This window comes from Rhizobium sp. RSm-3 (genome assembly GCF_001854685.1).
In the GTDB taxonomy this organism is placed as follows: domain Bacteria; phylum Pseudomonadota; class Alphaproteobacteria; order Rhizobiales; family Rhizobiaceae; genus Rhizobium; species Rhizobium ecuadorense.
Map to the genome: position 1 here is coordinate 111,897 of NZ_MAWZ01000007.1, position 56,843 is coordinate 168,739.

At 61.8% G+C, this 56,843-nt stretch carries 51 protein-coding genes and 1 pseudogene (2 of these 52 cut by a window edge); 27 read left to right on the forward strand and 25 right to left on the reverse strand.

Going from position 1 to position 56,843, the window contains the following annotated elements:
- The 7 genes from ytfR to BBJ66_RS10020 form a co-directional block, all read left to right on the forward strand.
- Positions 1-1,100, forward strand: partial view of a galactofuranose ABC transporter, ATP-binding protein YtfR gene (gene ytfR, locus BBJ66_RS09990; protein WP_049735513.1) — the 3' portion only. 424 nt of this gene lie to the left of the window's left edge; only the last 1,100 of its 1,524 coding nucleotides appear in the window; its start codon lies beyond the left edge, outside the window; it ends in the stop codon at positions 1,098-1,100.
- Complete coding sequence (locus BBJ66_RS09995; protein WP_071086746.1) at positions 1,097-2,110, forward strand: ABC transporter permease; 1,014 nt, start codon at positions 1,097-1,099, stop codon at positions 2,108-2,110. The genes ytfR and BBJ66_RS09995 overlap by 4 nt, the downstream gene beginning before the upstream one ends.
- A complete protein-coding gene (gene yjfF / locus BBJ66_RS10000) occupies positions 2,107-3,075 on the forward strand; it encodes a galactofuranose ABC transporter, permease protein YjfF (protein ID WP_049735511.1) in 969 nt (322 codons plus the stop codon). Before BBJ66_RS09995 ends, yjfF begins: the two co-directional genes overlap by 4 nt.
- A gap of 16 nt (positions 3,076-3,091) precedes the next feature.
- Positions 3,092-3,868: a FadR/GntR family transcriptional regulator gene (locus BBJ66_RS10005; RefSeq protein ID WP_049735510.1), complete on the forward strand. Its 777-nt coding sequence runs from the start codon at positions 3,092-3,094 to the stop codon at positions 3,866-3,868.
- A gap of 174 nt (positions 3,869-4,042) precedes the next feature.
- Positions 4,043-5,404, forward strand: a complete 1,362-nt coding sequence (gene glmU, locus BBJ66_RS10010) for a bifunctional UDP-N-acetylglucosamine diphosphorylase/glucosamine-1-phosphate N-acetyltransferase GlmU (protein WP_071086748.1) — start codon at positions 4,043-4,045, stop codon at positions 5,402-5,404.
- Between the two features lie 108 nt (positions 5,405-5,512).
- On the forward strand, positions 5,513-7,339 hold the full coding sequence (gene glmS, locus BBJ66_RS10015; RefSeq protein ID WP_071086750.1) for a glutamine--fructose-6-phosphate transaminase (isomerizing): 1,827 nt from the start codon (positions 5,513-5,515) through the stop codon (positions 7,337-7,339).
- 134 nt (positions 7,340-7,473) lie between these two features.
- A complete protein-coding gene (locus tag BBJ66_RS10020; protein WP_049735507.1) occupies positions 7,474-8,181 on the forward strand; it encodes a DUF502 domain-containing protein in 708 nt (235 codons plus the stop codon).
- On the opposite strand, the gene recG is transcribed toward BBJ66_RS10020, so the two are convergent.
- The gene (recG, locus tag BBJ66_RS10025; protein WP_071086827.1) at positions 8,178-10,283 is read right to left on the reverse strand and encodes an ATP-dependent DNA helicase RecG; all 2,106 of its coding nucleotides are present in this window, start codon (positions 10,281-10,283) and stop codon (positions 8,178-8,180) included. The two genes, BBJ66_RS10020 and recG, sit on opposite strands and share 4 nt — an antisense overlap.
- Before the next feature lie 92 nt (positions 10,284-10,375).
- On the opposite strand from recG, the gene BBJ66_RS10030 reads away from it, so the two are divergent.
- The 3 genes and pseudogenes from BBJ66_RS10030 to BBJ66_RS10040 all read left to right on the forward strand — a co-directional run bounded on the left by BBJ66_RS10030 (position 10,376) and on the right by BBJ66_RS10040 (position 14,725).
- A complete protein-coding gene (locus tag BBJ66_RS10030) occupies positions 10,376-10,681 on the forward strand; it encodes an FAD assembly factor SdhE (RefSeq protein WP_049735505.1) in 306 nt (101 codons plus the stop codon).
- Positions 10,678-14,181 carry a transcription-repair coupling factor gene (mfd, locus tag BBJ66_RS10035; RefSeq protein WP_071086751.1) on the forward strand — a complete coding sequence of 1,168 codons (3,504 nt, stop codon included), beginning with the start codon at positions 10,678-10,680 and terminating at the stop codon, positions 14,179-14,181. The genes BBJ66_RS10030 and mfd overlap by 4 nt, the downstream gene beginning before the upstream one ends.
- Before the next feature lie 77 nt (positions 14,182-14,258).
- Positions 14,259-14,725 (forward strand): annotated as a pseudogene (locus tag BBJ66_RS10040) (OsmC family protein).
- A 32-nt stretch (positions 14,726-14,757) separates the two neighbouring features.
- Here the strand turns inward: BBJ66_RS10040 and BBJ66_RS10045 are convergent.
- Positions 14,758-15,429: a DsbA family oxidoreductase gene (locus tag BBJ66_RS10045; protein ID WP_071086753.1), complete on the reverse strand. Its 672-nt coding sequence runs from the start codon at positions 15,427-15,429 to the stop codon at positions 14,758-14,760.
- 65 nt (positions 15,430-15,494) lie between these two features.
- Positions 15,495-17,297 (reverse strand): extracellular solute-binding protein, encoded by a 1,803-nt coding sequence (locus BBJ66_RS10050; protein WP_071086755.1) that lies wholly within the window; start codon positions 17,295-17,297, stop codon positions 15,495-15,497.
- 283 nt (positions 17,298-17,580) lie between these two features.
- Between BBJ66_RS10050 and BBJ66_RS10055 the strand changes: the two genes are divergently transcribed.
- Positions 17,581-18,240 carry an invasion associated locus B family protein gene (locus BBJ66_RS10055; protein ID WP_049735500.1) on the forward strand — a complete coding sequence of 220 codons (660 nt, stop codon included), beginning with the start codon at positions 17,581-17,583 and terminating at the stop codon, positions 18,238-18,240.
- Positions 18,241-18,574: 334 nt separating this feature from the next.
- Here the strand turns inward: BBJ66_RS10055 and hspQ are convergent, their stop codons facing one another.
- The 3 genes from hspQ to BBJ66_RS10070 form a co-directional block, all read right to left on the reverse strand.
- Positions 18,575-18,904 (reverse strand): heat shock protein HspQ, encoded by a 330-nt coding sequence (hspQ, locus tag BBJ66_RS10060; protein WP_003539613.1) that lies wholly within the window; start codon positions 18,902-18,904, stop codon positions 18,575-18,577.
- Between the two features lie 157 nt (positions 18,905-19,061).
- Positions 19,062-20,471, reverse strand: a complete 1,410-nt coding sequence (gene glnA, locus BBJ66_RS10065) for a type I glutamate--ammonia ligase (protein ID WP_003559365.1) — start codon at positions 20,469-20,471, stop codon at positions 19,062-19,064.
- A gap of 79 nt (positions 20,472-20,550) precedes the next feature.
- Positions 20,551-20,889, reverse strand: coding sequence for a P-II family nitrogen regulator (locus BBJ66_RS10070; protein ID WP_003539626.1), 339 nt, complete (start codon positions 20,887-20,889; stop codon positions 20,551-20,553).
- A gap of 343 nt (positions 20,890-21,232) precedes the next feature.
- On the opposite strand from BBJ66_RS10070, the gene BBJ66_RS10075 reads away from it, so the two are divergent.
- The gene (locus BBJ66_RS10075) at positions 21,233-22,705 is read left to right on the forward strand and encodes a bifunctional ADP-dependent NAD(P)H-hydrate dehydratase/NAD(P)H-hydrate epimerase (RefSeq protein WP_071086757.1); all 1,473 of its coding nucleotides are present in this window, start codon (positions 21,233-21,235) and stop codon (positions 22,703-22,705) included.
- A gap of 6 nt (positions 22,706-22,711) precedes the next feature.
- Here the strand turns inward: BBJ66_RS10075 and BBJ66_RS10080 are convergent, their stop codons facing one another.
- From BBJ66_RS10080 to uvrA, 3 genes are all read right to left on the reverse strand, one after another.
- Complete coding sequence (locus BBJ66_RS10080; protein ID WP_071086829.1) at positions 22,712-23,518, reverse strand: DUF72 domain-containing protein; 807 nt, start codon at positions 23,516-23,518, stop codon at positions 22,712-22,714.
- Between the two features lie 91 nt (positions 23,519-23,609).
- On the reverse strand, positions 23,610-24,089 hold the full coding sequence (locus BBJ66_RS10085; protein ID WP_071086759.1) for a GNAT family N-acetyltransferase: 480 nt from the start codon (positions 24,087-24,089) through the stop codon (positions 23,610-23,612).
- Positions 24,086-27,007 (reverse strand): excinuclease ABC subunit UvrA, encoded by a 2,922-nt coding sequence (gene uvrA / locus BBJ66_RS10090; RefSeq protein WP_071086761.1) that lies wholly within the window; start codon positions 27,005-27,007, stop codon positions 24,086-24,088. Before uvrA ends, BBJ66_RS10085 begins: the two co-directional genes overlap by 4 nt.
- A 283-nt stretch (positions 27,008-27,290) precedes the next feature.
- Here uvrA and BBJ66_RS10095 point away from each other — a divergent pair, with 283 nt between their 5' ends.
- Both BBJ66_RS10095 and BBJ66_RS33005 read left to right on the forward strand, forming a co-directional pair.
- Entirely contained in the window at positions 27,291-27,800 is a 510-nt protein-coding gene (locus BBJ66_RS10095; protein ID WP_049735495.1) for a single-stranded DNA-binding protein, read from the forward strand.
- A 330-nt stretch (positions 27,801-28,130) separates the two neighbouring features.
- Positions 28,131-28,646, forward strand: coding sequence for a hypothetical protein (locus tag BBJ66_RS33005; protein ID WP_244511646.1), 516 nt, complete (start codon positions 28,131-28,133; stop codon positions 28,644-28,646).
- Here the strand turns inward: BBJ66_RS33005 and BBJ66_RS10100 are convergent.
- Positions 28,578-29,225 carry a MarC family protein gene (locus BBJ66_RS10100; protein ID WP_049735493.1) on the reverse strand — a complete coding sequence of 216 codons (648 nt, stop codon included), beginning with the start codon at positions 29,223-29,225 and terminating at the stop codon, positions 28,578-28,580. The genes BBJ66_RS33005 and BBJ66_RS10100 overlap by 69 nt on opposite strands.
- 248 nt (positions 29,226-29,473) lie before the next feature.
- Between BBJ66_RS10100 and gyrA the strand changes: the two genes are divergently transcribed.
- Positions 29,474-32,296: a DNA gyrase subunit A gene (gene gyrA / locus BBJ66_RS10105; protein ID WP_071086763.1), complete on the forward strand. Its 2,823-nt coding sequence runs from the start codon at positions 29,474-29,476 to the stop codon at positions 32,294-32,296.
- Positions 32,297-32,460: 164 nt separating this feature from the next.
- Here the strand turns inward: gyrA and BBJ66_RS35620 are convergent, their stop codons facing one another.
- The 3 genes from BBJ66_RS35620 to BBJ66_RS35745 form a co-directional block, all read right to left on the reverse strand.
- Positions 32,461-32,595, reverse strand: coding sequence for a hypothetical protein (locus BBJ66_RS35620; RefSeq protein ID WP_018445350.1), 135 nt, complete (start codon positions 32,593-32,595; stop codon positions 32,461-32,463).
- Positions 32,596-32,631: 36 nt separating this feature from the next.
- Positions 32,632-32,787, reverse strand: coding sequence for a hypothetical protein (locus BBJ66_RS34930; RefSeq protein ID WP_003586478.1), 156 nt, complete (start codon positions 32,785-32,787; stop codon positions 32,632-32,634).
- Positions 32,788-32,929: 142 nt separating this feature from the next.
- Positions 32,930-33,211 (reverse strand): hypothetical protein, encoded by a 282-nt coding sequence (locus BBJ66_RS35745; RefSeq protein ID WP_049735491.1) that lies wholly within the window; start codon positions 33,209-33,211, stop codon positions 32,930-32,932.
- A 90-nt stretch (positions 33,212-33,301) separates the two neighbouring features.
- Between BBJ66_RS35745 and coaD the strand changes: the two genes are divergently transcribed.
- From coaD to tgt, 5 genes are all read left to right on the forward strand, one after another.
- Positions 33,302-33,796 carry a pantetheine-phosphate adenylyltransferase gene (gene coaD / locus BBJ66_RS10115; protein ID WP_071086765.1) on the forward strand — a complete coding sequence of 165 codons (495 nt, stop codon included), beginning with the start codon at positions 33,302-33,304 and terminating at the stop codon, positions 33,794-33,796.
- Between the two features lie 58 nt (positions 33,797-33,854).
- Positions 33,855-34,427, forward strand: a complete 573-nt coding sequence (locus BBJ66_RS10120) for a peptidylprolyl isomerase (protein ID WP_049735489.1) — start codon at positions 33,855-33,857, stop codon at positions 34,425-34,427.
- 28 nt (positions 34,428-34,455) lie between these two features.
- Positions 34,456-34,965 carry a peptidylprolyl isomerase gene (locus tag BBJ66_RS10125; protein WP_003573154.1) on the forward strand — a complete coding sequence of 170 codons (510 nt, stop codon included), beginning with the start codon at positions 34,456-34,458 and terminating at the stop codon, positions 34,963-34,965.
- 77 nt (positions 34,966-35,042) lie between these two features.
- A complete protein-coding gene (gene queA, locus BBJ66_RS10130; protein ID WP_071086766.1) occupies positions 35,043-36,164 on the forward strand; it encodes a tRNA preQ1(34) S-adenosylmethionine ribosyltransferase-isomerase QueA in 1,122 nt (373 codons plus the stop codon).
- Positions 36,161-37,291 (forward strand): tRNA guanosine(34) transglycosylase Tgt, encoded by a 1,131-nt coding sequence (gene tgt, locus BBJ66_RS10135; RefSeq protein ID WP_071086768.1) that lies wholly within the window; start codon positions 36,161-36,163, stop codon positions 37,289-37,291. The genes queA and tgt overlap by 4 nt, the downstream gene beginning before the upstream one ends.
- On the opposite strand, the gene BBJ66_RS10140 is transcribed toward tgt, so the two are convergent.
- The 9 genes from BBJ66_RS10140 to BBJ66_RS10180 form a co-directional block, all read right to left on the reverse strand.
- Positions 37,292-37,720, reverse strand: coding sequence for a DUF4864 domain-containing protein (locus BBJ66_RS10140; protein ID WP_049735486.1), 429 nt, complete (start codon positions 37,718-37,720; stop codon positions 37,292-37,294).
- Positions 37,721-37,800: 80 nt separating this feature from the next.
- Positions 37,801-39,066: a beta-ketoacyl-ACP synthase II gene (gene fabF, locus BBJ66_RS10145; protein ID WP_071086770.1), complete on the reverse strand. Its 1,266-nt coding sequence runs from the start codon at positions 39,064-39,066 to the stop codon at positions 37,801-37,803.
- Positions 39,067-39,079: 13 nt separating this feature from the next.
- Entirely contained in the window at positions 39,080-39,586 is a 507-nt protein-coding gene (locus BBJ66_RS10150; protein ID WP_071086772.1) for a winged helix-turn-helix transcriptional regulator, read from the reverse strand.
- A 38-nt stretch (positions 39,587-39,624) separates the two neighbouring features.
- On the reverse strand, positions 39,625-40,179 hold the full coding sequence (locus BBJ66_RS10155; RefSeq protein WP_049735483.1) for an NUDIX hydrolase: 555 nt from the start codon (positions 40,177-40,179) through the stop codon (positions 39,625-39,627).
- A gap of 130 nt (positions 40,180-40,309) precedes the next feature.
- On the reverse strand, positions 40,310-41,131 hold the full coding sequence (locus tag BBJ66_RS10160; protein WP_071086773.1) for an inositol monophosphatase family protein: 822 nt from the start codon (positions 41,129-41,131) through the stop codon (positions 40,310-40,312).
- Between the two features lie 60 nt (positions 41,132-41,191).
- Positions 41,192-42,253, reverse strand: a complete 1,062-nt coding sequence (locus BBJ66_RS10165; protein WP_071086774.1) for an ABC transporter ATP-binding protein — start codon at positions 42,251-42,253, stop codon at positions 41,192-41,194.
- Positions 42,250-44,481 (reverse strand): ABC transporter permease, encoded by a 2,232-nt coding sequence (locus tag BBJ66_RS10170; protein WP_071086775.1) that lies wholly within the window; start codon positions 44,479-44,481, stop codon positions 42,250-42,252. The genes BBJ66_RS10165 and BBJ66_RS10170 overlap by 4 nt, the downstream gene beginning before the upstream one ends.
- An 89-nt stretch (positions 44,482-44,570) precedes the next feature.
- Complete coding sequence (locus BBJ66_RS10175; RefSeq protein ID WP_049735479.1) at positions 44,571-45,596, reverse strand: ABC transporter substrate-binding protein; 1,026 nt, start codon at positions 45,594-45,596, stop codon at positions 44,571-44,573.
- A 117-nt stretch (positions 45,597-45,713) separates the two neighbouring features.
- A complete protein-coding gene (locus tag BBJ66_RS10180; protein ID WP_049735478.1) occupies positions 45,714-46,706 on the reverse strand; it encodes an ABC transporter substrate-binding protein in 993 nt (330 codons plus the stop codon).
- Between the two features lie 235 nt (positions 46,707-46,941).
- Between BBJ66_RS10180 and BBJ66_RS10185 the strand changes: the two genes are divergently transcribed.
- Complete coding sequence (locus BBJ66_RS10185; protein ID WP_049735477.1) at positions 46,942-47,682, forward strand: response regulator transcription factor; 741 nt, start codon at positions 46,942-46,944, stop codon at positions 47,680-47,682.
- Complete coding sequence (locus tag BBJ66_RS10190; protein WP_071086777.1) at positions 47,679-49,763, forward strand: ATP-binding protein; 2,085 nt, start codon at positions 47,679-47,681, stop codon at positions 49,761-49,763. Before BBJ66_RS10185 ends, BBJ66_RS10190 begins: the two co-directional genes overlap by 4 nt.
- On the opposite strand, the gene BBJ66_RS10195 is transcribed toward BBJ66_RS10190, so the two are convergent.
- From BBJ66_RS10195 to BBJ66_RS10205, 3 genes are all read right to left on the reverse strand, one after another.
- Positions 49,760-50,053, reverse strand: coding sequence for a hypothetical protein (locus BBJ66_RS10195; RefSeq protein ID WP_049735475.1), 294 nt, complete (start codon positions 50,051-50,053; stop codon positions 49,760-49,762). The genes BBJ66_RS10190 and BBJ66_RS10195 overlap by 4 nt on opposite strands.
- A gap of 127 nt (positions 50,054-50,180) precedes the next feature.
- Positions 50,181-52,307 carry a calcium-binding protein gene (locus tag BBJ66_RS10200; RefSeq protein WP_071086779.1) on the reverse strand — a complete coding sequence of 709 codons (2,127 nt, stop codon included), beginning with the start codon at positions 52,305-52,307 and terminating at the stop codon, positions 50,181-50,183.
- Between the two features lie 570 nt (positions 52,308-52,877).
- Positions 52,878-53,063 carry a hypothetical protein gene (locus BBJ66_RS10205; RefSeq protein ID WP_049735473.1) on the reverse strand — a complete coding sequence of 62 codons (186 nt, stop codon included), beginning with the start codon at positions 53,061-53,063 and terminating at the stop codon, positions 52,878-52,880.
- A 208-nt stretch (positions 53,064-53,271) separates the two neighbouring features.
- Here BBJ66_RS10205 and BBJ66_RS10210 point away from each other — a divergent pair, with 208 nt between their 5' ends.
- The 5 genes from BBJ66_RS10210 to BBJ66_RS10230 form a co-directional block, all read left to right on the forward strand.
- The gene (locus BBJ66_RS10210; protein WP_049735472.1) at positions 53,272-53,667 is read left to right on the forward strand and encodes a hypothetical protein; all 396 of its coding nucleotides are present in this window, start codon (positions 53,272-53,274) and stop codon (positions 53,665-53,667) included.
- 199 nt (positions 53,668-53,866) lie between these two features.
- The gene (locus BBJ66_RS10215) at positions 53,867-54,697 is read left to right on the forward strand and encodes a metallophosphoesterase family protein (RefSeq protein ID WP_071086781.1); all 831 of its coding nucleotides are present in this window, start codon (positions 53,867-53,869) and stop codon (positions 54,695-54,697) included.
- Positions 54,694-55,899, forward strand: coding sequence for an ABC transporter ATP-binding protein (locus BBJ66_RS10220; RefSeq protein ID WP_071086782.1), 1,206 nt, complete (start codon positions 54,694-54,696; stop codon positions 55,897-55,899). The genes BBJ66_RS10215 and BBJ66_RS10220 overlap by 4 nt, the downstream gene beginning before the upstream one ends.
- Positions 55,892-56,815 (forward strand): carbohydrate ABC transporter permease, encoded by a 924-nt coding sequence (locus BBJ66_RS10225; protein ID WP_049735469.1) that lies wholly within the window; start codon positions 55,892-55,894, stop codon positions 56,813-56,815. Before BBJ66_RS10220 ends, BBJ66_RS10225 begins: the two co-directional genes overlap by 8 nt.
- Positions 56,812-56,843, forward strand: partial view of a carbohydrate ABC transporter permease gene (locus tag BBJ66_RS10230; RefSeq protein WP_071086785.1) — the beginning only. It continues 805 nt past the right edge of the window; 32 of the gene's 837 nt are visible here — the first part of the coding sequence; the start codon lies at positions 56,812-56,814; the stop codon falls past the right edge of the window. The genes BBJ66_RS10225 and BBJ66_RS10230 overlap by 4 nt, the downstream gene beginning before the upstream one ends.

Here is a 56,843-nt window from a genome sequence, read left to right on the forward strand (position 1 = left end):
TTGGCCGCTTCTCCGTCGCCGTCCAGCAGGTGGTCGCCATCGCCCGCGCCGTCGATCTTTCCGGCAAAGTGCTGATATTGGACGAGCCGACGGCAAGCCTCGACAACCAGGAAGTGGCACTGCTCTTCCGCATCATTGAGGATCTGAAGAAGCGCGGCCTCGGCATTGTTTTCATTACTCATTTCCTAGAGCAAGTCTATTCGATCAGCGACCGGATTACCGTGCTGCGCAACGGCAAGCTCGTCGGCACCCGCGACGTCGCCGATCTGCCGCGCCAGGGCCTGATCGCCATGATGCTCGGTCGCGAATTGGCGCATGTCGAGGAGACGGTGCGGGAACACAGCCTTGCCGCCGGCGAGGTCCGCTATCGCTTTTCGGGTTACGGCAAACGCGGCAAGGTCAAGCCCTTCGATCTCGACGTGCGCGCCGGCGAGGTAGTCGGCGTTGCCGGGCTGCTCGGCTCCGGCCGCACTGAAACTGCCGAACTTCTCTTCGGCGTCGAACATGCCGACAGTGGCAGCGCCACGATCGACGGCCAGCCGGTCACGCTTTCGAGCCCGCGCGCCGCAATCGAAAAGGGCTTCGGCTTCTGCCCCGAGGACCGCAAGACGGACGGCATCGTCGGCGACCTGTCGATCCGGGAGAACATTGCCTTGGCGCTGCAGGCCCGCCGCGGCTGGACCCGGCCGCTGTCGCGCGCCGAGCAGAATGCGCTTGCCGACCGCTACATCAAGGCGCTCGACATCCGCACCACCGATCGCGAAAAGCCGATCCGGCTGCTCTCCGGCGGCAACCAGCAGAAGGCGATCCTCGCCCGCTGGCTGGCGACCAATCCGAAGTTTCTGATCCTCGACGAGCCGACTCGCGGCATCGATGTCGGCGCCCATGCCGAGATCATCAAGCTCATCGAACAGCTCTGCGCCGAGGGCATGTCGCTGATCGTGATTTCCTCGGAACTTGAAGAGCTTGTCGCCTATAGTTCACGTGTCATCGTCCTTCGCGACAGGCAGCATATCGCAGAACTCACCGGCGAACGTATCACCGCCGCCGGCATCGTCGATGCCATCGCGGCCGCCGAACACAAGATGGAGGATGCATGAGGTCCTCGCTGAATGCGCTGGCTTATCGCCTGGCGCCGCAATTGATCGCGCTCGTTGTCATTCTTTTGTTGAATTTCATAACGTCGCCGCAGTTTTTTAATGTCGTTGTTCAGAATGACCGGCTCTATGGCAGCCTGATCGATGTGCTGAATCGCGGCGCGCCGGTGGCGCTGCTGGCGATCGGCATGACGCTAGTGATTGCCACCAAGGGCATCGACCTGTCCGTCGGCGCCGTTATCGCCATTTGCGGCGCCGTCGCCGCTTCGTCGATTGTCTCCGGAAATTCAGTTGGTTACACCATTGTCCTGACACTGGCGATCGGCATTGCCTGCGGCGTCTGGAACGGTTTCCTGGTGGCGGTCCTCAATATCCAGCCGATCATCGCCACGCTGGTGCTGATGGTCGCCGGCCGCGGCATCGCCCAGCTCATCACCGAAGGCGCCATCCTCACCTTCAACGATGACGGGCTGACCTTCTTCGGCAGCGGTTCCATGGCTCTTCTGCCGATGCCCGTGGTCATCTGGCTGCTCGTCGGCCTGCTGGTCATCCTGCTTGTCCGCCGCACGGCGCTCGGCATGCTGATCGAGGCCGTCGGCATCAACCGCCGCGCCAGCACGCTCTCGGGCATTCAGACGCCGGTGCTGCTGATGGCCGTCTATACGCTGAGCGGTCTCTGCGCCTCGATCGCAGGCATCATCGTCGCCGCCGACATCAAGGGCGCCGATGCCAACAATGCCGGCCTCTGGTTGGAACTCGACGCCATCCTCGCGGTCGTCGTCGGCGGCAATTCGCTGCTCGGCGGCCGCTTCAGCATCCTGGGATCGCTGATCGGCGCGATGATCATCCAGGCTGTCAATACCGGCATCCTGTCCTCCGGCTTCCCGCCCGAATTCAACCTGATCATCAAGGCGGTCATCATTATCGTCATTCTCGTCATCCAGTCGCCGGCGGTGCAGTCGCTCGCCATCTTCGCCAGCCGCCGGCAGGGCGGAAGGGAGCAGCCGAAATGAACTCCAAATACCTGCCGCTGCTGGCGACCATCGTCATCTTCGTGCTCGCCTATGCCGGCTGCACGCTGCAATATCCGAACATGCTGTCGACCCGCGTCATCGGCAATCTTCTGACCGACAACGCCTTCCTCGGCATCGCCGCCGTCGGCATGACCTTCGTCATCATCTCGGGCGGCATCGATCTGTCGATCGGTTCGATCATCGCCTTCACCGGCGTTTTCCTCGCGGTGATCCTGCAGAAGACCTCGATGCATCCGCTGCTGGCCTTCGCGCTGGTTCTGGTCATCACCACCGCCTTCGGCGCGGTCATGGGCGCAATCATCCACTATCTGGAAATGCCGGCCTTCATCGTCACGCTCGCCGGCATGTTCCTGGCACGCGGCATGGCCTTCGTGCTTTCGATCGACAGCATCCCGATCGACCACGAATATTATTCGACGCTGACGAGCCTCTATTGGCGGCTGCCCGGAGGCGGCCGGCTGACGCTGATCGGCGGCATCATGCTTCTGGTCTTTGCCGTCGGCATTTTCATCGCCCAGCGCACCCGCTTCGGCACTAATGTCTATGCGCTCGGCGGCGGCCCGCAGACGGCGCGGCTGATGGGCGTGCCTGTGGGACGCACGACGATCCAGATTTATGCGCTGTCGGGCTTTCTGGCAGGCCTATCCGGGATCGTTTTTTCGCTGTACACCTCTGCCGGATATTCTCTTGCAGCAGTCGGCGTCGAACTCGATGCCATCGCGGCGGTCGTCATCGGGGGGACGCTGCTGACCGGAGGAGCGGGATTCGTGGCGGGAACCTTGATCGGTATCCTGATCCAGGGGCTCATTCAGACTTACATCACCTTCGACGGCACGCTGTCGAGCTGGTGGACCAAGATCCTGATTGGCCTTCTGCTGTTTGCATTCATCCTGATGCAGAAAGCCATCCTGTTCGTTTCCAGTCTGAACAAGAGGTACGCCTGAAGGGGAGAGGGATCGCTTGCGCAACACATTGGAAGAGACACGTAAGACGGGGCGCAGAACCCGGACGAGCCACGCGCAGGTGGTCGACGAACTCGGCAAGGCGATCGTCGCCGGCACCTATCCCGTCGGCTCGATCCTGCCTGGTGATACCGAACTGGCGCAGCGCTTCAAGGTGTCCCGCACCGTCTTGCGCGAGACGATGAAGACGCTGGCCGCCAAGGGCATGGTCGTCGCCAAGGCGCGGGTCGGCACGCGTGTGACCGGGAAGAACCTGTGGAACATGTTCGACAGCGAGATCATCGCCTGGCACTTCGACAATGGCGTGACGGAAGAGTTCCTGCTGCAGCTCTACGATATCCGTCTTGCCGTCGAACCCTTCGCCGCCGGTCTCGTCGCCGAACGGGCGAATGCCGAGGATATCGAGACGCTGCGCGCACTGGCGCTCGATATGGCGGCGAGCGGCCATACCGCCGACAGCCTGGCACTTGCCGACCTTCGCTTCCACCTGGCGATCGCCGAAGCCTCGCACAATCCCTTCATGCGCACGCTCGGCAGCCTCATCGAGGCGGCCCTCGTCGGCATGTTCCGCATGAGTACGCCGCCCACCGAAAACGGCTTCGCCAATATTGCCGACACCCATATGCGCATCGTCGATGCGATCGTTTCCGGCGACAGCCTTGCTGCGCGCCGCGCCATGGAGCTCGTCATCCTGGACGGCCGCCACCATGTGCACGAGGCCTTCGCCGCCGTCGGTTCGGAGACCGTCATCGTGTCGATTTCGACCGAAATTTAACACCCGCAAAGGCTTTGCTGATCTGAGGGCACCGCGCGTCTTTTCGGGCGCGCAAAGCACGCTGCAAGACTTTCAATCCACCCAACGTGCTTTCCGAAAATCGATTCCGATTTCAGGAATTATGCAGTATGAGGCAACAAAGCCGCCTCATGGCGCGGATTCGCGGAGCAGATCATGGAACGTACTTGTCTTGCCGTCATCCTTGCCGCCGGTGACAGCACGCGGATGAAATCCTCGAAATCGAAGGTGCTGCATCCGGTCGCCGGACGGCCGATGATCGCCCATGTGGTCGAGGCAGTCGCCTCCGCCGGCATTTCCTCCGTCGCGCTCGTCGTCGGCCGCGATGCCGAGGAGGTGGCAAAGGCTGCAAGCATCGACGGTGTCGGCGTCGAATCCTATCTGCAGCAGCAGCGCCTTGGCACCGGCCATGCAGTACTGGCTGCCCGCGAAGCGATCGGCAAAGGTTATGACGATATCCTCGTCACCTATGGCGACGTGCCGTTGCAGACCGACGGGCCGCTGAAGGCGGCCCGCCAGGGCCTTGCCGACGGCAGCGATATCGTCGTCATCGGCTTCCACACCGATCGCCCCACCGGCTATGGCCGCCTGCTTGTCAAGGACGGCGAACTCATCGCCATCCGCGAAGAAAAGGACGCGACCGATGCCGAGCGCACTGTGACCTGGTGCAACAGCGGGCTGATGGCGATCAACGGCCGCAAGGCGCTCGATCTGCTCTCACGCATCGGCAACGCCAACGCCAAGGGCGAATTCTATCTGACCGATCTCGTCGAGATCGCCCGCTCACTCGGTGGCCGCGTCACCGCTGTCGACGCCCCTGAAATCGAGATGACCGGCTGCAACACCCGGGCCGAACTCGCCGTCATCGAGCGCTTCTGGCAGGAGCGCTGCCGCCACCAGATGATGCTTTCGGGCGTTACCATGATTGCGCCGGAAACGGTCTTTCTCTCCTACGACACCGTCATCGGCCAGGATGCGCTGATCGAGCCGAACGTCGTCTTCGGCCCCGGCGCGGTGATCGACAGCGGCGCCGTCATCCATGCCTTCTCGCATATCGAAGGCGCCCATGTCAGCCAGGGTGCGACCGTCGGCCCCTTCGCGCGGCTGCGGCCGGGTGCCGATCTCGGCAATGGGTCGAAGGTCGGCAATTTCTGCGAGGTAAAGAACGGCCGGATCGGCGAGGGCGCCAAGGTCAACCATCTCACCTATATCGGCGATGCCGTCGTCGGCGCCGGCAGCAATATCGGCGCCGGCACGATCACCTGCAACTATGACGGCGTCAACAAGGCCGAGACGGTGATCGGCGAAAACGCCTTCATCGGCTCCAACTCCTCGCTGGTCGCCCCGGTGACGATCGGCGACGGTGCCTATATCGGCTCCGGCAGCGTCATCACCGCCGACGTGCCGGCCGATGCGCTGGCGCTCGGCCGGGCTCGCCAGGAGATCAAGCCTGGCCGGGCCACACTGCTGCGCGAGCGCGCACTCGCCATCAAGGCGGCGAAGAAGGCCAAGGCTTGAGCGGCTTTGCGTAACCGGCGGAAATTGAAAGTGACCGCCGAGACCATTGAGAAATAAGCGGAAATCAGTAGGACTGGCCTCGTTATCGAAGCCTTATGGGGATGTTATATGTGCGGTATTGTGGGGATCGTCGGAACGCAGCCTGTAGCCGGGCGCCTGGTCGATGCGCTGAAGCGTCTCGAATATCGCGGCTATGATTCCGCCGGCGTCGCCACCATTCATGAGGGGGTGATGGATCGCCGCCGCGCCGAAGGCAAGCTGTTCAATCTGGAAAAGCGCCTCGACTCCGAGCCGCTGCCAGGCCTGGTCGGCATTGCCCATACGCGCTGGGCGACCCACGGTGTTCCCAACGAAACCAATGCCCATCCGCACTTTGTCGAAGGTGTTGCCGTCGTCCATAACGGCATCATCGAGAACTTCTCCGAGCTGCGCGACGAATTGACCGCGAGGGGCGCGGTCTTCGAAACCCAGACCGATACCGAGGTCGTCGCCCAGCTGATGGCGAAATACCTGCGCGAGGGCGCGGAGCCGCGCGCCGCCATGCTGCAGATGCTGAACCGCTTGACCGGCGCCTATGCGCTCGCCGTCATGCTGAAGGCCGATCCCGGCACGATCATGGCCGCCCGTTCCGGGCCGCCGCTTGCCGTCGGCTACGGCCGCGGCGAGATGTTCCTCGGTTCGGATGCGATTGCGCTCTCGCCCTTCACCAACGAGATCACTTATCTCTCCGACGGCGATTGCGCCATCATCACCCGCGACAGCGTCGCCGTCATCGATTTCGCCGGTAAGCCGGTCAAGCGCGCCCGCCAGATCTCGCAGGCGACTGCCTATGTCGTCGATAAGGGCAATCACCGCCATTTCATGGAAAAGGAAATCTACGAGCAGCCGGAGGTCATCTCCCACGCGCTCAGCCATTACGTCGATTTCGCCGAGAACACGATCGGCGCCAATGCCGCCGCGATCGATTTCAAGGCGGCGACCGGTCTGGCGATCTCGGCCTGCGGAACCGCCTATCTCGCCGGCCTTGTCGGCAAATACTGGTTCGAGCGTTATGCCCGCCTGCCTGTGGAGATCGACGTCGCCTCCGAATTCCGTTACCGCGAAATGCCGCTGTCGCCGTCGCAGGCGGCACTGTTCATCTCACAATCAGGCGAGACCGCCGATACGCTGGCATCGCTGCGCTATTGCCGGGAGAACGGCCTGAAGATCGGCGCGGTCGTCAATGTCCGCGAATCGACGATCGCCCGCGAATCCGACGCGGTCTTCCCGATCATGGCCGGCCCGGAAATCGGCGTCGCCTCGACCAAGGCCTTCACCTGCCAGCTGGCCGTGCTGGCATCGCTGGCGATCGGCGCCGGCAAGGCGCGCGGCACGGTCAGCGCCGAGGAGGAAAGGGCGCTGGTGCGTCACCTCGCCGAAATGCCGCGCATCATGAGCCGGGTGCTGAACCTCATCCAGCCGCAGATGGAAAGCCTGTCGCGCGAACTGTCGAAATGCAAGGACGTGCTCTATCTCGGCCGCGGCACCAGCTTCCCGCTCGCCATGGAAGGCGCGCTGAAGCTCAAGGAAATTTCCTATATTCACGCCGAAGGTTATGCCGCCGGCGAATTGAAGCACGGGCCGATCGCGCTGATTGACGAGAACATGCCGGTGATCGTCATCGCTCCTTACGACCGTTTCTTCGAAAAAACCGTGTCCAATATGCAGGAGGTCGCAGCCCGCGGCGGCCGCATCATCTTCATCACCGACGAGGCGGGGGCGGCGGCCTCGAAACTGCCGACCATGGCGACGATCACCCTGCCTGTGGTCGACGAAATCATCGCGCCGATGATCTTCTCGCTGCCGATCCAGCTGCTCGCTTATCACACCGCCGTCTTCATGGGCACCGACGTCGATCAGCCGCGCAATCTGGCGAAATCCGTGACCGTGGAATAAGCCCGCGACGACCCGATCTTCGCGCCGAAACATATTGTGCGACGCCCCGAATTCTGGCAGTTTTACCAGGCGGACAAGGGGGAAAGGCCGGCGTTCCGGCCTGTCCAGGACCGAGATGGAGCTCATCAGGAGAGATGACCGACAACACCCCCAGAATGCCGGTCGCGACCCGGCTGAGGAATAATTTTCTCGCAGGCCTGATCATCTGCGCGCCGATCGCCATTACCATCTGGCTGACCTGGACCTTCATCCACTGGTCGGACAGCTGGGTCAGGCCCTATATTCCGGCGCGCTGGAATCCGGAAAGCTATCTCAATTTCGCCATTCCCGGTTTCGGCCTGCTGATCGCCGTCGTGCTGATCACCGTCGTCGGTTTTCTCGGCAAGAACCTGATCGGCCAGAGCATCGTCCGTTTCGGTGAATCAGTCGTCCAGCGCATGCCCCTGGTGCGCACGATCTACAGAAGCGTGAAGCAGATTTTCGAAACCGTTCTGAAGGAGCAGGCGAACTCCTTCAAGAAGGTCGGCCTCATCGAATATCCCGGTCCCGGCCTCTGGGCGCTGGTCTTCATCGCCACCGATGCCAAGGGAGAGATCGCGTCGAAGTTCAACGCCATGGGCCAGGACATGGTGGCCGTCTTCCTGCCGCCGACGCCGGTGCCGACGGCCGGTTTCCTCGTCTTCGTCCCCCGCGAAAAGATCGTCCTGCTCGACATGAGCCCGGAAGACGCCGCCAAGTTCCTGATTTCGGGCGGTCTCGTCGCCCCCGGACACACGCCGTCCGAGCCGAAGCAGAAGCATCTGCCGCGGCCGAAGCCGGTGGCGGTTTCAAAGGCCGACTAACCGGCTCTCAGGAATCGAATAGCCTCATCGCGACGGAGGAGATAGAGCAGGGTGCGGATCGCCTGTCCTCTTTCGCTGGTCAGCTCCGGATCCCGCTCGATGAGATAGGCCGCATCCTTGCGGGCGATTTCCAGCAGGTCGGCATGCGCCTCGAGGCTGGCGATACGAAAGCCCGGCGTGCCGGATTGGCGGGTGCCGAGCAGCTCGCCTTCGCCGCGCAGCTTCAAATCCTCCTCGGCGATGCGGAAACCGTCCTCCGTCTCGCGCATGATCGACAGCCTGGCATGGCCGGTCTCGCCGAGCGGCCCCTTATAGAGCAGGATGCAGGTCGAGGCCTCGTCGCCGCGCCCGACGCGGCCGCGCAGCTGATGCAATTGCGCCAGGCCGAAGCGCTCGGCATGTTCGATCACCATGATCGTCGCATCCGGCACGTCGACGCCGACCTCGACGACAGTGGTGGCGACGAGAAGGCGGGTCTCGCCGTTCTTGAACGCCATCATCGCCGCGTCTTTTTCCGGCCCGCTCATCCGGCCGTGGATGAGGCCGATATCGGGGCCGAGGGCGGAGACCAGCGTGGCATGCCGCTCCTCGGCCGACATCAAGTCGAGCTCTTCGGACTCTTCGACCAGCGGGCAGATCCAGTAGGCTTTCTTGCCCTCGGCAAGCGCGCTTTGCAGCCGCCCGACGATTTCACCGGTGCGTTCCATCGGCACGGTGATCGTCTGGATCGGCTTGCGGCCGGCCGGTTTTTCCGTGAGCTTGGAAACATCCATATCGCCGAAGGCGGCAAGCACCAGCGTGCGCGGGATCGGCGTCGCCGTCATCACCAGCATATGCGGCGAGATGCCCTTGGCGGTCAGCCTCAGGCGCTGATGCACGCCGAAACGGTGCTGTTCGTCGACGACGGCCAGCATCAGCTTGGCGTAAGAGACGCTGTCCTGGAACAGCGCATGCGTGCCGATGATGATCTGTGCCGCTCCCGAGGCGATGCGCTCCAGAATCTCCTCTCGCTCACGCCCCTTGGTGCGGCCGGTCAGCAGCTCGATGCCGAGACCGGCGGAGGCGGCGAATTTCGAGATCGTCGCGTGGTGCTGGCGCGCCAGGATTTCGGTCGGCGCCATCAGCACCGCCTGGCCGCCGCTCTCGATCACCGCCGCCATCGCCATCAGCGCCACCAGCGTCTTGCCGGAGCCGACATCGCCCTGCAGCAGCCGCAACATGCGCTCGGCCCCGGCCATGTCCTTCAAAACCTCGGCGATCGCCTCGTTCTGGCTTGATGTGAGCGAAAAGGGCAGGGACTTCAGGATCTTGCCGCTGATTTCCCCAGTCGCAAGCACCGGCTGGCCGGCCACCTTGCGCAGCCTCTGCCGCACCAGGCTCAGCGAAAGCTGGCCGGCGAGGAATTCGTCATAGGCAAGCCGCCGCCGCGCAGGGGCCTGTGGGTCGATATCGGCGGGGTCGCGCGGCTCGTGCAGCATATGAAAACTGTCGCGAATCGCCGGCAGGCCCTGTTTCTGCGCCAGCGCCAGATCGATCCATTCCGGCAGCTCGGGAAAACGCGGCAGGGCGCCGTCGATGATCTTGCGCAATGTCTTCGGCGAAAGTCCTGCCGTCAGCGGATAGATCGGCTCGACCAGCGGCAGGTTCTCCGCCTCATCGGCCCTGACGATATAATCTGGATGCACCATCGAGGCGCGGCCGTTGAACCAGTCGACCTTGCCGCTGACCGTCACCTCCGCATCGACAGGCAGCTGCTTTTCCAGCCAGGCGGCCTGACCGCGGAAAAAGACCAGCGTCAGCTCGCCGGTCTCGTCATGCAGGAAGACGCGATAGGGGACATTGCTCTTGCCGCGCGGCGGTACTTGGTGCCGGTCGACGCGCGCGGTGATCGTCACGATCGCGCCCTGCGGCGCGCGGGCGATGCCCGGCTGGTTGCGCCGATCGATCAGCGAAAAGGGCGCATGGAAGATGAGGTCGATGACCCGGCAATCTTCCGGCGTCTCGCGCCCGAGCAGCTTGACCAGCAGTTCGGCGATCTTCGGGCCGACGCCCGGAAGGCCCGAAATGGGGGAAAACAAAGGATCGAGAATGGCGGGGCGCATGCGGCCAAAATGCGATGAACAATGCGGCCTTGGCAAGGCTGACAAGCCGCTTTCCAGGGTCTATAGAGGCGCATCAACAGGAAGGTAATGCCATGACAGGTGTCACGCTCACCAGTGCCGGTCTCGACCCGCGCCGCCGCCGGATCCTTTTCCGCTGCTGGCACCGCGGCATCCGCGAGATGGATCTGGTCTTCGGCCAGTTCGCCGAAGCCGAGATCGCGACGCTTTCGGAAGCCGAGCTCGACGAATTCGAGACGATCATGGCTGAGGAAGACAATGATCTGGTGCGCTGGATCATGGGAACATGGCCTGTGCCTGAGCGTTTCCAGACACCGATCTTTGCCCGCCTTGCCGCCTATACGCCCGATTTCGACAAGCCCCTCAGGACGCCGGAATGATCCCTGGTTTTGATGCGAAGAAGCTTGCGGCCATTGCCGAGCCGCTGACGATCGGCAATGTGCCTGTCGGCCTCGAACCGCTGCTGCTCGCCGAACTCGCCCGCGCGGGAGAGCCGGTCGCCTATGTCATATCGGACGGCCACCGCATGGCCGATCTCGAGCAGATGCTGGGCTTCGTCGCCCCCGACATTCCGGTTCTGACCCTGCCGGCCTGGGACTGTCTGCCCTATGACCGCGTTTCGCCGAGCGCCGATACCTCGGCCCGCCGGCTGGCCGCGCTCGGCGGCCTCATTGCCCACCGGAAGAAGCCGCATGCGGCCATCGTGCTCGTCACCGCCAATGCCATGCTGCAGAAGGTGGCGCCGCAGGATGTCATCGAAAGCCTGAGCTTTTCGGCTCGTCCCGGCAACCAGCTGCGCATGGACGATCTCGCCGGCCGCCTGGAGCGCAACGGCTTCGACCGCGTCGCGACCGTTCGCGAAGTCGGCGAATATGCCGTGCGCGGCGGCATTCTCGACGTCTTCGTGCCGGGTTCGGAAGAGCCTGTCCGCCTCGATTTCTTCGGCGATACGCTGGAATCGATCCGCAGCTTCGATCCGGCGAGCCAGCGCACCACGGGCCAAGTGCGCTCGCTCGATCTCAATCCGATGAGCGAGGTGACGCTGACGCCCGATACGATCAGCCGCTTCCGCAAGAATTACCTCTCGGCGTTCGGCGCGACGACACGCGATGACGCGCTCTATCTCGCCGTCTCCGAAGGCCGCCGTTATCCTGGCATGGAACACTGGCTGCCGCTCTTCTACGAGAAGCTCGACACCGTCTTCGATTATCTCAGCGGCTTCCGAGTTGTCACCGACCATACGGTGCGTGAGGCAGCCGAGGAGCGCTCCAAGCTGGTTTTCGACTATTACGACGCCCGCCTGAATTCCGGTCAGCCGGCCAAGGGCCAGATGGCGCAGGGCACGCCCTACAAGCCGGTGACGCCGGGCCAGCTCTATCTCGACAGCAAGCTTTTCGCCAAAACCCTCGACGCGCTCGGTGCGATCCGCATCAGCCCCTTCAACGAGATCGAAGGCGAGGCGAGGCGGGTCGTCAATATCGACGCCCGCCAGGGCCAGCGCTGGGCCCGCTCGAATGCCGAGGGCGGCGGCGATGCCGAACGCATCAACATCTTCGACGTCGTCGTCAAGCATATCGCCGACCGCCGCGCCGGCGGAGCGAAAGTGCTGGTCACCGCCTGGACGGAAGGCTCGCTGGAGCGCCTGCTGCAGGTGCTGAATGAACACGGCCTGGAAAAGGTGAAGCCGGTCGAGGCGCTGAAAGATGTCGGCGCACTGGGCAAAGGCGAGGCGGCAGCCGCTGTGCTCAATCTCGAATCCGGTTTCGAGGCGGGCGATCTCGTCGTCATCGGCGAGCAGGATATCCTCGGCGACCGCATGGTGCGCCGCTCCAAGCGCCGCAAGCGCGCCGCCGATTTCATCGCCGAGGTTGCCGGCCTCGACGAGGGCTCGATCGTCGTCCACGCCGAACACGGCATCGGTCGCTTCATCGGGCTGAAGACCATCGAGGCGGCAGGCGCCCCGCATGCCTGCCTCGAACTGCAGTATGCCGACGAGGCCAAGCTCTTCCTGCCGGTCGAAAACATCGATCTTCTCTCGCGCTACGGCGGCGAGGGCACCGAGGCCCAGCTCGACAAGCTGGGCGGCGGCGCCTGGCAGATGCGCAAGGCCAAGCTCAAGAAGCGCCTGCTCGACATGGCCGATGCCCTGATCCGCATCGCCGCCGAGCGGCTGACGCGCCACGCGCCGATGCTGACGACGCCGGATGGCCTTTACGACGAATTTGCCGCCCGCTTCCCCTATGATGAGACCGAGGACCAGGATAACGCCATCGACGCGGTACGCTCCGATCTCGGCGCCGGTCGGCCGATGGACCGCCTCGTCTGCGGCGACGTCGGCTTCGGCAAGACCGAAGTGGCGCTGCGCGCCGCCTTCGTCGCCGCGATGAACGGCGTCCAGGTTGCCATCGTCGTGCCGACGACCTTGCTTGCCCGCCAGCATTTCAAGACCTTTTCCGAGCGCTTCCGCGGCCTGCCGGTGCGCGTCCAGCAGGCCTCCCGTCTTGTCGGGGCCAAAGAGCTGGCGCTGACCAAGAAGGAGGTGGCGGAGGGGAAGACCGATATCGTCGTCGGCACCCATGCGCTGCTCGGCGCCGGTATCAAATTCGCCAATCTCGGCCTGCTCGTCATCGACGAGGAGCAGCATTTCGGCGTCAAGCACAAGGAGCGGCTGAAGGAGCTGAAGAGCGACGTGCATGTGCTGACGCTGTCGGCCACACCGATCCCGCGCACGCTGCAGCTTGCCATGACCGGAGTGCGCGAACTGTCGCTGATCACCACGCCGCCGGTCGATCGCATGGCCGTGCGCACCTTCATCTCCCCCTTCGACAGCCTGGTCATCCGCGAGACGCTGATGCGCGAGCATTATCGCGGCGGCCAGAGTTTTTACGTCTGCCCGAGGCTTGCCGACCTCGCCGATGTGCATGCCTTCCTGCAGTCGGATGTGCCGGAGCTGAAGGTCGCCGTCGCCCATGGCCAGATGCCGGCCGGCGAACTCGAAGACATCATGAACGCCTTTTACGAAGGCCGTTACGACGTGCTGCTGTCGACCACTATCGTCGAATCCGGCCTCGATGTGCCCACAGCCAACACGCTGATCGTCCACCGTGCCGATATGTTCGGCCTCGCCCAGCTCTACCAGTTGCGCGGCCGTGTCGGCCGCTCGAAGGTGCGCGCTTTCGCGCTCTTCACCCTGCCTGTCAACAAGGTGCTGACGGCAACGGCCGACCGCCGGCTGAAGGTGCTGCAGTCGCTGGATACGCTCGGCGCCGGCTTCCAGCTGGCAAGTCACGATCTCGATATCCGCGGCGCCGGCAACCTGCTCGGCGAAGAGCAGTCGGGCCACATCAAGGAAGTCGGCTTCGAACTCTATCAGCAGATGCTGGAAGAGGCGGTCGCCGAGGTCAAGGGTGTAGACGAAATCCACGACACCGGCTGGTCGCCGCAAATCTCCGTCGGCACGACGGTGATGATTCCTGAGGGTTACGTTCCCGATCTGCATCTGCGCATGGCGCTCTACCGCCGTCTCGGCGAGATCACCGAACTCAAGGAGATCGACGGCTTCGGCGCCGAGATGATCGACCGTTTCGGGCCGATGCCGATCGAGGTCCAGCATCTCCTGAAGATCGTCTACATCAAGTCGCTCTGCCGCACCGCCAATGTCGAAAAGCTCGATGCCGGCCCGAAGGGCGTCGTCGTGCAGTTCCGCAACAAGGAATTCCCGAACCCGGCAAATCTCGTCGGTTATATCGGCAGGCAGGGCACGATGGCGAAGATCCGCCCCGACCACAGCCTGTTCCTGACCCGCGATCTGCCGACCCCGGAAAAACGCCTGCAGGGCGCCGCCGTGATCATGACGCAGTTGGCCGAGATGGCGAAATAGAAGCAGTTCCAGCAAAAGTGCGAAGCGGTTTTGCGTCCGGAATGCGTGAGGAACAAAGAGATCGGAAGGAGACGGGCATGGCGACATACGGCGCAACGATCGCCTGGAAGCGGAACGGCGAGACCTTCACCGACAATCGTTACAGCCGCGCCCACCGCTGGGGCTTCGACGGCGGCATCGAGTTGCGCGCATCCTCGTCAGCCCACGTCGTTCCGCTGCCTTACTCTGTCGAGGATGCCATCGATCCGGAAGAGGCCTTCGTTGCCTCGCTCTCCAGCTGCCACATGCTCTGGTTCCTCTCGATCGCGGCAAAGCAGCGATTCTGCGTCGACAGCTACACCGATGCCGCCGAGGGCATTATGGAGAAGAATACCGACGGCCGCCTCGCCATGACCGTCGTGACGCTGCGGCCGCATGTCGTCTTCTCCGGCGACAAGCAGCCCTCGCTAAGCGAGCTCGAAAGCCTGCATCATCGCGCCCACGACGAATGTTTCATCGCCAATTCGGTAAAACCGAGGTGCGCTGCATTCCGGTCCTGGGATGAAGCAAAGGCCGTTGCCCGGCCATTGCCGCCTGCTAGTTGAGTCCGGATCGCGCCTCGGCCTTCGCCTTGGCGATATCGCGCAGCGCGTTGGCCAGCACGTCGGGCGTCTGGGCGCCGCTGACGGCATATTGCTGGTCGAAGATGAAAAACGGCACGCCGCTGACGCCCATCTCCTGCGCCGCCTTGATCTCCGCGACGATCAGATCGCGATCGGCATCGGAGGCAAGCAGCGAAGCGATGACCGAGCGGTCGAGGTCGGCCTTTTCGGCAATATCGAGCAGCACCGCATGGTCGCCGACATTGCGGCCTTCCTCGAAATTCGCCTTGAACAGCGCGTCGACGGCCTTGTCCTGCTTCTCGCGGCCTTCGATCATCGCCCAGTGGATCAGTCGATGCGCATCGAGTGTGTTCGGCCCGATCTTGATCGCCTCGAAATCGAAGGCGATGCCCACCTCGCGGCCGAGATCGGTGAGCATCTTATGGGCCTGCGCTACGCGCTCCTCGCCGCCGAGCTTCTGCGCCAGCGCCTTCTTCTGGTCGACGCCCTCCTTGGGGTAATCGGGATTGAGCCGGTACGGCCGCCAGTTGATATCGACGCCGATTTCGTCCTGCACTTCGGCGATGGCGAGTTCCAGCCGCGCCTTGCCGAGATAGCACCAGGGGCAGACGACATCCGAGACGACGTCGATAGTGATACGTTCCATGATGATCTTCCTTATTCCATGCGCCTCAGAACGGAGACGTTTCAGCCGGCCCGATTCGGCTCTTCTTATTGCACGCTCGTATCCCACCATACCGGCAGCTGGTAGCCGTAAAGCGGCACCGTGTCGGGACGGCCGATGCGCTTGCTGCGCGCCACCCATTGCTGGCCGATATGATAGAGCGGCAGCACGTAATGGCTGGACAGCAGCAGTCGGTCATAGGAACGCACCGCCGCGATGAAGTCCTCGGTCGAGCGCGCCCTCAGCAGATGGTCAATCAGCGTGTCGAGATCGGGATCGTTGGCGCCGGCAAAGGTGTCGTTACCCTCCTTTGTGCGCAGAGCCGAAGACCAGCGACCGAGCTGCTCTATTCCAGGCGACAGCGTGGACACATAGGCTTTGATGATCATGTCGTAATCACGGCTGTTGGTTCGGCTCTGATATTGCGAATCGTCGACGGTGCGGATCGAAACAGTAATCCCGATCGTTTGCAGTGAACGCTGATAGGCAATGGCGAGTTTCTCCTGATCGGCATTCTGCGTCAGGATTTCGAAGGCGAGCTGATGACCCGAGGCGTCTATCATCTTGCCACCCTGGATGGTATAGCCGCCCTGTTTCAACAGTTCGACCGCCTGCCTCAGCACATTGCGGTCGCGGCCGGAACCGTCAGTGACCGGCAACTTATAGGTTCCGTCGAGAATCGTGGGCGCAATTTTGTCCTTGATCGGCCCGAGAAGGGCAATTTCCCTCTCATCGGCGGGAACGCCGAAGCTCGAAAGCTCGGAATTCTGCCAGAAGCTCTGGGTGCGCTTATAGGCGCCGGAATAAAGGTTCTTGTTCGCCCATTCGAAATCGAACACCAGTGACAGGCCCTCGCGCACCTTCGAGTCGGCGAAGATCGGCCGGCGCGTGTTGAACACGAAGCCGAGCATGCCGCTTGGGAGTTTCGGCGTAAACACATCCTTGATCACGGCCCCGGAGGTGGCGGCGGGGAAATCATAGGCATTGGCCCAATGGCCGGGATTACCGTCGGGATAGAGGTCGACATCACCCTTCTTGAAGGCTTCGAACAATGTCGTGTCCTGCAGGAAATACTGGACGGTGATCGTGTCGTAATTGTCGGTGCCGACCTTGGCGGGAATGTCCTTGCCCCAGTAATTCGGATCACGCTCATAGGTGATGCTCTCACCGGGTTTCACCGTCTTCACCTTGTAGGGACCGGAACCGAGCGGCGGCGTCAGCGATGTGCGGTCGAAGGTTTCCGGATCGACCGCATGTTTCGGCAGCACCGGGAAAAGGCCCAAAATCAAAGGCGTCTCGCGGTTAGCCTGGTCGTTGAAGGTCAAGCGCACGCTATGCTCGCCCACCTTTTCTATCTTGGCGACGGTTTTCAGGGGGGTCGTGTAACGCGGCAGGCCCTTGTCGCGCATCAGTTCGAAGGTGAATATCACGTCTTCGGGCGTCACCGGCTGGCCATCGGCCCATTTCGCCTTCGGATTGAGGTTGAACTGGATGAAGCTCCTGGCGTCGTCCCATTCCACAGTCTCGGCCAGCAGGCCGTAAAGCGTGAAAGGCTCATCCCTGGAGCGCTGCATCAGCGAATCGTAGACGAGATTGCCATATTCCGGATCCCACATGCCGCGCGCCGTCGTGCGATTACTCTTTACGATGAACGGATTGAGGCTGTCGAAGGTGCCGACGACGCCATAGGTGATCTTGCCGCCCTTTTTTACGTCAGGATTGACGTAAGGAAAGTGCTTGTAATCAGCCGGCAAGGCTGGCGCGCCACGCGTCGCAATGCCGTACAGCGGCTCGGCGGCGGCAGCGCCGCACAGCAGCGAGAGGACGAGGGGGACGACGATCCGGAGCATTCGGCAATCCTTGCGACCACGAAAACGGGCATGATTCACCGCGGAGATTATCATGGGGTCGAGCGATTCCAACACAAAGCGGCGATTTCTTTGGCATCGCGACGAAATGCTCGTCAAATTGCCAAAGAAATGCTGGATATCTTGAACGCTGCGATGTAACAGGTGAACCCGAAGTTTCGGGGTCATGCATTTGCCTTATTTTTTTAAGAGGTGGGTGCCGAACGACCCGAGGTTGGGGCGGCAAGTCGCTGTCCTGAACGGATATCAGGAGACGGAATTCGTTATGATGTTCAAGTCTGAAAAGAAAATGCGGGCAGCGCTGTCCGTTCTGGCAGTGATGTTCGGCGCCGCTTCGGCTCCGGTCTCCTCCTTCGCCCAGGAAGCGGCAGCTCCCGCCGATGGCCAGGCACAGGCCGCCGGTGCGCCGAGGCTCGGCTGGTACAAAACCTGCAGCAAGCAGGAAGACAACGACATCTGTGTTGTCCAGAACCTGATCCTCGCCAATGGCGGCCAGCTCGTCACGGCCGTTGGCCTGATCTCGGTCTCCGGCAAGATCAACCGCAAGCTCCTGCAGGTCTCGGTTCCGACAGCTCGCCTGATCCCCCCGGGCGTCATCATGCAGATCGACGGCGGCAAGGGCCAGAAACTCGACTACGCCGTCTGCCTGCCGGACAAGTGCACCGCCGAGGTCCCGCTGACCGATGCGATGATCGCCAGCCTCAAGAAGGGCAGCGACGTGATCTTGACCTCGATCAACTTCCGCCGCGCCCCGAACCCGATCAAGATTTCGCTCGAAGGCTTCACCGGCGCTTATGACGGCGAACCGGTTTCCGAATCGAAGCTCGCTGAAAGCCAGCGCAGCCTGCAGGAAGGCATGCAGAAGAAGGCCGAAGAAGCCCGCAAGAAGCTGGAAGACGCCCAGAAGGCAGCCAAGGCGCAGTAATCCTGCCGCCATATTGAATTGGAAACCCGGCTTCAGGCCGGGTTTTTTATTGATGGGTCTCTGTCTCTCCTCGGCTTTGCGCCGTGGCCCGGTTTACGCCCCGGATTTGCCCCTCACCGTAACCCTCTCCCCGTTTTGACGGGGAGAGGGGACGTGCCACGCAGGATGTCGGCGAGGGACGGAGAGGTCGCAGCATATCTCCTTCGCCTCGTTTACGGGGAGAAGGTGGCGGCAGCCGGATGAGGGGCTCCCCAGCAAAACGCTGCATTTGCAACCAACAGAAAAGGCCTCGCTGGGAGAGGTGAGGCCTTGTTCATGCTGTGAATCAACCGATCTAGTGGGCGAAGCTCATCTTGGGTTTGAACTGCCCTGACGGGGCCTGATCGAAAATCTGGTAGATCTGTGGGTTGCGAAGCGGCGTGCCGCTTTCGTCGTTCATCAGGTTCTGCTCGGAGACATAAGCGACATATTCGCTTTCGTCATTTTCGGCGAGCAGATGATAGAAGGGCTGGTCTCTGCTCGGGCGCACCTCGGCCGGAATGGAGTTCCACCATTCCTCCGTATTCGCGAACTCCGGATCAACGTCGAAGATGACGCCGCGAAACGGGAAAACCTTGTGCCGGACCACTTCGCCGATACTGAACTTTGCTACTCTTTCTTTCATGGTACGACTTCCTTTCATCACCAAATTTGGTGATTGGTGCCGCGCAAATCAAGATTTTTGCGCAAGCGCGTCACATGAACGTCATATCCTCCTGCTGGCGTCCATGACCCTGGGAGGGGAAAGCCCCGGAGACCGGGACTTTCCGTGTTCAGGCCAATCAGGCCGAGTAGTACATGTCGTATTCGACCGGATGCGGCGTCATTTCGAAGCGCATCACCTCTGCCATCTTCAGCTCGATGAAGGCATCGATCTGGTCGTCGTCGAACACGCCGCCGGCCGTCAGGAACTTGCGGTCCTTGTCGAGGCTTTCGAGCGCTTCGCGCAGCGAGCCGCAGACGGTCGGGATCTTCTTCAGTTCCTTCGGCGGCAGGTCGTAGAGATCCTTGTCCATGGCCTTGCCGGGATGGATCTTGTTCTTGATGCCGTCGAGGCCGGCCATCAGCATGGCGGCGAAGGCGAGATAGGGGTTTGCGGTCGGATCCGGGAAACGGACTTCGACGCGTTTTGCCTTCGGATTGGTGCCGAACGGAATGCGGCAGGAGGCCGAGCGGTTGCGGGCCGAATAGGCAAGCAGAACCGGTGCCTCATAGCCCGGGACGAGACGCTTGTAGGAGTTCGTCGACGGATTGGTGAAAGCGTTGATCGCCTTGGCATGCTTGATGATGCCGCCGATGTAGTAGAGGCAGCTCTCGGAGAGGCCGGCATATTCGTCGCCGGCAAAGGTCGGCTTGCCGCCCTTCCAGATCGACTGGTGCACGTGCATGCCCGAGCCGTTGTCGCCGAAGATCGGCTTCGGCATGAAGGTCGCCGTCTTACCATAGGCATTGGCCACCTGATGCACGACATATTTGTAGATCTGCATCTTGTCGGCGTTGCGCACCAGTGTATCGAACTTGATGCCGAGTTCGTGCTGGGCGGCGGCGACTTCATGGTGATGCTTTTCGACGACGACGCCCATTTCGGAGAGAACCGTCAGCATTTCCGAACGCATGTCCTGGGCACTGTCGACGGGCGGAACCGGGAAATAGCCGCCCTTGACGCGCGGGCGATGGCCGAGGTTGCCGGTTTCGTAATCGGTGTCGTCGTTCGACGGCAGCTCGGTCGAATCGAGCTTGAAGCCGGTATTGTAGGGATCGGCCTTGTACTTGACGTCGTCGAAGACGAAGAATTCGGCTTCCGGGCCGACGAAGATCGTGTCGCCGATGCCGGATGCCTTGAGATAGGCTTCGGCCTTCTTGGCGGTGCCGCGCGGATCGCGGTTGTAAGCCTCGCCGGAAACCGGATCGAGAATATCGCAGACGATGACCATGGTCGACTGAGCGAAGAACGGGTCCATATGCACCGTCTCGGTATCGGGCATCAGCACCATGTCGGACTCGTTGATGGCCTTCCAGCCGCCGATCGAGGAGCCGTCGAACATCACGCCGTCAGCGAACATGTCCTCGTCGACGCAGACAACGTCCATCGTCACATGCTGCAGCTTGCCCTTCGGGTCGGTGAAGCGCAGATCGACGAACTTCACGTCGTTTTCCTTGATCTGCTTCAGAATTTCGCTTGCGGTCGCCATTAAATACCTTCCTCCGATTTACGATGACAATACATGGCTGCGCTGACCGTATCGAACTTTGCGCGCTTGGCAAAGTGGGTCAGATGGCGTCGATGCCGGTCTCGCCGGTGCGGATACGGATAACCTCTTCGACGTTGGAAACGAAGATTTTTCCGTCGCCGATACGGCCGGTCTGCGCCGCCTTGCGGATCGCGTCGATGACGGCCTCCGCGTTTTCGTCGGCCAGTACGACTTCGACTTTCACCTTCGGCAGGAAATCGACGACGTATTCAGCTCCGCGGTAAAGTTCCGTGTGACCCTTCTGACGGCCGAAGCCCTTGGCTTCTGTGACCGTGATACCTTGCAGCCCGACTTCCTGAAGAGCTTCCTTCACTTCGTCCAGCTTGAAAGGCTTAATGATCGCTTCGATCTTTTTCATGAGAAAATGTCTCTCCGCTTCTCCCGTTATGGCAGGAATTTTCCCGCTCGCCGGATATGATGCAGATATCGTGCCAGTTTGAAATCCATCTTCTTAAAAAAATTCGCGGATTTTGCCGAAACCGCTGCATTTGCGGAGATTCTGATGTCGGTTTGGTGATAAATCAGCGGGAAAACTCGGTCCATCGATCAAAATCCTATCGAAAATCGAAAAAGACCCTTGTTTTAGGAGTCGCGCAACCACGTGTCTTGGGGGTGAAAATATAGGCAATTGCATAAAATAGGTTCTTTTCTTTGATGTTTCCAGCGGTTGTTTTTTAGGCGTTTTTTGATTGAATAGGCCAATGAGTCACCAGCTATCCGACCTTCTTCTCACGCCTGCCGAAATGGCTGCGGTCGACGCTGCCGCTGCCGCCTCCGGCATCGATTCCTTCGCCTTGATGGAAAGGGCAGGTGCCGCGGCCGCCGCCGCCGCCCTGCGTCTTCATCCCGAAGCTTTGCGCTTCGTCGTGCTCTGCGGGCCCGGCAATAATGGCGGCGACGCCTATGTGGCGGCAAGGCATCTGCAGAAGAGTGGGGCTCCGGTGGCGCTCTTCCATCTCGGCGATCCCGCCAGGCTGAAGGGCGATGCGGCCCGCGCGAAAGCCGGATGCACGCTGCGGGGGGAACCGCTCCACCTCTATCGTCCCGAAAGCGGCGACGTCGTCATTGACGGCCTGTTCGGTGCGGGGCTTAGCCGTGAGGTGCCGACCGATGTCCGCACGGTGATCGAGCGGGTCGCCGAGGCGGGTCTTCCCGTGCTTGCCGTCGATCTGCCCTCCGGCCTGGATGGCCGCACCGGCCGGGTGCTAGGGGCCGCCTTCCGCGCCTGCAACACCATCACCTTCATGACCCGCAAGCCCGGCCATCTGCTGATGCCGGGCAGGGAGTTTTGCGGTGACTTGGAGGTCTTCGATATTGGCATTCCGGCCCGCATCATCCGGGCCGAGGCAGCCGGCACGGTCGCCGAGAACGGGCCGGATGCCTGGAAAGCCGTGCTGCCCGCCGAGCAGCTGGAAACCCACAAATACAAGCGCGGCCATCTGGTCGTCTTCTCAGGCGAAGCCGACAAGACAGGGGCCGCGCGCATGTCGGCGACCTCGGGCCTGAAGGCGGGCGCCGGCCTGGTGACGATTGCAGCGCCGCGCGCGGCGATGGCTGCCAATGCCGCGCATCTCACCGCCGTCATGCTGCATGCGATCGACGACGAGGCCGACCTCAAAGACTGGCTCGCCGACAAGCGGCTGCAGACCTTCGTTCTCGGCCCCGGTTTCGGCATCGGCGCCAGGGCGCGCGCTTTCGTCTCGGCCCTTGCCGAGCGCCATCTCGTGCTCGATGCCGACGGCATCTCCTCGTTCAAGGACGATCCGCAGCAGCTTTTCGATCTTTTCCAGGGCGAGCCGCGACTGGTACTGACGCCGCATGAGGGCGAATTTTCGCGGCTCTTTCCCGATATCGGCGGCGACGATGGGCTGGGGAAGGTGGACAAGGCCATAGCCGCTGCCCGCCGCGCCAATGCCGCGATCGTCTACAAAGGCGCCGATACCGTGATCGCCGCGCCGGACGGCCGCGCGCTGATCAACACCAACGCTCCCGCTTGGCTTGCCACTGCTGGTTCCGGCGATGTGCTCGCCGGCATCATCGGCGGATTGCTCGCCCAGGGCCTGCCGGCCTTCGAGGCCGCGGCTGCCGGCGTCTGGCTGCACGGAGAGGCAGGGCAACGCGCCGGCAAGGGCTTGACGGCGGAAGAGCTCGCGCTGGCGGTACTGCCGCTTTAGCTCGACTTATCGCTGGAGCAATTTCTGCAGGGCGATCGCCCCATGCGGCGCGTTCACCTTGCCCTCATGGATCATGAAGGCGAAGACGTCGCGCGGCTCGGCCTTGACCTTGCGCCCCTCATCGATCAGCGGCAGATCGTCGGGAACCTTGCCTTCGGCCCAGGTCTCGAGCCGCTCTGCCCAGGCCTTCAAGTCCTTGTCCAGATAGCAGGTTGCAATATCGTCCGATCCTTTCTGCAGCCTGGCATAGACGAAATCGGCCGTCACGTCGGCGATCATCGGATATTCGAAATGTTCGGCGCAGACCGGCGCCACGCCGTATTTCGCCAGCAGCGCCACGAATTCCGGCACCTTGAAGGAATCGTGCCGGACCTCGACCACATGGCGCAGCGCCAGCCCGTCCTGCTTTGCCGGCAACAGCTTCAGGAAGGCCTCGAAATCGTCCGGATCGAACTTCTTCGTCGGCGCGAACTGCCAGAGCAGCGGCCCGAGATGATCGCCGAGTTCGCTGATTCCCGATGACAGGAACCGCTCCATCGATTCCCCGGCTTCGGCCAGCACCCGCCGATTGGTGACGAAGCGCGTTGCCTTCAGTGAAAAGATGAAGCCGTCGGGCACGTCGGCTGCCCATTTGGCAAAGACCGCCGGCTTCTGGGTGCTGTAATAGGTGCCGTTGACCTCGATGACCTTCAGTTGGCGGCTGGCATAATTCAGCTCGTCCTTCTGTTTCAGGTCATCGGGAAAGAAATGCCCGCGCCAGGGCTCGAAGGTCCAGCCGCCGATGCCGGTGCGGATAGTGCCGGATTTCGTCATGTCGTCCTCCCGGTTCGCAGCCATTCAGGCTGCATCAATCTCTTTCGTCATGTCGCCTAGAACAGGATGAATCCTGTTCTAAATCAGAGTATTAGAGCATGATGTCGTCCGAAAACCGTTCACACTTTTCGGCATCATGCTCTAGCATCCATCCTGGCCGATAAGGGTTCGGCCGGCGACCCGTTTCCTGAAACCCGAAGGCGCCATAGAGGGCGATGTTCCGCTCCATCAGCGCATTGGTGTAGAGCCGGATCTCAGGCTGCGCCCATTCGCGCGCCTTGCGCTCCAGCCAGTTGAGCATCGCCAGACCATGCCCGGCACCCTGAAAGGCCGGCGAGACCGCGATGCTGAACAGCATGAGGTGATCCGAATGCCGTTCGACGACCATGAGCGCGGTTATTTCGCCGCCGATCTCGCGCAGCCAGACCTCGCCGCGTTCGATGCGTGGCGCGTAATCTTCCGTCACCGGGATCGGCGGAGCACCGAAGAGCTCGGTATAGGGGCGATAGGCGGCTGCCGTCAGCGTCACGACCCTTTCCAGATCATCGGGCGACGCTGGCCTCATCGTCATTCTGCCGCAGCCGCCCTCTTGGCCGGCCGCCGCTCCAGCAATTCCTTGAGGAACTGTCCGGTATAGGACCGCTTCTCCTTGACGATCGTCTCGGGCGTGCCGAAAGCCACGATCTCGCCGCCGCCATCGCCGCCTTCGGGTCCGAAATCGAGCACCCAGTCGGCGGTCTTGATGACTTCGAGATTGTGCTCGATCACCACAACCGAATTGCCCTGATTGACCAGCTCATGCAGCATCTCGAGCAGTTTGGCGACGTCGTGGAAATGCAGGCCGGTCGTCGGCTCGTCGAGAATATAGAGTGTGCGACCGGTCGAGCGTTTCGACAGTTCCTTGGCGAGCTTGACGCGCTGCGCCTCGCCGCCGGAAAGCGTGTTGGCTTGCTGGCCGACCTTGATGTAACCGAGGCCGACATCCTTCAGCGATTGCAGCTTGTCGCGCACGGCCGGTACTGCCGCGAAGAAATCGACGCCTTCCTCCACCGTCATGTCGAGCACGTCGGCGATCGACTTCTGCTTGAAGGTCACGTCGAGCGTCTCTCTATTATAGCGCTTGCCGTGGCAGACGTCGCAGGTGACGTAGACATCGGGCAGGAAGTGCATCTCGATCTTGATGACGCCGTCGCCCTGGCAGGCCTCGCAACGCCCGCCCTTGACGTTGAAGGAGAAGCGGCCCGGCTGGTAGCCGCGCGCCTTGGCTTCCGGCAGGCCGGCGAACCAGTCGCGGATCGGCGTGAAGGCGCCGGTATAGGTCGCCGGGTTCGAGCGCGGCGTGCGGCCGATCGGCGACTGGTCGATATCGATCACCTTGTCGATATGCTCGAAGCCGTCGATGCGGTCGTGATCGGCCGGGTTTTCGCGCGCGCCCATCACCCGCCTAGCCGCTGATTTATACAGCGTCTCGATCAGGAAGGTGGATTTGCCGCCGCCGGAGACGCCGGTCACCGCCGTAAAGACGCCGAGCGGGATCGAGGCCGTGACGTTCTTCAGGTTGTTGCCGCGCGCGCCGACCACCTTGATCTCGCGGCCCTTCTTCTGCTTGCGGCGCTCGTTTGGAACGGGAACGCCGAGTTCGCCTGAGAGATATTTTCCGGTCAGCGACTGCGGATTGTCCATGATGTCCTGCGGCGTGCCGTGGGCAATGACCTGGCCGCCGTGAATGCCGGCGGCGGGTCCGATATCGACCACGTCGTCGGCCGTCATGATCGCATCCTCGTCATGTTCGACGACGATGACGGTGTTGCCGATGTCGCGCAGGTGCTTCAGCGTGTCGAGCAGCCGGGCATTGTCGCGCTGATGCAGGCCGATCGACGGCTCGTCGAGCACGTAGAGCACGCCGGTCAGCCCCGAGCCGATCTGCGAGGCTAGCCGGATGCGCTGGCTTTCGCCGCCCGACAGCGTGCCGGAATTGCGCGACAGGCTGAGATATTCCAGGCCGACATCGTTGAGGAAACGCAGCCGGTCGCGGATTTCCTTGAGGATGCGCACGGCAATCTCGTTCTGCTTGGCATTGAAGCTGGCCGGCAGCGTCTCGAACCAGTCGCGGGCGACGCGGATCGACATGCCGGTGACTTCGCCGATATGCAGCGTGCTTATCTTCACCGCTAAGGCCTCCGGCTTCAGGCGGAAGCCGTTGCAGGACGGGCAGGGGGCCGCCGACATGAAGCGCTCGATGTCCTCGCGCGCCCAGGCGGAATCGGTCTCCTTCCAGCGCCGCTCGAGATTGGTGATGATGCCTTCGAAATTCTTCTGCGTCGTATAGGAGCGGGCGCCGTCGGCATAATGGAATTCGATCTTGTCGTCGGTGCCGTTGAGGATGACATCCTTGGCCTCGTCGGAAAGATCGTTCCAGCGCGTCCCGAGCTTGAAGCCGTAATGTTTGCCGAGCGCCTCAAGCGTCTGGTTGTAGTAGGGCGAAGTCGACTTGGCCCAGGGGGCGATCGCCCCGTCGCGCAGCGTCCGTTCGGGCTCCGGCACGATCAGATCCGGATCGATTTTCTGCTGGGCGCCGAGGCCGTCGCAGGTCGGGCAGGCGCCGAAGGGATTGTTGAAGGAGAACAGTCGCGGCTCGATCTCCGGAATGGTGAAGCCGGAAACCGGGCAGGCGAATTTTTCCGAAAACAGCACGCGCTCATGCGTCTCGTTCAGCGACTTGTTGGCCGAGCCGCCGGCCGAAGTCTCTTCCGGCGGCAGCGGCTTGTCGGCGAATTCGGCGACAGCTAGCCCGTCGGCGAGCTTCAGGCAGGTTTCCAGACTGTCGGCCAGGCGGGCCGAGACATCCGAGCGCACGACGATGCGGTCGACCACCACGTCGATATCGTGCTTGTATTTTTTATCGAGCACCGGCGCCTCGGCGATCTCGTAGAACTGGCCGTCGACCTTGACGCGCTGGAAGCCCTTCTTCATCAGCTCCGCCAGTTCCTTCTTGTATTCGCCCTTGCGCCCGCGCACGAGCGGCGCGAGAATATAAAGACGGGTGCCTTCGCCGAAATCGAGGATGCGGTCGACCATCTGACTGACGGTCTGGCTCTCGATCGGCAGGCCGGTCGCCGGCGAATAGGGAACGCCGACACGGGCAAAGAGCAGGCGCATATAGTCGTAAATCTCGGTGACGGTGCCGACAGTCGAGCGCGGATTGCGCGAGGTGGTCTTCTGTTCGATCGAGATCGCCGGCGACAGCCCGTCGATCTGGTCGACGTCGGGCTTCTGCATCATTTCGAGGAACTGCCGGGCATAGGCCGACAGGCTCTCGACATAACGGCGCTGGCCCTCGGCATAGATCGTGTCGAAGGCAAGCGAGGACTTGCCGGAGCCCGAAAGCCCGGTCATGACGATCAGCTTGTTGCGCGGCAGATCGAGATCGATGCCCTTGAGATTATGCTCGCGCGCGCCGCGGATGGAGATCGTCTTCAGTTCGCTCATCGTCTCAGCTTTGGTCCTTTGGGATAACAGCCCTTATTTAGTGATGCCGACCGGCGAGTCGAGGCTGAATGTCAACTAGGGTCAAGGTTTTCGATTCTGTTGACAGGATCATACGGATAAACTAGAACAAATAAAGAACAAAATTCCTGATGAATGCATGCGGTTTTCTGATGGGATAAACATGTGGATGAACGACCGTTTACGCGCATCGGCGGTCCGCGATGGTTTAAGGTGCGCTGATCGATTAACGCCGCCGGGCAGGGCGGCAGGCAGGGTGTGAAGCATGGCTGGTAGTGTAAACAAGGTAATTCTGATTGGAAACGTCGGTGCGGACCCGGAAATCCGCCGCACGCAGGATGGCCGGCCGATCGCCAATCTCCGTATCGCGACCTCGGAGACCTGGCGCGACCGCAATTCCGGCGAGCGCCGTGAAAAGACCGAATGGCACACGGTCGTCGTGTTCAACGAGGGCCTATGCAAGGTCGTCGAGCAATATGTGAAGAAGGGCGCCAAGCTCTATATCGAAGGCCAGCTTCAGACCCGCAAATGGCAGGACCAGCAGGGCCAGGACCGCTACTCGACGGAAGTGGTGCTGCAGGGCTTCGGTTCGACGCTGACCATGCTCGACGGCCGCGGTGAAGGCGGCGGTGCAAGCTCCGGCGGCGGTCGTGGCGGCAGCAGCAACAATGATTATGGCGACGACTACGGCGCCCCGGCTCCCTCATCATCGCCAAGCCGCGGCGGTGGCGGCGGCAACTTCTCGCGGGATCTCGACGACGACATCCCGTTCTGATCGGTGCCGATCCTGGTTTGAATAAGAATTGAGAGCATGATGCCCTGGACGGCGTCATGCTCTTTTTCTTTGGTCGCGACGATGGCATTTTCCACTGCAACTGAAGCCCTGGATGGGGCGGCATTGCAAAAGCCTCTGGGGAATTTCTGAATGAGTTGCCACACCTTTGAGAAAACCTCCGGTGCCTGCCTCCGACTTTGGTTGGACGAGGCGCCGCCCTCGATTGAACCGACGCGATGCCATCTTTGGGAGAGTAGGGCTTTCGCCGGTGGAGAAGGCATCCCCCACCGGAAAAGCGTGGCTGTGGAAATAGCTCGACCGGTTGGGGGCATGACCGTATATGGCCTGCTGTCAGCAAGCCTGGATCAGTCCGCAAATGCGCAAGGCCTGCGGGTGGACGTCCCAATTGAGCCTTTCAATGGCGAGAGTTGGCCCCTATCGCTTGCTCCCAGTTACCACAAAGTGCTTGCCGGATTTGCAGCAGAGTACCTGCCGGCCCTTTTCAGGGGAGTAGAGGATCTGCGCGAAAGTGCACCCAGTTTTGGCATTCTCTCATTTGATCGTATGGCCCATTCGGATATCGGTTCGTCGATAGACGGTTTTCGCGAGTTGACGAGGGCTATCCTACGCGCTTTGACGATGACGCAAGTTCCTGAAACGCCGAAGAGGCGTTCGCACTTCTGGCTGCCTAAAGAGTGTCGTTATGTTTCAGCTTCGATTGCCACGCATTTCCGCATCTCTTTATCGCAAGCCGCCGCACGCTCGCTGCGGCATGCATTAATGCGGCGTCGCGCTGATCAGATTAAGTGCCGCTTTCGCGCCGTCGACGACAAATTGCACCGCTAGGGCGGCGAGGATGACGCCGAGGAGCCGTGTCAGGATCGCCCGGCCGGTGACGCCGAGGAAACGGTCGAGCCGTTCGGCAATCAGCAGCATCAGGAAGGTCAGCAGCAGATTGGCGGCGATGACGGCGATCAGCTGGGCTTTTTCGACGGAGGTCGGCAGCGTGCCGGCAAGCAGGATCGTCGCGGAGATCGCACCGGGACCGGCGATCAGCGGCAAGGCGAGCGGAAAGACGGCGATATTTTCGATATGATCCTTGGTGACGGCCGCCTCGGTGGCCTTCTCCTTGCGCTCCTGGCGCCGTTCGAACACCATCTCGAAGGCAATCCAGAAGAGCAGCAGGCCGCCGGCGATGCGGAAGGCGCCGATCGAAATGCCGAGCACGCCGAGCACGCCGGCCCCGAACAGCGCGAAGACGGCGAGGATGATGAAGGCGATGGTCGAGCCGCGCAGCGCCACCTGCGTGCGCTGGGCGCGGCTCATGCCGGTCGTCAGCCCCAGGAAGATCGGGGCCAGCCCCGGCGGATCGATGGTGACGATGAGCGTCGTGAAGGCGTTGATCAATAGGTCGGCGCTTGCCATCGTCTCTCGAGAACCCCATATAGTTGCGTGGTTTTTATGCGTGGTTTTATGATTGTGAAGCGGGTATTCCGATTTGGCAAATATCCCGCGGCGGCCTGCGGCGGATTTCTCCGGTTCGGCCGCGCAACTTACATGTTTTACCCTCTTTAAGCCGCAAAAGCCTGTTCAAAACGCCGCGTGAAATTGGCGCGGGAACGGGCTTTCCGCTATAAATCTTCAAGTGATTCTAGAAGAGATCGTGATCTGTTTTGACTGAGCAAACACCCCCCGGCGGCGGGAAGCTCCCGCCAGGCATCGAGCCCATCTCCATCATGGAGGAAATGCAGCGGTCGTATCTCGATTACGCCATGAGCGTCATCGTCAGCCGCGCGCTGCCCGACGTGCGCGACGGCCTGAAGCCCGTGCACCGGCGCATCCTCTACGGCATGTCCGAGCTCGGCATCGACTGGAACAAGAAATACGTCAAATGCGCCCGCGTCACCGGCGATGTGATGGGTAAATACCATCCGCACGGCAATTCGGCGATCTATGATGCGCTGGCCCGCATGGCCCAGCCCTGGTCGCTGCGTCTGCCGCTGATCGACGGTCAGGGCAATTTCGGCTCGGTCGACGGTGATCCGCCGGCGGCCGAACGTTACACCGAATGCCGCCTCGAAAAGGCTGCCCATTCGCTGCTCGACGATCTCGACAAGGAAACCGTCGATTTCCGCGACAACTACGACGGCACGCTCTCCGAGCCGGTCGTCGTGCCCGCCAAGTTCCCGAATCTGCTGGTCAACGGCGCCGGCGGCATCGCCGTCGGCATGGCGACCAACATTCCGCCGCACAACCTGTCGGAAGTCATCGACGGCTGCATTGCGCTGATCGACGATCCGGCCATCGAACTGCCGGAACTGATGCAGATCATTCCCGGCCCCGACTTCCCGACGGGTGCGAAGATCCTCGGCCGTGCCGGCATTCGCTCGGCTTATGAGACCGGCCGTGGTTCGGTCATCATGCGCGGCGTTGCGGCCATCGAGCCGATGCGCGGCGACCGCGAGCAGATCATCATCACCGAGATTCCCTACCAGGTGAACAAGGCGACGATGATCGAGAAGATGGCCGAGCTGGTGCGCGACAAGCGCATCGAAGGCATCTCCGATCTGCGCGACGAATCCGACCGCCAGGGTTATCGCGTCGTCGTCGAACTGAAGCGCGACGCCAATGCCGAGGTCATCCTCAACCAGCTTTATCGCTATACGCCGCTGCAGACCTCTTTCGGCTGCAACATGGTGGCGTTGAACGGCGGCAAGCCGGAGCAGCTGACCCTGCTCGACATGCTGCGCGCTTTCGTCTCCTTCCGTGAAGAAGTCGTTAGCCGGAGAACGAAATTCCTGCTGCGCAAGGCGCGTGACCGCGCCCATGTGTTGGTCGGCCTCGCCATTGCCGTCGCCAATATCGATGAAGTCATCCGCGTCATCCGTCAGGCGCCCGATCCGCAGTCGGCCCGCGAAGAACTGATGACCCGCCGCTGGCCGGCCGAAGATGTCGAAAGCCTGATCCGTCTGATCGACGATCCGCGCCACCGCATCAACGAGGACCTGACTTACAACCTCTCCGAAGAGCAGGCCCGCGCCATCCTCGAACTGCGCCTTGCCCGTTTGACGGCTCTTGGCCGCGACGAAATCGGCGACGAACTCAATAAGATCGGCGAGGAAATCAAGGATTACCTCGATATTCTCTCTTCGCGCCTCCGCATCCAGACCATCGTCAAGGATGAGCTCACTGCCGTGCGCGACGAATTCGGTACGCCGCGCCGCACCGAGATCGTCGATGGCGGCCTCGAAATGGACGACGAGGATCTGATTGCCCGCGAGGACATGGTCGTCACCGTTTCGCATCTCGGCTATATCAAGCGCGTGCCGCTGACCACCTACCGCGCCCAGCGCCGCGGCGGCAAGGGTCGCTCCGGCATGACCACCCGCGACGAAGATTTTGTTAGCCGGCTATTCGTTGTCAACACCCATACGCCGGTCCTTTTCTTCTCCTCACGTGGCATCGTCTACAAGGAAAAGGTCTGGCGCCTGCCGATCGGCACGCCGACCTCGCGCGGCAAGGCGCTGATCAACATGCTGCCGCTCGCCCCCGGCGAACGCATCACCACCATCCTGCCCTTGCCCGAGGACGAGGAGAGCTGGGACAACCTCGACGTTATGTTCTCGACGACGCGCGGCACGGTTCGCCGCAACAAGCTGTCGGATTTCGTCCAGGTCAACCGCAACGGCAAGATCGCCATGAAGCTCGAGGAGGAGGGCGATGAGATCCTCTCCGTCGAGACCTGCACGGAGAATGACGATGTGTTGCTGACGACGGCGCTCGGGCAGTGCATCCGCTTCTCCGTCGACGACGTCCGCGTTTTTGCCGGCCGCAACTCGATCGGCGTGCGCGGCATCAGCCTTGCCGGCGGCGACCGCATCATCTCGATGACCATCGTCCGCCATGTCAACGCCGAGCCGTGGGAGCGTGCCGCTTACCTGAAGCGCGCCGCCAACGACCGCCGCCTGACCACGGGTGAGGCCGAGGAGATCGCGCTGGTCGGCGAGGAGGTCACCGAGGAGGGACAGCTCTCCGACGAGCGTTACGAAGAGCTGAAGCAGCTCGAGCAGTACGTTCTCACCGTCTCCGAAAAAGGCTTCGGCAAGCGTTCGTCGTCCTACGATTTCCGCATCTCCGGCCGCGGCGGCAAGGGCATCCGCGCCACCGACACGTCGAAGACCGGCGAGATCGGCGAACTGGTCGCGGCCTTCCCCATCGAGGACGGCGATCAGATCATGCTGGTTTCCGATGGCGGCCAGCTGATCCGCGTACCGGTCGGCGGCATCCGTATCGCCAGCCGCGCCACCAAGGGCGTCACCATCTTCTCGACGGCCAAGGACGAGAAGGTCGTCTCGGTCGAGCGTATCAGCGAGCCTGAGGAGGATGAGGCGGAGGAGACTGTCGAGACCGCCGAAGGCGCCGCAGCGACCGGCGAAGCGGCTGCCGGTGAGGCGCCGGCTGCCGATGGCGATCCGGCCGGGCCGGCCGAGGAATGATCAGGTGAACGGGGCGGCTTCGGGCCGCCCTTTTCTTTAGCAGTCGCGGTTGTCTTTGCCGGGGGCAAAGAAAAAGCCGGACGCTGGGTGCATCCAGCTTTGAAAGGCCTTGGCAGCGGAAGGGGGCCGCTCAAGGTGGGGAAGGAGTTGGAAAAGGAGGAAAGTCAGAACGCTCTATGTTTTTCGTTCAGCGCCTTGACCTCTTCACCTTCGCGCCGCAGCGCTGATATCGTCGAGGCTACAGACACTATGAACATGACGCTGATAAGGGCGGTGAGCACTGTCAAGATCGTGAACATAGGCATTCCTTTCCTGGGGAGTTGCGTTCTCGCCCCTCAGTACTGGCCCAGTACGGCCGTCCGGGCCGAAGCATAGGGACCATAAACCTTGGACGTATCAATCTTCTGATCATAGAGAGCGACAGTTGCGGTCAGCATGCCCGTGACCATTACCATCCAGAGCACGTTAATCATCGTAATCTTGCCGGGCATCTTTAGTCCTTCCTGCCGCGATAATCGCATCTATGTGTCGGTTGAATGAACGCATCCGTTTTAAAATGGTTCCGCCGGATGTTGAGGCGGTGTTTACCAATGCCGATCTGAAGCCTCCTTGAATGTCTCGTTCATCTGGCGTTCAGATTCGAACGTCGTTTTTCTTTTCCCGCAGACGGCCCTGGGCGCGCACGATCGCCGCATGTTCGGCAAGCTCCGGCCGCACCCAGCTCACCTCGTAGCGATCGGCGAAGTAGCCATAGGCCATCTCGGCGGCAAGCGAGGAAATAACGGCAAGTGCAACGAGCACGATCAGCATGGAAGTGGTCTTTCGGGGAGCGCCAAATGCCGGAATGGCATCGGCTGTCTTGATGATTTGAGTTAAGCAGATCCCGTCTGAAACCGCCTTGAACGGGCCGTTCATCCGCCGTTCAACCGTCCGGGACGATTGGCCAAATCACTTGCGGCAAGGCGGCATCCGTGACAAAAGGCGTCAAACCAACGGTCGGGCCAGATGACGACAGCTTTTTATCCCGGGTCCTTCGACCCGATCACCAATGGGCATGTGGATGTTCTGGTCCAGGCGCTGAACGTCGCCCAAAGGGTGATCGTCGCGATCGGCATCCATCCCGGCAAGGCGCCGCTCTTTTCCTTCGAGGAGAGAGCCGAGCTGATCCGCCTTTCGCTGGCCGAAGCGCTGCCCGGCAAGACCGGCGATATCGATGTCGTCTCCTTCGACAATCTGGTCGTCGATGCCGCCCGCGCCCATGGCGCCACGCTTCTGATCCGCGGTCTTCGCGACGGCACAGATCTTGATTACGAAATGCAGATGGCCGGCATGAACAGAACGATGGCGCCCGATATCCAGACCATCTTTTTGCCGGCAGGCACGGCCTCGCGGCCCATTACCGCCACATTGGTCCGCCAGATCGCCGCCATGGGCGGCGATGTCAGCGCCTTCGTGCCGGCCGCCGTCTTGCAAGCCCTCACATCCAAGCGCCCAGACTGACAAGTACGAAGTCTGGCAAGCGCAAAGACCAGGCGAAACCCGCCGCAATGGAGCCCATATGAAACTCTTTTATCTCGCATTTGCCGGCGTGTTGTATCTCGCCTCCTTCGCGGGGGACGCCTTCGCCCAGTCGGCCGATCACTATCTCACCATAGAGCTGAAGAACGGCCCCGTCGTCATCCAGTTGATGCCTGAGGTGGCGCCGAAGCATGTCGCCCAGATCGAGGCGCTGGCCAAGAAGGGCGAATACGACAACGTCGCCTTCCACCGCGTCATCGACGGCTTCATGGCCCAGACCGGCGACGTCAAATACGGCAATATGGAAAAGGGTTTCGATGCGAGCCTCGCCGGCACCGGCTCTTCCGACATGCCGGATATCCCGGCCGAGTTTTCCAAGACCCCGTTCGTGCGCGGCACCGTCGGCATGGCCCGTTCGCAGGATCCGAATTCCGCCAATTCGCAGTTCTTCATCATGTTCGATGACGGCTCCTTCCTTAACGGCCAGTACACCGTCGTCGGCAAGGTCGTTTCCGGCATGGAGAATGTCGACAAGATCAAGCGTGGCGAAGGTCAGAACGGCGAAGTCAAAAGTCCCGACCGGATGATCAAGGTCACCCTGGGCAAGAAGTAAGTTACGAGAGAAACAAGAGGAGAAGGCAATGGCCGAGATCAAGGATCCCGAAAACACCATCATTCTGGAAACCACCAAGGGCAAGGTTGTCATTCAGCTTCTGCCGCAGGTCGCCCCGGAGCATGTCGCCCGCATCAAGGAACTCGCCCGCGAAAAGGCCTATGACGGCGTCGTTTTCCACCGCGTCATCCAGGACTTCATGGCCCAGACGGGCGATGTCGAATTCGGCAAGAAGGGCTCTGAAACCTTCAATCCCGGCCGCGCCGGCATGGGCGGCTCCTCCAAGCCGGATCTGAAGGCTGAATTCTCCGCGACCACGCATACGCGCGGCACCTGCTCGATGGCCCGTTCGCAGAACCCGAACTCGGCCAACTCGCAGTTCTTCATCTGCTTCACCGACGCGCCCTGGCTGAACAAACAGTATTCCGTCTGGGGCCAGGTCATCGAAGGCATGGACAACGTCGACAAGATCAAGCGCGGCGAGCCGGTTTCCGATCCGGACTCGATCGTCTCGATGCGGGTTGCCGCCGACGTCTGATTGTGATTTCTGCTGAAACCCGCTCTTGCGCGTCAAACCGCGTGGGGGCGGGTTTCGCTTTGCCCGAAAGTGCCGTTATGCGCGTAGACCTTTTCGATTTCGATCTGCCGGATGAACGCATCGCGTTGCGGCCCGCCGAGCCGCGCGACAGCGCCCGTCTGCTCGTCGTCAATCCCCACGCGAAAAGCGGGCCTCATGCTGAAAGCGTGCCGCATGCGGAAAGCGTGCTCTCCGATCATCGCGTCGGCGATCTGCCTTCCTTCCTGCGGGCCGGCGATGCGCTGGTCTTCAACGATACCAAGGTCATTCCCGCCCAGCTCGAAGGCATCCGCCACCGCGACGGGGCCGGCGGCCAGCAGGTGTCGGCAACGCTGCATATGCGCATCGGCCCCAGCCGCTGGAAGGCCTTCGCCAAACCCGGCAAGCGCATCAAGGAGGGCGACCGCATCGCCTTCGGTCATAGCGGCGAAAGCTGCTTCCTCGGCGCGCTCGATGCCACCGTCGAGGAAAAGGGCGATGCCGGCGAAGTGACGCTCGCCTTCGATCTCGCAGGCCCGGCGCTCGACGAGGCGATCGCTGCCGTCGGCCATATTCCGCTGCCGCCCTATATCGCCGCCAAGCGGCCCGAGGACGAGCGCGACCGCGAGGACTACCAGACGATCTACGCACGCGAGGAGGGCGCCGTCGCCGCCCCCACCGCCGGCCTGCACTTCACGCCTGATCTGTTTGCGGCGCTGGATAAGGCCGGCATCGAACGCCATTTCGTCACGCTGCATGTCGGTGCCGGCACCTTCCTGCCTGTGAAGGCCGACGATACCGACGATCACAAGATGCACCTCGAAAGCGGCTATGTCAGTGGTGAAATCGCCGCCCGGCTGAATGCCGTCAAGGCAAGGGGCGGGCGTATCGTCTGCGTCGGCACGACTTCGCTGCGGCTGATCGAAAGTGCAGCGGCGGAAAGCGGAGAGATCAAGCCCTGGGCCGGCGCCACCGGTATCTTCATCACGCCCGGCTACCGTTTCAAGGTCGTGGACATGCTGATGACCAATTTCCACCTGCCGCGCTCGACGCTGTTCATGCTGGTCTCGGCTTTTGCCGGCTTCGAGACCATGCATGCGGCCTATGAACACGCCATTTCGACAGGCTACCGCTTCTACTCCTACGGCGACGCGAGCCTTCTTTTCCGGAAAGACAAATGACAGAGAACTTCCAATTCACGTTGAAGAAGACTGATGCCGGCGCGCGCCTCGGCGAAATTTCCATGCCGCGCGGCACCATCCGCACGCCGGCCTTCATGCCGGTGGGCACCGTCGGCACCGTCAAGGCGATGTATCTCGACCAGGTGCGCGAGACCGGCGCCGACATCATCCTCGGCAATACCTATCATCTGATGCTGCGCCCGAGTGCCGAGCGCGTCGCCCGCCTCGGCGGCCTGCACAAGCTGATCCGCTGGGAGCACCCGATCCTGACGGATTCCGGCGGTTTTCAGGTCATGTCGCTCTCCGGCCTGCGCAAGCTCGACGAGCAGGGCGTCACCTTCAAGTCGCATGTCGACGGCAGCCTGCACCATATGTCGCCGGAGCGCTCCATCGAGATCCAGGGGCTGCTCGGCTCCGACATCCAGATGCAGCTCGACGAATGCGTGGCGCTGCCGGCCGAGCCGAAGGAGATCGAGCGCGCCATGGAAATGTCGCTGCGCTGGGCCGAGCGCTGCCGGGTCGCCTTCGGCGAGCAGCCGGGAAAAGCGATGTTCGGCATCGTCCAGGGCGGCGATATCCCGGCGCTGCGTATCCGCTCGGCTGAGGCGCTGAGCCAGCTTGGCCTCAAGGGTTATGCGGTCGGCGGCCTTGCCGTCGGCGAACCGCAGGACGTCATGCTGCGGATGCTGGAAACGACGCTGCCGGTGCTGCCGCTGGAAAAGCCGCGCTACCTCATGGGCGTCGGCACGCCTGACGATATGCTGAAATCGGTCGCCCGCGGCATCGATATGTTCGACTGCGTCATGCCGACCCGCTCCGGCCGCCACGGCCTGGCCTTTACCCGCCGCGGCAAGGTCAACATCCGCAATGCCCGCCATGCCGAGGATATGCGCCCGCTCGACGATCAGTCGGACTGCCCGGCCTCGCGCGATTATTCCCGCGCCTATCTGCACCATCTCGTCCGCGCCAACGAGGCGCTCGGCGGCATGCTGCTCTCCTGGCACAATCTCGCCTATTACCAGGAACTGATGCAGGGCATCCGCAAGGCGATCGCCGAAGGCCGCTTCGCCGATTTCATGGCGGAAACGATGGAGGAATGGGCGAGAGGCGACCTCGCACCCGTTTGATCAAATACCCTTGCTGTCCGCATCCGGCATGATCTGCACGCCGTTGATCCGGTAGCTGCCGTCCGGCTGGCGGGTGATCTGGTAGATCGCCGTCCAGTCCTTGCCGTCGCGGCCGGAGATCAGCACCTCGTGATAGATCAGCGCGCCGTTGTCGATCGAGCGGCTGCGGCCGAAGGCGTAGTTGCCGGGGTGATAGACCGGCTCGTAGCTCTTCTTCACCATGGCGAAGAACAGGTTCTTGTCGGGATACATCGCCCTGATGCCGGGAGCGGCGAATGAATAGGCCGTTTCCGCATCCTCGTTGAGGAAGGCTTTGATCTGGTCCTCGATCATCGTCCGTGTGGCGTCGATCGGATCTTCGGCCCGGGCCGAGACAGGGGAGAGGAGGGACGCGGCACACAGAATGACAACTGCGAAGAAGGCGCGCATGGGGATCTCCGGCTCTATCGGGGGAAAAGATCCCGATAGAGCGGAAGTGTAGGCCATTTCCAGCGCAAGAAAAGCGGCCTTTACGACCAGCGGCGGAAGAGGGCGCTGGCATTCACGCCGCCGAAGCCGAAACCGTTGGTGATGGCATAGTCCATCGCCAGCGGCCGCGCCGCCTTGCCGACGATATCGATGCCGTCCGCATCAGGATCGGCCTCGTCAAGGTTGCGGGTCGGCGGCGCGATCTGGTCGCGCAACGCCAGGATGGTGAAGATCGCCTCCAGCCCGCCGGCCGCCCCCAGCAGATGGCCGGTCGCCGATTTCGTCGCGCTGACGGCAATGCCGCCATCCCGGCCGAAGACCGTGGCGATCGCCGCGATCTCGCCTTTGTCACCGACCGGTGTCGAGGTCGCATGTGCGTTCAGGTGCTTGACCTCGGACGCCGGGATCTTGGCCTGCCGGAGCGCTGCCTCGATCGCCCGGCGCGCGCCGTCGCCGTCTTCGGGGCCCGAGGTCATGTGGTAGGCGTCCGCTGCCGTGCCGTAGCCGACGAGTTCGGCAAGCGGCGTCGCGCCGCGGGCAAGCGCATGTTCGAGTGTTTCGATGACCAGAATGCCGGCGCCTTCGCCCATGACGAAACCGTCGCGCGCCGTGTCGAAAGGCCGCGAGGCCAGTTCCGGCGTCTCGTTGAAGCCGGTGGAAAGAGCACGCGCAGCGGCAAAGCCGCCGAGGCTCACCTTGTCGATGCAGGCTTCGGCGCCGCCGCAGATCGCCACATCCGCTTCGCCGGAACGGATCAGCCGCGCCGCATCGCCGATCGCCTGGACGCTGGCAGCACAGGCCGTCACCGGCGCGCCGAGCGGCCCCTTGAAGCCGTAGCGGATGCTGACCTGACCTGCGGCGAGATTGACGAGGAAGGAGGGCACTGTGAAGGGCGACAGTCGCCGCACGCCGCGCGCCTCACCGATCCGGACCGCCTCGGCGATCGCTGGGAAGCCGCCGACGCCCGAGGCGATGATCGTTGCCGTGCGTTCGCGTTTGCCTTCGTCTGTGGGCATCCAGCCGGCCTGCTTCACCGCTTCCTCCGTCGCCGCCATGGCGAACTGGATGAAGCGGTCCATCTTCTTCTGGTCCTTGGGCGGGATGTAACGGTCGGGGTCGAAGCCGGCCTCGACATCCGAGGCAATGCCGGGAACGATGCCGCCGACCTTGGCCGAGAGTTCGCCGACAACATCCTCCGAGAGCACCCTCAGACCTGAAGCGCCACCGAGGAGGCGTTTCCAGGCTGGCTCGACGCCGGTGCCGAGTGGCGAGACAAGTCCCATGCCGGTGACAACAATGCGGCCCATGATATTTTCCTCTCTATGCGTCGATGCCGAGATACCAGGCGCGCATGCGGGCGATCCGCGCGCGCACCTCGTCATCGGCTGCGGGGCCTGGAAGCAGGCTGGTGTTTTCGGGTGTCACTTGTTCACCGGTCCGTGCGTCGACCAGCACCGTTTGGCGCTCTCTGCCCGAAGCGGCGTCGCCGAGCAGAAAGGCGAGATCTTCCGCCGGCATATGCCGGCTTCCCCAGGAAAACAGCGTCATCAGCACCGGAAAGAAATCGCGGCCCTTGTCCGTCAGCCGATATTCGTAGCGGGCAGGGCGCTGCTGGTAGAGCCGCCGTTCGAACAGCCTCTGATCCGTCAGCTGTTTCAGCCGCCGTGTCAGCATGTTCGGCGCCACGCCGAGGCTCTTCTGAAATTCGTCGAAGCGCGACAGCCCCTGAAAGGCGTCGCGCAGGATCAGGATGCTCCACCAGTCGCCGACGCTGTCGAGCGCACGCGCCGCCGGGCATTTGAATTGGCTGAAGCTTGTTCGCTGCATGATGATAGTCACTACAGCAGTGACTATCATCATGCAAGTTACTTGTCGGAGGTGACGGCCTTCAGCGAGGGTCGCTTTGTGCGCCCGCGAACTTCAAACTCGACGAGCAGCGACTTGAGTTCGACCTCACGAACTCGCCGTGCCGCTTCATCAGGGCTGACCCACTCGAGAATACGCTGGCCTTGCTCCTTGAAGTCGCCGCTGATCTCGATGACCTCAACCTGAAACAAATCGACGATGCAGGGGGCGACGTCGCCATTGTCGAGTTCTTTCAGATAGGTGTAGCGGCCGACCGGTTTTTTCCTCACCGTCCCCCGCACGCCTGCTTCCTCCCAGGCTTCGATCGCTGCCGCTTCAAACGGCTTCTTCCCTTTCATCGGCCATCCTTTCGGAATGACCCAGCGCGCACTCTCGCGCGATGTGATCACCAGGATTTCGATCCCCGGTCCGTCATTGGCGTGGCGGAAGCAAATCGCGCCGTATTGTTGGCGGAATGCCCCCGAAAACAGCTTGGCAGGAACGGCGGCGAGCTGCCGCAGCAATGGCTGAGACTTGTCTGGTCGAGGCTTGCTGCGTTTTTTCGGAGTCTTCATGGCAATTGAGGATTGTTGAATTTGCTGATTCTTCACCCGCATGAGCGTGTTCATGGCAGATTATGACAATCAGTTGTAGGCGCAACCATCCGCCGTTGTCAGCCGCGCGCTCGCCGCCACGTGGCCTGCTCTACAATCCGATCCTATTGCCGTCGCGCAGATTGTGAATCGCCAACAATTCAGCATACGCGGAAACATTGCTCGCAAGGACGGGATGCCCCTTGAACAAATCTTCCCCCTCGGTCGGAAAGGGCAGGTACGCACCGCCGGCTTCTTTGACCAGGCAATAGCCCGCCATGCAGTCCCAAGCCCGCATGTGAGGTTCATAGTAGCCGACAAGACGCCCTGCAGCCACATAGGCAAGCATGAGCGCTCCGGAGCCGTTTCGAATGAACGTGCCGCCGCTGGCGAGCAAGGCTGTTATGATGGAGCCGACAACCTCCGGAGCGACGTGCGTATTGCAGCCGATACCCGTCATGGCGTTCTGTATCGTGCGGGAGGGATCGAGCAAAAGCATATCACCGTTCAAACTCGCTCCGAGGCCGACGGCTGCGGCATAAAGCTCATTCGCACAGGGTGCTTGGATCACGCCGATGACCGGGACGCCTTGGTGGAGGACAGCGATCGAAACGCACCAGGTGGGCATGCCATTGACGAAGGGCGCGGTGCCGTCGATTGGATCGACAACCCAGGTGTAGCCGGAGCTTCCCGCTTGATGGCCGAACTCCTCGCCGAGGAAACCGTCCTCGGGAATTGCTGCCGCAACCCGCTCGCGCAGAAAGGTCTCGACGTTCCGGTCCGCGATCGAAACGACATCCTGAAGATCGCGCTTTGTCTCGATCACAAGCGTCTCGCGCTTATTGAAATAGTCGAGCGCCAAAGCACCGGCCTCCGCAGCAAGGGATTTGGCCAGGGTGAAGCGTCGCTCCAGGTTGGTTTCATGCATCGTCATATTGCTATCCTTTATTCGCATTCCAAATGTTTCAGGCCCAAATGTTTCAGGCCCAAATGTTCAGGCATTGATCAGCGCGATGCCACGGTTCTCGAACCCGAGTGTGACATCGCTCGCAGGCGGCAGGTTTCTTTCTACGGCGTGGTCGATGATGAAGAGCGTTCCGACATCGGTCTCGACTTCATATTCGACATGTCCGCCGAGATAGGCACTGTGGAGGACGCGTCCCGCCAGGCCCTGCCGGCCGGCTGCCGCTATGGTAATCGATCCGGGCCTCACAGCGAGTTTTGCCATGCCGGGCTTTGCGTTACGGCCTGGCAAACGATGGTCCACACCGGCGACGCGGATAAGCGCCTCCGTACCTTCGACGCCGATCACCTCGCAAGGGATGACATTGGCCTCGCCCATGAAATCGGCGATGAAGGACGATGCCGGCGCTTCATAGAGCTCACGCGGCGTCCCGGACTGGGCGATCTCGCCATCCTTCATGACGATGATGCGGTCGGACACCGCCAGAGCCTCATCCTGGTCATGGGTGACATAAACGGCGGTGAAGCCGAGCCGTTGCTGAAGTTCGCGGATCTCCGTACGCACCCGGCGGCGCAGGCGTGCATCGAGGTTGGAGAGCGGTTCGTCGAGCAGCAGCACCTGCGGCTCGAGCACCAGCGCGCGGGCAACCGCGACGCGTTGCTGCTGGCCGCCGGAAAGCTCGGCCGGCAGGCGATGGCCCATGCCCGCAAGGCCGACGAGCTTCAATCCTTCCTCGGCCTTTTCCCGCGCTTCCTTCTTGCCGAGGCCCGACGACTGCAGTCCGTAGGCGACATTATCGAGCGAAGTCATATGCGGAAACAGGGCATAGGACTGAAACACCATCGAGACATCGCGCTCGTTGGCAGGCAGCATGGTAACGTCAGCACCGCCGATCAGGATGCGTCCGGATGTCGGATGCTCGAGCCCGGCCAGCATGCGCAGCGTGGTGGTCTTGCCGCAGCCGGATGGGCCGAGCAAGGTTACCAGTGTGCCTGGATCGATGGTGAGGGAAAGGTCGGGAATGGCCGTAAATGCACCGAAAGACTTGCGGACATTCTGGAAGGTGACGGAACCGGGTTTGACGGTGATCATGCGGTTTTCTCCTGACCGAGAGGAACAGAGGGAGCTGAGCTGGCGCCGGCGACGCGATTTTCGCGGCGTAGGCGGCGCTCGCCGACGACGAGCTGGAAGCCGGCGATGATGATGCTCATCACCACGATCAGCATGGATGAATAGGCGATTGCCACGCCGTACTCGCCATTCTCGACGAGACCGACGATGTAGGACGTGGCCATGTTGTATTCCGCGCTGACGAGGAAAATGACGGCGCTGATCGAGGTTATGGCGCGAACGAAGGAGTAGACCAGCGCAGCGGTGATGGCGGGCCGCAGCAATGGCAGGATCACCTTGCGGATCGTGCGGAAACTGTCCGCACGCAAAGTCAGCGACGCCTCGTCCAGGCTCTTGTCGAGCTGGCTCATCGCCGCGATCCCACCGCGAACGCCGACCGGCATATTGCGGAAGACGAAACAGAGGATGAGGATCAGCGCCGAGCCGGTCATCTCTACCGGAGGCAGGTTGAAGGCCATGATATAGCTGACGCCGATGACCGTGCCGGGAATGGCGAAGCTCATCATCAGGGCGAATTCGAAGACGTTCCGCCCGACGAATTTCTGCCGTACGATGATGTAGGCGGTGAGCAGGCCCACCGCAGCGGTCAGGGGCGCGGAGACGAGCGCGATTTCCATCGTCGTCCAGAAGGAGTTCCACGCCACGCCGGTCCAGGCGATCCCGCCATTGTCGAAGCCGATCGAGAAGGCGCGAATGTAATGGTCGAGCGTCAGCGAGTTGTCGAGGCCCCAGGTTTTCACGAAGCCGCCGATCAGGATCATTCCATAAACGACGACGGTGAAAATCATCCACGGAACGACCACCGCATGCACGGCAATGGAAAGGCCGCGCGGCAACGCGATATGAGCGCCGCTGTCGCCCTTGCCGGTGACCGTGGCAAAGCTCTTGCCCGATAGCCAGAGGCGCTGAGCGAGGAATGCCGAGAGCGTGAAGCAGAGGAGCACGATGGCAAGAACAGCCGCGCGCGACGGATCGTTCTGCGATCCGACGACCGCAAAGAAGATTTCCGTCGAAAGCACGCCATGCGTGCCGCCGAGCACCAGCGGATTGCCGAAATCGGCCATGCTCTCGATGAAGCCGATCAGGAAGGCGTTGGCGAGCCCCGGCTTCATCAGCGGCAGGGAGACGCGCCAGAACGTGCGCCAGCGACCGGCCCGCAGGGTCTGTGATGCCTCCTCCATCGAGGGACTGACACCTTCGACGACGCCGATGAGGACGAGGAAGGCGATCGGCGTAAAGGAGAGCACCTGGGCGATCCAGATGCCGGTGAGCCCATAGAGCCAGCGGCCCGGCTCGATACCCAACAGGCTGGACAAGGTCTCGGTGATGACCCCGGCGCGGCCGAACAGAAGCGTCAGCGCCAGGCCGATGACGAAGGGCGGTGTGATGATCGGCAGCACCGTCAGCAGGCGCAGTCCCTTTTTGAACGGAAAGCGCGTGCGCGTCGCCACCAGCGCAAAGCCGAGGCCGAGCAGGGTCGAGGCGGAGGCAGTCATCAGGGCGAGAAGAAGTGTACGCCAGGCAACGCCGCAACGTTCTTCGCCCGCTATGCAGCCCAGGCTCCAAATGCCGGGATCCTGAATGTTGCGTATGAGACCGTCCGGATTGAAGGAGCCGTCGAAGTCCTGCACCGAAGCGATGAACATGCTGCCGATCGGGTAGAAAACGAAGACGGTGACCAGAAACGCAAGAATGCAAATCGAGGCGACGATGAAGGCATCTCCCTTCATCACCCCGCGTTCGGCCAGTCCGAACGCAAAGAGGAGAACGAAAACCAGCGCCATGAGGACCGCGCCGGCACCCATCGAAGGCTGTCCCTCGGACAACATGCCGAATAGGTTTTCACTGATTGACCAGGTCCAACCGGAAAAGCCGATTGCCAGTCCCTGCAGAGACAGGAAGACGAGACCGACGGCGCCGATAAAGGCGAGCAGGGTTCCTCGCCGCATCGGATCGCGCACCAGACGCGCCGAACAGCCGAGCAGAAAGAGCAGGACCACGCCGGCAAGCCAAGTTCTTCCATACTGCAGGATTTGCAGCAGTCCTGGCGCCGTATCGGCGGAGAACGGAAAGGCAGACAGCCACTTGAATCCGAAGAAGCCGCCCTCGATGCGATACCACGGGAGCAGGATGAGGGCCGCCGCCCCCAGGCCAAGGACGATGTCCAATCGGCGATTGCCACGTCTCATTGGCATACCTCGCTTATTTCACGTTGATGAAAGGGGAGAATGGATCGGCACCCCGGATCCGTCCGGGATGCCGTGCCACTCATCGATCTTCAGTTGGCAATGGCGCCGACTTCCCGGTCCCAGCGCTCCAGCAAGGCCTTGCGCTTTGCCGGATCGCCATAGGTCTTGAAGTCGTAGTCGATCAGCTTGATGTCCTCGAACTTCGGAGCTTCCTTCGGCACCTCCGCCGATTTGTTCGACGGCAGCTGGAAGGACTTGGCATCCTTCATGCGCGACTGAACTTCGGGCCGCAGCGCCCAGTCGTACCAGATCTTGGCGTTGTCGAGATTGCGGGCGCCTTTGATGATCGACATGGAGCCGATTTCATAGCCGGTGCCCTCGCATGGCGCGACCGACTTGACCGGAAAACCTTCGGCAGTCTGGGCGACGGCGTCGTGCATGAAGACGATACCGAGGGCCGTTTCGCCCCGCGCCGCCGCCTTGACCGGCGCCGATCCGGACTTGGTGTATTGCGAGATGTTGGCGTTCAGCTTTTTCAGATAGTCGATGGCCTGGTCTTCGCCCATGATCTGCACCAGCGAAGCGAGTGCCGTATAGGCCGTGCCCGACGAGTTCGGATTGGCGATCTGGATTTCGCCCTTCAATTCCGGCGCCAGGAGATCGGCCCAGCAGCGGGGCTCCTTGTAACCCTTGGTCTTGAAGATCTCGGTGTTGTAACCCCAGCCGAGCGCACCGGCGTAGACGCCGACCGTCTTGAAGCCGGTGCTCTCCGCCTGCTTTTTGGCCCAATCCTGCAACTGGTCGAGCATTGGCGACTTGTATTCCAGCGTCAGGTTTTCCGATGCTGCCTGGACGTGCGGATCACCGGTGCCGGCCCACCAGATGTCGGTCTTCGGGTTGCGAGCCTCGGCGCGTATCTTGGCATAGGTCTCGCCCGACGACAGGCGCACCATATTGACCTTGATGTCGTGAGCCTTTTGGAAGTCGCCCTGCATCTGCTCGCAGATGACAACATCGGCTGAGCAGATGAGGTTGAGCTCGCCGGCGGCCTGGACCGAACCGGCAGCCAGCGCCGTTCCGGCAAAGAGAAGGGTGGAAAGAACTGTCAGTCGCATGGGTATCCTCCTGTTGCTTGCGTCTGAGAGGGGGTGGGGCAGCGACACAAGCGCTGCCCGTCGCGGCGCGTCGATCGCACCGTGTTGTCAAGTGTCGGATGGAAGTCGGATCCCGGCCTATTGGGTCGGGGAGATCTCGGTGTCGAAACGGGTCAACAGCCGACTTCGCTCGTCGGGTAAACCGAATGTTGCAAAGTCATAATCCACCATCTTGATCATGGTGATGTCGGGCGCGGCCGGCGGCAGCGCCGCTTTGGCGTTCGACGGAACCTGGTTCTGGCCGGCTGCGGCGCCCGTCGCCTGACCTTCGGGACTGAGGGCGAAATCGACGAATGCCTGGGCGGCCCTGGCATTGCGGCTACCCTTGACGATGCTGACCGCACCGATTTCGTAACCCGTTCCTTCGCAGGGCGCGACGATGACCAGCGGCGCGCCCGCTTCCTTCAGTGTCACCGCGTCATGCATGAACGAGATGCCGATCAGGATTTCACCCCGGGCGGCAGCCTTTACCGGCGCCGCGCCGGACCGGGTATACTCGACAATGTTGCGGTTAAGGGCGGCCATATACCGGAACGCTTCCTCTTCGCCGAGAAGCTGCACGAGCGTCGCCAGCATTGTGAAAGCCGTTCCGGAGGAATTCGGATTGCCGGACTGGATATGGCCGCGATAGGCCTCTTTCGTCAGGTCCTGCCAGCAGGTCGGGGCCGGAAGCTTCAGCGCTGCGAGCAGATCGGAATTGTAGGCGAAACCCAAAGCCCCCGCATATATGGCGGCCGAACGTGAGCCGGACATGGCAAAGAAGTTCTGCGCCCAAGGCAGCATATCGTGTTCATGGTCGGGCTGGTATCGATCGAGCAGATCCTCTGCGGCAGCCTGTAGATGGGCATCACCCGTTCCACCCCACCAGACATCCACCGTTGGATGTGATTTCTCGGCACGGATCTGATCGAGTATGTCACCCGTGCTCTTGCGAACCATCGAGATATCGATATCCGCGCGGGCTTCGAACGCTTTTTCCATGGCCATGCACCAGGCTTCGTCGACGCCGCACAGGACGTTCAATCGCGCCTCGGTCAGGCCCTGGCTTGCGCCGCACAGCCAGAAAGCCATGCCCGCAGCAAAAGCGGTCAATATTCTCACTCAAGCCTCCCTTGGAACCTCCCGTTCCAATCTCCACAGCCAGCATGTCAGATCTTCACGTCACCGCAATCGAAGAATGGTTACCGATTTTTCAACGCCGAGCCGAACGATATTACATTCATTACAAATGTGACAAACCTCATCATCAGCAAGCCTTTGAACATTGGCGTCGGCGTGCCTATGATGACGGCGGGAGGATCAAACGGTGCTGAATCAGAAGGTTCGAATTCTGATCGTCGAGGACGATCCGGATATGGCGGAACTTATTTCCGATCTCGTCGAGGCCGAGGGATGGATTCCGACCTGCGCGGGATCCGCCGAGGAGGCAACCGATATCCTGGCGCGAGAGCAGATGCATCTGGTGCTTGTCGACCATAACCTGCCGCGTACATCAGGCCGGGCTTTCGCCCAGAAACTGAGGTCGGAGGCCAATATCGGCATTGTCATGGTGACGGCAGCCGGCAGTGCCGCCGATCGCGTCCTCGGCCTGGAAACCGCTGCGGATGATTATGTCGTCAAGCCGTTCGAACCGATCGAACTGACGGCCCGCATCAAAGCTGTCTTACGGCGAACCGTGCCGTCGCTGAAACAGGAAAAGGAGAGCGAGCGGGAGCACGAACGTCCCTCTCTGCAGCTTGGCGATTGGGCTATCGACCTGATGGGCCGGCAAGCCGTCTGCCTCGCGGACCGCAGCAAAACGCTGACGACGGCCGAATTCGCCCTGCTTGAAATCCTTGCGCAGACCCCCAACCAGCCGGTGAGCCGGGCGCAGATCCTCGATCGGCTTGGCTCGGAAAGCGATCGCTACATCGACCGCAACGTCGACGTCCTGGTCTTGCGGCTCCGGCGGAAAATCGAACGTAATCCCGACCTCCCGCGCCATATCAAGACACGACGCGGAAAGGGCTATGTCCTGCACACCGGCGATGGCGAGCCGTCCGCGTGATCAGCCGCTCCTTTCTGTCATCGATTGCCTTTCGCCTGCCGTTCGCGATTGCCTTCATCTGCTTCCTGGTCTTCAGTCTTTCAGCGATCGCGATCTACGGGCTGCAGCGCGCCCGTGACGAAATGGCAGCCTACGGCCTGCAGGCCTTCACGAGCCTCGCCAAGGCCTCGCTCGTTTCCCGACAAGTATCCGACCTGGTGTCGAGCGCCCCCTTCCTGATGAACTCGACCTCGCCTTACCGGGTGGCGAGCGAGAGCCGCGATGTCGTGCTGCAGGTCGACAGCCTGCTCAAGACGGCCGAGCCTCACGGAGCAGACCAGGCTGCCCGCGGCTTTGCGAGCCCGAGGATGGTTGAACTCCTCGCTCTTATCAGGACACAGACGCTTGTGCTTGCCAGGGACGCCGACGCCGCCCAAAATCACAAGGCTGAAGCCGCCGCGGCGCTGGGGGAGGTGGCGACCGGCAAAGGCGTTGCCGATCCCGATCTGCGCCGTCAAGTGAATGGAATCGTGCAAGCGGCTTCCACCTCCGACAGTCTTTTCCAGCTCGGTGAACTTCGCAGACGATACGTGGCATATACGACGGCCGCGCAGGGGAGAACCGTGGCCGCCGAGCTTCAGCCGTATGAGCGTGTGTTCGAAGCTCAGACACGATACCTCTTGAACATGTTCGCGATCCGGGCGGCGGTCGCAAAGCTGCATGCCGTCTCCCGCGATCTCTCTCATGCAACGGAGACGCAAAGTGATGCTGTTGCACGCCAGCTGAACGACGATCTGCTTTCGACCTCCGATGCTTTGAGCCGGCTGCTGGTCACCGTAGGTTTGGCTTTCCTGCTCGTGCTCGTCATGGCAATTTTCTCCATCCGGTCGGTCATGCGCGTGTCACGGGGCATCGTGGCGCTGTCGAACGGCATGAATGCGCTCGCCAAGGGCGAAAACGAAGTGGGTCCGCCAGCCTACCGTGGAAATGAAACCGAGCTTGTGCGTCTGCTGGAGGCCTTTCGCGCCTTCAAGGACAGCGTGGATCGTGTCTCTCGATTGAGACGCACGGCAGAAGCCGCCGCTCGCACCATCCGTTCAACCTTTCGCAACATGAACGAGGGGATTGCGCTTTTCGACAAGACGGGGCGACCGATCACCATGAACAGGCGGATCATCGAACTGTTCGGCCATTTGGGTTCCGCGCGCAAATTGCCGCTGCGCCGGTTTGTCGAGCCCGTGCCGGAGATTGATCCCGCCTTGCTGCCCTCCGATCCGGAGCGCGGCACCCTGTTGGAACGTGCAGTCGTCCGCCATCGGACCGGTGACCAGCGGGTCATCGAGATCTCCATGTCACGACAGCCGGAGGGCGGCATCGTTCTTCTGGCACGCGACGTAACGCTGATGGATCGGCAGGAGGCGGAAGCGGCAAAGGTTCAGCGACTGGACGGCATCATGCGTATGACGCATCAGGTGAGCCACGAGGTGGGCAACATGATCGGCATCATCACCGGCAGCCTCGGCCTCCTCGAGCGTGAAACCGGCTTCAATGATCGGCAGAAACGCAACATTGCGCGGATTCGCAAGGCTGCCGAGCGAGGGCGGTCGCTGGCCGGCAGCATGCTGTCGATCGGCAGCCAGCAGCCGTTCTATCCAAGCCCCGTGGATGTCGCCAGCCTCCTTCGCGGAATGGCCGATATCCTGGAGATCGCCGTCGGTGCAAAATGCCATATCAAGCTGGAACTGGATGCCCACCTGCCGGTCGTATCGCTCGACGCGGCCCTCTTGGAACAGTCCGTTCTGAACCTCTGTCTCAACGCTTCGGCGGCGATGCCGACGGGAGGCGTCATTGTTATCGGCGCGACGGCAACCAGAGAAATATTGCTGATTTCGGTGACCGACAGCGGCATAGGCATGAGCCCGGAGGTGGTAGACAAAGCTTTCGAGCCCTATTTCACCACACGAGGCGTCCACGGTGGAGCAGGGCTTGGTCTGGCCATGGTTTACGGCTTTGTCCGTCAGAGCGGTGGGGAGGCATCCATCTATTCCTCTCCCGGGCACGGAACGACCGTTAAGCTCAGCTTCCCCACAGATTTGCGCTAGTTCGCATCGCCGCCGAAAAACCGGGCGAGCAGGATGCCGGTGACGAGCATGCCGGCAGCGACGAAGATCGTATCACCCGGCGTGCCGATATAGAGCGGCCCGATATTGGCAAACAGCAGAAAGGCAATCAGGAAATTCGCCCAGCCCCAGACGACATTCGCTGTCGGCGAACCGGGATTTGCGAATGGAGTGCGAAAACGCCGGCCGCTGACGCCGTTGACGAAATGCGGGATGCCGTTGGTCAGAAATGCGGCGGCGATGAAATGGGTGATATAGGCGATCCAGGGCAAGGGGTTCTCCGGTGCTGCGAGTGGCGTTAGCGGAGGAATGTGGCCGGCAATGCCATGCCGGCAAGAGGAGCCTGGAAAAGCACGTGGTGCGGCAGTCCGCCGCCTGAGTGCGGCGGGCCTGGCCGGGTCAGATCAGCACGAAATCTTTGAAGTGCAGCGCCGCGGCATTGCCGAGATCCGCGATAGGGATTGCCGTGCCCGCCGCACTTCCATCCGCGTCAAAGGAGAGAATGCCGCTCGCCTGATCGTAGATCAGCTTGTCATCGGTCTCGAGCGCTTTCGTGCCGAGAACGAAATTCTCATCCGAAAATGCGGATAGGCTGAGCGCAGCGAAAATCGAATGGTCGAGCAGCAGCTTGTCGCCTGCCGCGGAGGAGAAATCCCGGATCTTGTCGACGCTGACATTGTCGGGTTTCACATCGAAGACGAAGCTATCGGCTCCGCCGCCGCCGGTCAGTATGTCTGCGCCGGCTTTGCCGAACAGCTTGTCGTTGCCGAGCCCGCCGACCAGCTGGTCGGCGCCTTTGCCGCCATTGATCGTGTTGCTGCCGTCATTGCCGGTGAGGATGTTGGCCGTGTTGTTGCCTGTCGCGCTGAGATTGGCTGTTCCGGTCAAGGTGAGATTCTCGATCGTGCCGGCCGCGCGCTTCGTATCGGCCAGGCTGAAGGAGGTCGAAGCCCTGACGGTGTCCTTGCCGGACGCGTCCGTTTCATCGGCAACATCGCCCGCATTGTCGATCACATAGGTGTCATTGCCGGCACGCCCCGACATATGGTCGGCTCCTGTGCTGCCGTCGAGGATATTGTTGCCGGAATTGCCGACGAGCGTGTTCGCCAGGCCATTTCCGGTGCCGTTCAGATTGGCGGCGCCGGTCAGCGTCAGGTTTTCGACGTTGCCGATCGTATGCGTCGTATCCTTGAGGCTGAAGCTGATCGACGAAATCACGGTATCGGTTCCGCCGCCCCGGCTTTCGTCGACAATTTGAGTAGAGCTGCTCACGGTGAATATGTCGTCGCCCGTGCCGCCATAGAGATGGCCGGTGGCCGGCGGCGGCGTGCTGGCGGTGCCGCCACCGATGTCGATGATAACGGGATGGTCGGCGACCTCAACCGTCAGGGACGACACATTGCTGAGGCTCTTGATCGCGGTCGTCCCGCTCAACGGATCGAAAACCTTCACAGAGCCGAAGGAGGCCCCGAGATTGACCTTGACGCCTGTCGTCGCCGCCTGGATGGCCGTGTCGGTGGACTGGTTCCAGATATCGGGCTCGTTCCAGATGATGATCTGGTAGCTTCCGTCGGATTTCTCGGTAAGCAGGCTGCGGGCCGAGGATGGCATGCCGTCGATCGAGTAGTTGAGGGTCCCTGCGCTGAAGCTCGCCTTCGCAGCATTGTCGTCCGCCAGTATTTCCGTCAGATTGTGGATCGCCGTCGCAGCCGGCTTGGCGGAATAGTCGAGATGAAAAAGGCCGAAATGCTTTTCCTGATTGGCGCCCTGCGGATCGGAATAGGCGTCCAGCAGTTCGTAGATGAAGGTCTGCTTCGATCCCAGTGCCGCGCCGTCCATCAGCGTGTTGAGCACGAGCTTTGCCTGCGTCGCTTCGCTGACGCCTTCCCAGCCGCCATTGGTGTCGGCGGTGAGCGAGGTGTGGTAACCGGTCTCGGTGATAACAAGCGGCTTGCCCGGATCGGCGGCGCGCTGAACGCCGGCTTCCCGGGAAAGCCACTGGAATGGCTGGTCGCCATCCTTCGCATAGGTGTGGATCGTCGTGTAATCCGAGGCGGAAGCGACCGTATATCCGGTGAAGCCGAGCACCGGGATGTTCTTCAGCAAGGGATCGGCATTGACGGCGGCATAGAGGTCCTTCTGATAGGCGACCGCTGCCGCCTGGCCGCTGAGGCCGTGATAGCTGACCGGCCAGTTGTTCACCTCGTTCGGCCCTTCGATGCCGACGATCGACCCCGGATGAACCTCAACGAAGGCATGCAGCCGCTGCGCCACCGTGGCGGGGTCGACTTCGCGCTGGGCGCTGAAGACGAATTGCACGCCGGCTTCGGCGGCATCGCCGAGATGGGTTTGACCGTTCGGGTCGGAAGCGGAATTGGGGGCGTGATCGCGAACCGTATCAAGGCCAAGATAGTCTAAAGCCTTAACAACGCCCCCCACATTGGAATATTTTCCGTCGGTGTAATCGATGTGCGTATCAATTCCGAAGGAGCGAATAATATCGTTTATTCTAACGGCTTGAGCCATAGTCTTCTCCCGGTTTACGACGGAATCGACTATGGGAATATATCCCCATTTGCTGTCGCCGATTCGATTTAATACACGAGGAGGGCCGTGCAGGTGCTTGCCCGTTAACCATGATATGTTGTTCCGAATGTGGCCCGGTATCGGGCAGCAATTCGTGCGATGAGATCATCAATCTTTGCTTGCATTTTTCCGGTCGTCCGCCCAGATCATGCCTGAGTGAGACTGGCCGATGCATCTGGGGAATCCGATGACCGTCAATGTTCAGTTCCGGTTTCGCAACGGCCTGCCGTCGATGGCTCAAGGCCCGTCTTCGCGGCAGTTGCGACGAGCAGGGCCGCCCCTCGACCGATTGGGCATCGATGCTCCCTTCGACGACGGCCACTGGCTGCGCAGCGAACGGCTAGGGGGATGGCCTTTGGTAGGAGGTCTTCAATACCGACGCCGGCGAAGGGGGCTGGAACATCGGCAATCGCGGCGAGAAGATCAGAGCCACAGCAGGAGCGCTGAACGCCGTATTGCCTACGTCAGGTGTGTTGGTCTTCCGCAGGCTGTGATGGGAGGCGGGAGCGGTCAGGCAAAGCCGAGCGGCAGCTTGTCCAGTTTCCTGTCGGCGCCGTAGTCGCGCTCATGTGGCGAGCGGCGGCGGCCGTCGCGGCTGGAAAGATCGATCCGGTTTTCGGCAAAGACCCCATCGGGATAGGTACCGGTATCATGGCAATCGGCGTCGATCTTGCGAGCAAGGATTTTCAGGATCATCGGGGTTCCTCCGCGGCGCACCATCAACACTCGGAAAGGCCGCTTCGTTCCCTTTATAAATTCTGAATTATTAATAAATTAACCATAAGCGTCAACGAAAGGCTCAGCGGTTGCCAACGTTCGGGCGCGCTCGTCAGCGCTGAAAGGCCTTGCCATGGAACTCACGGAGCGTGATTGCCGTTGATATCGATAAACACAGGAGGTTTCCATGCAGTTGATCGATACGCGAGTGACACAGGCCGGTGACGTCTTCACCGTCGAGTTCCTGGGCGAGGGAGGGGAATCGATCTCCGTCAGGATCGACAACTCTCATGGCGAACTTGACCACTCCACGGCCGTCGACCACGCCAAGGTGATGATGGTCCAGTTGACCAGCTTTCCGGGCGGGGAGGCGGATGGCAGCATCAACCGTTACGATGCCTTGAGCAACGGCAATTTCGACGAAGGCAGCAAGGGCCTGATCGGCCAGCCGAGCGCGCGTTCGAGCCATGACAGCCAAACGCTGGAGGAGGAACTCAACGAAGGTCTTGAGGACTCGTTTCCGGCAAGCGACCCCGTCTCGGCCACGATATCGTCCATTCCCGCCAACGCGCGACGGCACTGATCGCACTGCGTCCTGAATTTCAAATGCAGGCAAAGGCTGCCCGTTCCCCCGGGCAGCTTTCTTGTTGCATGACAATTGGATGTCAAAACTGAGAAACAGCTGAAAACATCAGATGTCTGATTGACATGGGAGCCTTCTAGAGAGGGCCCGAGAAGGGAGTGCGCAGGACGCGCTTCCCAGGTCTCGGAGACGGGCACCCATGAAAATCATTCAGATCACCGACACCCATTTCAGTCCCAACAAGCCGCATTTCAACGGCAACTGGGCGCCGCTTCTGACCTGGGTCGAGGAGACCGGCGCCGACTTGATCGTTCATACCGGCGATCTCACCGTCGACGGCGCCGACAGGGGTGAGGACATCACCTTCTCTATGGATCTGATGCGCCAGGTGTCGATCCCGATGCTGATGGTTCCCGGCAATCACGATGTCGGCCACCTCAAGGGATCGGACCAGCCCGTCAATGCCGAGCGGCTGGCCCGCTGGCGCAGTCTTGCCGGTGACGATCGCTGGCTGGAGGATGCTGCCGGCTGGCGTTTCATCGGCTTGAATTCGCTGCTGCTCGGCCATGAAGATGAGGAGGAAGAGGCCCAGTTCGAATGGCTCGCCAAGGCCCTCGAAGACAGGGCAGGGCGGCGCGTGGCGCTTTTCGCCCACAAGCCGCTGTTCGTCGATGCGCCTGAAGAAGGCGACACCGGCTATTGGAGCGTTCGCCCGGCTCAGCGCCGGCGCCTCTATGATCTGATCTCAGCCCATGACGTGGCGCTGTTTGCGAGTGGCCACCTTCACTGGGCCTGGCAGGGCCGCTTCGACAATACCCAGCTGACCTGGGGGCCGTCAGCTGCTTTCATCATCGACAAGATGGAGCGGCAGATGCCGGGCGAGCGCCTGATCGGCGCCGTCGTCCACGAGTTCGATACAGCGGTCGAAAGCGAGATCGTCGCCGTTCCCGGCATGACCGCACATGTGCTCGACGATGTCGTGCTCGAGGTCTATCCGCAGGCGGTCAAGCCGCGCGAGGCCGTCGAATGAGCGCGCTCTCGCTTCGCGGCATTACCAAGGCTTTCGGCGGCAACCAGATCCTCAATGGCGTCAGCCTCGATGTCGAGGCCGGCGAATTCATCGCTCTGGTCGGCCCTTCCGGCTGCGGCAAGAGCACGCTGCTGCGCGTCCTTGCCGGCCTCGACCATGCCGATAGCGGCGAGATCCTGATCGGCGGCCGGGATATGTCCGGCGTGGCGGCGGCTGACCGCAACATCGCCATGGTCTTTCAGTCCTACGCGCTCTATCCGCATCTGACGGCCTCCGAGAATATCGCCGTGCCGCTGGCGATGCGCCGGCTGTCGAGACTGGAACGGCTGCCTTTTATCGGATCGCTGATACCGGGCCAGCGCGCCACGCGTGCGGCGATCGCCCGCGACGTCAGGGAAATGGCGAAATCGCTGAAGATCGACCATCTGCTCGACCGCAAACCCGGCCAGATGTCGGGCGGCCAGCGTCAGCGCGTGGCGCTCGCCCGCGCCATGGTGCGCCAGCCGAGCGTCTTCCTGATGGACGAGCCGCTCTCCAACCTCGACGCCAATCTGCGCGTCCATGCCCGCGGCGAGATCGTCGACCTGCATCGGCGCGCCGGCGTGCCGACGCTTTATGTCACCCATGACCAGGCGGAAGCGCTGTCGATGGCCGACCGCGTCGCCGTGATGATGGGCGGTCGGTTGCTGCAGATCGCCAGCCCCGAGGTCATCTACGACGATCCGGCCCATATCGAGGTCGCCCGCTTCATCGGCCAGCCACGCATCAATCTGTTGCCGGCGGCGGCCGAAGGCGGCGTCATTGCTTTCGGCGGCTTGCGCCTGACACTTGAAAATGCACCCGACAGGAAGATGCCGGTCACGCTCGCCATCCGTCCCGAATTCGTCTTTCTGTCCAGGAACCGGCAAGACGGCCTTGCCGCCCATATCCAACGCGTCGAGTTTCTGGGATCCGAGGTCATTCTCCATTGCCGGCTCGATGCGGTCGGCGAGACTATTGTCGCCAAGGTACAACCGTCCGACGCCTCCGGCCTTACATCAGGTGATGCCGTGGGGCTTCGATTGTCGCCCGGCCGCACGCTGATCTTTGCCGAGGACGGCAGCCGGCTGGCCGGCAGCGTGGCAGCGGCTGATGCCGGGCTCAGCTCCGCTGATGCCGGCCCCGCTACTAGCGATGCCGCACGGGAGAGGGCACATGGCTAGCGTCGTCTCCATGGCCGTGCCGCATGATTCCGCCGCTGCGCATCGGCGCAGCGAGGCCCGCATCGCCTGGATGCTGGTGCTGCCGGCGATAACACTGCTGTTTCTCTTCGTGCTCTTGCCGGTCGCCGCTGTTGTCGTGCTTGGCTTTACCGATTTCGAACTCGGCTACGGCAAGTTCCGTTTCGTCGGCTTGGAGAACTATGCGCACCTGATCACCGACCGCACCTTTCGCAAATCGCTGTGGAACACGACGGTCTATACGGCGATCGTGGCACCGGTCTCGATCCTGCTCGGCCTCGGCATCGCCATGCTGATCGAGAGCGAGACCGCGGCCCGCAGTTTCTTCCGCACCGCCTATTTCCTGCCGGTCGCCTCGCTGATCGTCGCCATGGCGACCGTCTGGCAATATATGTTCCACCCGACGATCGGTCCGATCAATGCCTTGCTGGCGCTTGCGGGATTGCCCGGCCCGAACTGGCTGGGCAGCTCCGGCACGGTGCTGTACAGCCTGTCGATCATTGGCGTCTGGCAATCGGCCGGCTTCAATATGGTGCTGTTCCTCGCCGGGCTGACGGCGATCCCGCGTGAGCTTTACGCGGCAGCTGAAGTGGACGGCGCCAGATCTTCCTTCGATCGCTTCCTCCTGGTGACCTGGCCGATGCTCGGGCCAACGACGCTCTTCGTCATCACCATCAGCATCACCAATGCGGTCAAGGTCTTCGAGACTGTGAAGACGCTGACCGAGGGCGGCCCCAACAAGGCGTCTGAGGTGCTGCTCTTCACGATCTACCAGGAAGGCTTCGTCTATCTGCGCGTCGGCTATGCCTCGGCGATGACGGTGGTGTTTCTGCTGATCCTCGTGGTGCTGATGTTCCTGCAGTACCGCATCCTCGATCGCCGGGTGCATTACACATGATGACGAGCGCTTTTTCCCTCGGCAGGCT

Excerpts from the sequence above, each read along its gene's own strand:
- BBJ66_RS10225 (WP_049735469.1), top strand. The coding sequence starts at position 55,892 with ATGGCTAGCGTCGTCTCCATGGCCGTGCCGCATGATTCCGCCGCTGCG.
- coaD (WP_071086765.1), top strand. The coding sequence starts at position 33,302 with ATGACGACAGCTTTTTATCCCGGGTCCTTCGACCCGATCACCAATGGG.
- BBJ66_RS10150 (WP_071086772.1), bottom strand. The coding sequence starts at position 39,586 with ATGCAGCGAACAAGCTTCAGCCAATTCAAATGCCCGGCGGCGCGTGCG.
- yjfF (WP_049735511.1), top strand. The coding sequence starts at position 2,107 with ATGAACTCCAAATACCTGCCGCTGCTGGCGACCATCGTCATCTTCGTG.
- BBJ66_RS10045 (WP_071086753.1), bottom strand. The coding sequence starts at position 15,429 with ATGGAACGTATCACTATCGACGTCGTCTCGGATGTCGTCTGCCCCTGG.
- BBJ66_RS10050 (WP_071086755.1), bottom strand. The coding sequence starts at position 17,297 with ATGCTCCGGATCGTCGTCCCCCTCGTCCTCTCGCTGCTGTGCGGCGCT.
- BBJ66_RS09995 (WP_071086746.1), top strand. The coding sequence starts at position 1,097 with ATGAGGTCCTCGCTGAATGCGCTGGCTTATCGCCTGGCGCCGCAATTG.
- BBJ66_RS10160 (WP_071086773.1), bottom strand. The coding sequence starts at position 41,131 with ATGACGATGCATGAAACCAACCTGGAGCGACGCTTCACCCTGGCCAAA.
- mfd (WP_071086751.1), top strand. The coding sequence starts at position 10,678 with ATGATCCCTGGTTTTGATGCGAAGAAGCTTGCGGCCATTGCCGAGCCG.
- BBJ66_RS10205 (WP_049735473.1), bottom strand. The coding sequence starts at position 53,063 with ATGATCCTGAAAATCCTTGCTCGCAAGATCGACGCCGATTGCCATGAT.
- fabF (WP_071086770.1), bottom strand. The coding sequence starts at position 39,066 with ATGGGCCGCATTGTTGTCACCGGCATGGGACTTGTCTCGCCACTCGGC.
- BBJ66_RS10020 (WP_049735507.1), top strand. The coding sequence starts at position 7,474 with ATGACCGACAACACCCCCAGAATGCCGGTCGCGACCCGGCTGAGGAAT.
- BBJ66_RS10215 (WP_071086781.1), top strand. The coding sequence starts at position 53,867 with ATGAAAATCATTCAGATCACCGACACCCATTTCAGTCCCAACAAGCCG.
- BBJ66_RS10210 (WP_049735472.1), top strand. The coding sequence starts at position 53,272 with ATGCAGTTGATCGATACGCGAGTGACACAGGCCGGTGACGTCTTCACC.
- BBJ66_RS10070 (WP_003539626.1), bottom strand. The coding sequence starts at position 20,889 with ATGAAAAAGATCGAAGCGATCATTAAGCCTTTCAAGCTGGACGAAGTG.
- BBJ66_RS10180 (WP_049735478.1), bottom strand. The coding sequence starts at position 46,706 with ATGGCTTTCTGGCTGTGCGGCGCAAGCCAGGGCCTGACCGAGGCGCGA.
- BBJ66_RS10085 (WP_071086759.1), bottom strand. The coding sequence starts at position 24,089 with ATGACGATGAGGCCAGCGTCGCCCGATGATCTGGAAAGGGTCGTGACG.
- BBJ66_RS10120 (WP_049735489.1), top strand. The coding sequence starts at position 33,855 with ATGAAACTCTTTTATCTCGCATTTGCCGGCGTGTTGTATCTCGCCTCC.
- BBJ66_RS10155 (WP_049735483.1), bottom strand. The coding sequence starts at position 40,179 with ATGAAGACTCCGAAAAAACGCAGCAAGCCTCGACCAGACAAGTCTCAG.
- queA (WP_071086766.1), top strand. The coding sequence starts at position 35,043 with ATGCGCGTAGACCTTTTCGATTTCGATCTGCCGGATGAACGCATCGCG.
- BBJ66_RS10075 (WP_071086757.1), top strand. The coding sequence starts at position 21,233 with ATGAGTCACCAGCTATCCGACCTTCTTCTCACGCCTGCCGAAATGGCT.
- BBJ66_RS35620 (WP_018445350.1), bottom strand. The coding sequence starts at position 32,595 with ATGTTCACGATCTTGACAGTGCTCACCGCCCTTATCAGCGTCATGTTC.
- BBJ66_RS35745 (WP_049735491.1), bottom strand. The coding sequence starts at position 33,211 with ATGAACGGCCCGTTCAAGGCGGTTTCAGACGGGATCTGCTTAACTCAA.
- hspQ (WP_003539613.1), bottom strand. The coding sequence starts at position 18,904 with ATGAAAGAAAGAGTAGCAAAGTTCAGTATCGGCGAAGTGGTCCGGCAC.
- BBJ66_RS10220 (WP_071086782.1), top strand. The coding sequence starts at position 54,694 with ATGAGCGCGCTCTCGCTTCGCGGCATTACCAAGGCTTTCGGCGGCAAC.
- BBJ66_RS10030 (WP_049735505.1), top strand. The coding sequence starts at position 10,376 with ATGACAGGTGTCACGCTCACCAGTGCCGGTCTCGACCCGCGCCGCCGC.
- glmS (WP_071086750.1), top strand. The coding sequence starts at position 5,513 with ATGTGCGGTATTGTGGGGATCGTCGGAACGCAGCCTGTAGCCGGGCGC.
- BBJ66_RS10080 (WP_071086829.1), bottom strand. The coding sequence starts at position 23,518 with ATGACGAAATCCGGCACTATCCGCACCGGCATCGGCGGCTGGACCTTC.
- BBJ66_RS10125 (WP_003573154.1), top strand. The coding sequence starts at position 34,456 with ATGGCCGAGATCAAGGATCCCGAAAACACCATCATTCTGGAAACCACC.
- tgt (WP_071086768.1), top strand. The coding sequence starts at position 36,161 with ATGACAGAGAACTTCCAATTCACGTTGAAGAAGACTGATGCCGGCGCG.
- BBJ66_RS10200 (WP_071086779.1), bottom strand. The coding sequence starts at position 52,307 with ATGGCTCAAGCCGTTAGAATAAACGATATTATTCGCTCCTTCGGAATT.
- BBJ66_RS34930 (WP_003586478.1), bottom strand. The coding sequence starts at position 32,787 with ATGCCCGGCAAGATTACGATGATTAACGTGCTCTGGATGGTAATGGTC.
- BBJ66_RS10175 (WP_049735479.1), bottom strand. The coding sequence starts at position 45,596 with ATGCGACTGACAGTTCTTTCCACCCTTCTCTTTGCCGGAACGGCGCTG.
- BBJ66_RS10095 (WP_049735495.1), top strand. The coding sequence starts at position 27,291 with ATGGCTGGTAGTGTAAACAAGGTAATTCTGATTGGAAACGTCGGTGCG.
- BBJ66_RS10170 (WP_071086775.1), bottom strand. The coding sequence starts at position 44,481 with ATGAGACGTGGCAATCGCCGATTGGACATCGTCCTTGGCCTGGGGGCG.
- BBJ66_RS10100 (WP_049735493.1), bottom strand. The coding sequence starts at position 29,225 with ATGGCAAGCGCCGACCTATTGATCAACGCCTTCACGACGCTCATCGTC.
- BBJ66_RS10165 (WP_071086774.1), bottom strand. The coding sequence starts at position 42,253 with ATGATCACCGTCAAACCCGGTTCCGTCACCTTCCAGAATGTCCGCAAG.
- BBJ66_RS10140 (WP_049735486.1), bottom strand. The coding sequence starts at position 37,720 with ATGCGCGCCTTCTTCGCAGTTGTCATTCTGTGTGCCGCGTCCCTCCTC.
- uvrA (WP_071086761.1), bottom strand. The coding sequence starts at position 27,007 with ATGAGCGAACTGAAGACGATCTCCATCCGCGGCGCGCGCGAGCATAAT.
- glnA (WP_003559365.1), bottom strand. The coding sequence starts at position 20,471 with ATGGCGACCGCAAGCGAAATTCTGAAGCAGATCAAGGAAAACGACGTG.
- BBJ66_RS10055 (WP_049735500.1), top strand. The coding sequence starts at position 17,581 with ATGATGTTCAAGTCTGAAAAGAAAATGCGGGCAGCGCTGTCCGTTCTG.
- BBJ66_RS33005 (WP_244511646.1), top strand. The coding sequence starts at position 28,131 with ATGACCGTATATGGCCTGCTGTCAGCAAGCCTGGATCAGTCCGCAAAT.
- glmU (WP_071086748.1), top strand. The coding sequence starts at position 4,043 with ATGGAACGTACTTGTCTTGCCGTCATCCTTGCCGCCGGTGACAGCACG.
- recG (WP_071086827.1), bottom strand. The coding sequence starts at position 10,283 with ATGCGCCCCGCCATTCTCGATCCTTTGTTTTCCCCCATTTCGGGCCTT.